This window comes from Bacillus taeanensis, assembly GCF_003318295.1.
GTDB classification, from domain to species: domain Bacteria; phylum Bacillota; class Bacilli; order Bacillales; family UBA6769; genus Maribacillus; species Maribacillus taeanensis.
In genome coordinates this window covers 171,892-229,562 of sequence record NZ_QOCW01000004.1, presented here as the reverse complement: position 1 = coordinate 229,562, position 57,671 = coordinate 171,892, and the positions used below count along the sequence as shown (strand labels likewise).

58 protein-coding genes, 3 pseudogenes and 1 riboswitch (1 of these 62 running past the window's edge) are annotated in these 57,671 nt (G+C 37.0%); of the genes and pseudogenes, 7 read left to right on the top strand and 54 right to left on the bottom strand.

What is annotated here, in order from left to right:
- Positions 1-18: 18 nt before the first annotated feature.
- The 3 genes from DS031_RS06400 to mce all read right to left on the bottom strand — a co-directional run bounded on the left by DS031_RS06400 (position 19) and on the right by mce (position 2,263).
- Complete coding sequence (locus DS031_RS06400; RefSeq protein WP_113805087.1) at positions 19-516, bottom strand: MarR family winged helix-turn-helix transcriptional regulator; 498 nt, start codon at positions 514-516, stop codon at positions 19-21.
- 127 nt (positions 517-643) lie between these two features.
- Positions 644-1,765, bottom strand: a complete 1,122-nt coding sequence (locus tag DS031_RS06395) for a M20/M25/M40 family metallo-hydrolase (protein WP_113805086.1) — start codon at positions 1,763-1,765, stop codon at positions 644-646.
- Between the two features lie 75 nt (positions 1,766-1,840).
- Positions 1,841-2,263, bottom strand: a complete 423-nt coding sequence (gene mce / locus DS031_RS06390; RefSeq protein ID WP_113805085.1) for a methylmalonyl-CoA epimerase — start codon at positions 2,261-2,263, stop codon at positions 1,841-1,843.
- A gap of 147 nt (positions 2,264-2,410) precedes the next feature.
- Between mce and prli42 the strand changes: the two genes are divergently transcribed.
- Complete coding sequence (prli42, locus tag DS031_RS23550) at positions 2,411-2,503, top strand: stressosome-associated protein Prli42 (RefSeq protein ID WP_181833042.1); 93 nt, start codon at positions 2,411-2,413, stop codon at positions 2,501-2,503.
- A gap of 41 nt (positions 2,504-2,544) precedes the next feature.
- Here prli42 and DS031_RS06385 read toward each other — a convergent pair whose 3' ends face one another.
- The 14 genes from DS031_RS06385 to DS031_RS06320 form a co-directional block, all read right to left on the bottom strand.
- On the bottom strand, positions 2,545-3,051 hold the full coding sequence (locus DS031_RS06385; RefSeq protein ID WP_113805110.1) for a L,D-transpeptidase: 507 nt from the start codon (positions 3,049-3,051) through the stop codon (positions 2,545-2,547).
- A 73-nt stretch (positions 3,052-3,124) separates the two neighbouring features.
- Positions 3,125-4,078 (bottom strand): aromatic acid exporter family protein, encoded by a 954-nt coding sequence (locus DS031_RS06380; RefSeq protein WP_113805084.1) that lies wholly within the window; start codon positions 4,076-4,078, stop codon positions 3,125-3,127.
- 135 nt (positions 4,079-4,213) lie between these two features.
- On the bottom strand, positions 4,214-4,936 hold the full coding sequence (locus DS031_RS06375) for an amino acid ABC transporter ATP-binding protein (RefSeq protein ID WP_113805083.1): 723 nt from the start codon (positions 4,934-4,936) through the stop codon (positions 4,214-4,216).
- The gene (locus DS031_RS06370) at positions 4,929-5,588 is read right to left on the bottom strand and encodes an amino acid ABC transporter permease (protein ID WP_113805082.1); all 660 of its coding nucleotides are present in this window, start codon (positions 5,586-5,588) and stop codon (positions 4,929-4,931) included. The genes DS031_RS06375 and DS031_RS06370 overlap by 8 nt, the downstream gene beginning before the upstream one ends.
- 24 nt (positions 5,589-5,612) lie before the next feature.
- Entirely contained in the window at positions 5,613-6,413 is an 801-nt protein-coding gene (locus DS031_RS06365) for a transporter substrate-binding domain-containing protein (protein WP_113805109.1), read from the bottom strand.
- A 260-nt stretch (positions 6,414-6,673) separates the two neighbouring features.
- Positions 6,674-7,099 carry a BrxA/BrxB family bacilliredoxin gene (locus DS031_RS06360; protein ID WP_113805108.1) on the bottom strand — a complete coding sequence of 142 codons (426 nt, stop codon included), beginning with the start codon at positions 7,097-7,099 and terminating at the stop codon, positions 6,674-6,676.
- A gap of 329 nt (positions 7,100-7,428) precedes the next feature.
- Positions 7,429-8,700, bottom strand: coding sequence for a dihydrolipoamide acetyltransferase family protein (locus DS031_RS06355; protein WP_425451933.1), 1,272 nt, complete (start codon positions 8,698-8,700; stop codon positions 7,429-7,431).
- A 60-nt stretch (positions 8,701-8,760) separates the two neighbouring features.
- Entirely contained in the window at positions 8,761-9,744 is a 984-nt protein-coding gene (locus tag DS031_RS06350) for an alpha-ketoacid dehydrogenase subunit beta (protein WP_113805080.1), read from the bottom strand.
- 12 nt (positions 9,745-9,756) lie between these two features.
- Positions 9,757-10,749 (bottom strand): thiamine pyrophosphate-dependent dehydrogenase E1 component subunit alpha, encoded by a 993-nt coding sequence (locus tag DS031_RS06345; RefSeq protein WP_113805079.1) that lies wholly within the window; start codon positions 10,747-10,749, stop codon positions 9,757-9,759.
- Positions 10,750-10,851: 102 nt separating this feature from the next.
- Complete coding sequence (gene lpdA, locus DS031_RS06340; protein ID WP_113805078.1) at positions 10,852-12,273, bottom strand: dihydrolipoyl dehydrogenase; 1,422 nt, start codon at positions 12,271-12,273, stop codon at positions 10,852-10,854.
- A gap of 20 nt (positions 12,274-12,293) precedes the next feature.
- Entirely contained in the window at positions 12,294-13,406 is a 1,113-nt protein-coding gene (gene buk, locus DS031_RS06335) for a butyrate kinase (protein ID WP_113805077.1), read from the bottom strand.
- A gap of 85 nt (positions 13,407-13,491) precedes the next feature.
- Positions 13,492-14,592 (bottom strand): branched-chain amino acid dehydrogenase, encoded by a 1,101-nt coding sequence (gene bcd, locus DS031_RS06330; protein WP_113805076.1) that lies wholly within the window; start codon positions 14,590-14,592, stop codon positions 13,492-13,494.
- 28 nt (positions 14,593-14,620) lie between these two features.
- Complete coding sequence (yqiS, locus tag DS031_RS06325) at positions 14,621-15,523, bottom strand: phosphate butyryltransferase (protein WP_113805075.1); 903 nt, start codon at positions 15,521-15,523, stop codon at positions 14,621-14,623.
- A 130-nt stretch (positions 15,524-15,653) separates the two neighbouring features.
- Positions 15,654-17,732, bottom strand: coding sequence for a sigma 54-interacting transcriptional regulator (locus tag DS031_RS06320; RefSeq protein WP_113805074.1), 2,079 nt, complete (start codon positions 17,730-17,732; stop codon positions 15,654-15,656).
- A 135-nt stretch (positions 17,733-17,867) separates the two neighbouring features.
- Here DS031_RS06320 and DS031_RS06315 point away from each other — a divergent pair, with 135 nt between their 5' ends.
- On the top strand, positions 17,868-18,104 hold the full coding sequence (locus DS031_RS06315; protein ID WP_113805073.1) for a DUF2627 domain-containing protein: 237 nt from the start codon (positions 17,868-17,870) through the stop codon (positions 18,102-18,104).
- A 113-nt stretch (positions 18,105-18,217) separates the two neighbouring features.
- Here the strand turns inward: DS031_RS06315 and spo0A are convergent, their stop codons facing one another.
- The 26 genes from spo0A to DS031_RS06180 all read right to left on the bottom strand — a co-directional run bounded on the left by spo0A (position 18,218) and on the right by DS031_RS06180 (position 40,930).
- Positions 18,218-19,012 (bottom strand): sporulation transcription factor Spo0A, encoded by a 795-nt coding sequence (gene spo0A, locus DS031_RS06310; protein ID WP_113805072.1) that lies wholly within the window; start codon positions 19,010-19,012, stop codon positions 18,218-18,220.
- A 239-nt stretch (positions 19,013-19,251) separates the two neighbouring features.
- Complete coding sequence (spoIVB, locus tag DS031_RS06305; protein ID WP_113805071.1) at positions 19,252-20,562, bottom strand: SpoIVB peptidase; 1,311 nt, start codon at positions 20,560-20,562, stop codon at positions 19,252-19,254.
- A gap of 122 nt (positions 20,563-20,684) precedes the next feature.
- The gene (gene recN, locus DS031_RS06300) at positions 20,685-22,415 is read right to left on the bottom strand and encodes a DNA repair protein RecN (RefSeq protein ID WP_113805070.1); all 1,731 of its coding nucleotides are present in this window, start codon (positions 22,413-22,415) and stop codon (positions 20,685-20,687) included.
- A gap of 68 nt (positions 22,416-22,483) precedes the next feature.
- Positions 22,484-22,933 (bottom strand): transcriptional regulator AhrC/ArgR, encoded by a 450-nt coding sequence (gene ahrC, locus DS031_RS06295; protein ID WP_113805069.1) that lies wholly within the window; start codon positions 22,931-22,933, stop codon positions 22,484-22,486.
- 165 nt (positions 22,934-23,098) lie between these two features.
- Complete coding sequence (locus DS031_RS06290) at positions 23,099-23,923, bottom strand: TlyA family RNA methyltransferase (RefSeq protein ID WP_113805068.1); 825 nt, start codon at positions 23,921-23,923, stop codon at positions 23,099-23,101.
- 3 nt (positions 23,924-23,926) lie between these two features.
- Complete coding sequence (gene dxs / locus DS031_RS06285) at positions 23,927-25,816, bottom strand: 1-deoxy-D-xylulose-5-phosphate synthase (protein ID WP_113805067.1); 1,890 nt, start codon at positions 25,814-25,816, stop codon at positions 23,927-23,929.
- Between the two features lie 15 nt (positions 25,817-25,831).
- Positions 25,832-26,425: a hypothetical protein gene (locus DS031_RS06280; protein WP_113805066.1), complete on the bottom strand. Its 594-nt coding sequence runs from the start codon at positions 26,423-26,425 to the stop codon at positions 25,832-25,834.
- Positions 26,426-27,110: 685 nt separating this feature from the next.
- Positions 27,111-28,004 (bottom strand): polyprenyl synthetase family protein, encoded by an 894-nt coding sequence (locus DS031_RS06270; protein WP_113805065.1) that lies wholly within the window; start codon positions 28,002-28,004, stop codon positions 27,111-27,113.
- A 2-nt stretch (positions 28,005-28,006) separates the two neighbouring features.
- Positions 28,007-28,252, bottom strand: a complete 246-nt coding sequence (gene xseB / locus DS031_RS06265) for an exodeoxyribonuclease VII small subunit (protein ID WP_113805064.1) — start codon at positions 28,250-28,252, stop codon at positions 28,007-28,009.
- On the bottom strand, positions 28,249-29,598 hold the full coding sequence (gene xseA, locus DS031_RS06260) for an exodeoxyribonuclease VII large subunit (RefSeq protein WP_113805063.1): 1,350 nt from the start codon (positions 29,596-29,598) through the stop codon (positions 28,249-28,251). Before xseA ends, xseB begins: the two co-directional genes overlap by 4 nt.
- 34 nt (positions 29,599-29,632) lie before the next feature.
- Positions 29,633-30,019, bottom strand: coding sequence for a transcription antitermination factor NusB (gene nusB / locus DS031_RS06255; RefSeq protein WP_113805062.1), 387 nt, complete (start codon positions 30,017-30,019; stop codon positions 29,633-29,635).
- A gap of 170 nt (positions 30,020-30,189) precedes the next feature.
- Positions 30,190-30,594 carry an Asp23/Gls24 family envelope stress response protein gene (locus tag DS031_RS06250; RefSeq protein ID WP_113805107.1) on the bottom strand — a complete coding sequence of 135 codons (405 nt, stop codon included), beginning with the start codon at positions 30,592-30,594 and terminating at the stop codon, positions 30,190-30,192.
- Positions 30,595-30,696: 102 nt separating this feature from the next.
- Positions 30,697-32,046, bottom strand: a complete 1,350-nt coding sequence (gene accC / locus DS031_RS06245; protein ID WP_113805061.1) for an acetyl-CoA carboxylase biotin carboxylase subunit — start codon at positions 32,044-32,046, stop codon at positions 30,697-30,699.
- A gap of 10 nt (positions 32,047-32,056) precedes the next feature.
- The gene (gene accB, locus DS031_RS06240) at positions 32,057-32,536 is read right to left on the bottom strand and encodes an acetyl-CoA carboxylase biotin carboxyl carrier protein (RefSeq protein ID WP_113805060.1); all 480 of its coding nucleotides are present in this window, start codon (positions 32,534-32,536) and stop codon (positions 32,057-32,059) included.
- 224 nt (positions 32,537-32,760) lie between these two features.
- Positions 32,761-33,342 (bottom strand): SpoIIIAH-like family protein, encoded by a 582-nt coding sequence (locus DS031_RS06235; protein ID WP_113805106.1) that lies wholly within the window; start codon positions 33,340-33,342, stop codon positions 32,761-32,763.
- A 5-nt stretch (positions 33,343-33,347) separates the two neighbouring features.
- The gene (spoIIIAG, locus tag DS031_RS06230) at positions 33,348-33,986 is read right to left on the bottom strand and encodes a stage III sporulation protein AG (protein WP_113805059.1); all 639 of its coding nucleotides are present in this window, start codon (positions 33,984-33,986) and stop codon (positions 33,348-33,350) included.
- Between the two features lie 2 nt (positions 33,987-33,988).
- Positions 33,989-34,636, bottom strand: coding sequence for a stage III sporulation protein AF (spoIIIAF, locus tag DS031_RS06225; RefSeq protein WP_113805058.1), 648 nt, complete (start codon positions 34,634-34,636; stop codon positions 33,989-33,991).
- A gap of 15 nt (positions 34,637-34,651) precedes the next feature.
- Positions 34,652-35,884, bottom strand: a complete 1,233-nt coding sequence (gene spoIIIAE / locus DS031_RS06220; protein ID WP_425451931.1) for a stage III sporulation protein AE — start codon at positions 35,882-35,884, stop codon at positions 34,652-34,654.
- Positions 35,885-35,898: 14 nt separating this feature from the next.
- The gene (spoIIIAD, locus tag DS031_RS06215; protein WP_245947238.1) at positions 35,899-36,288 is read right to left on the bottom strand and encodes a stage III sporulation protein AD; all 390 of its coding nucleotides are present in this window, start codon (positions 36,286-36,288) and stop codon (positions 35,899-35,901) included.
- A 15-nt stretch (positions 36,289-36,303) separates the two neighbouring features.
- On the bottom strand, positions 36,304-36,510 hold the full coding sequence (gene spoIIIAC / locus DS031_RS06210) for a stage III sporulation protein AC (RefSeq protein ID WP_113805056.1): 207 nt from the start codon (positions 36,508-36,510) through the stop codon (positions 36,304-36,306).
- A 20-nt stretch (positions 36,511-36,530) separates the two neighbouring features.
- Positions 36,531-37,043 carry a stage III sporulation protein SpoIIIAB gene (gene spoIIIAB / locus DS031_RS06205; protein WP_181833040.1) on the bottom strand — a complete coding sequence of 171 codons (513 nt, stop codon included), beginning with the start codon at positions 37,041-37,043 and terminating at the stop codon, positions 36,531-36,533.
- The gene (gene spoIIIAA / locus DS031_RS06200) at positions 37,040-37,984 is read right to left on the bottom strand and encodes a stage III sporulation protein AA (RefSeq protein WP_113805054.1); all 945 of its coding nucleotides are present in this window, start codon (positions 37,982-37,984) and stop codon (positions 37,040-37,042) included. Before spoIIIAA ends, spoIIIAB begins: the two co-directional genes overlap by 4 nt.
- Positions 37,985-38,067: 83 nt before the next feature.
- Positions 38,068-38,349, bottom strand: coding sequence for a YqhV family protein (locus tag DS031_RS06195; RefSeq protein WP_113805053.1), 282 nt, complete (start codon positions 38,347-38,349; stop codon positions 38,068-38,070).
- A gap of 140 nt (positions 38,350-38,489) precedes the next feature.
- Complete coding sequence (gene efp / locus DS031_RS06190) at positions 38,490-39,047, bottom strand: elongation factor P (RefSeq protein WP_113805052.1); 558 nt, start codon at positions 39,045-39,047, stop codon at positions 38,490-38,492.
- A gap of 23 nt (positions 39,048-39,070) precedes the next feature.
- Positions 39,071-40,132: a M24 family metallopeptidase gene (locus DS031_RS06185; RefSeq protein ID WP_113805051.1), complete on the bottom strand. Its 1,062-nt coding sequence runs from the start codon at positions 40,130-40,132 to the stop codon at positions 39,071-39,073.
- Between the two features lie 252 nt (positions 40,133-40,384).
- Positions 40,385-40,930, bottom strand: coding sequence for a YqhR family membrane protein (locus tag DS031_RS06180; RefSeq protein ID WP_113805050.1), 546 nt, complete (start codon positions 40,928-40,930; stop codon positions 40,385-40,387).
- A gap of 222 nt (positions 40,931-41,152) precedes the next feature.
- Between DS031_RS06180 and DS031_RS06175 the strand changes: the two genes are divergently transcribed.
- Positions 41,153-42,100, top strand: coding sequence for a DUF1385 domain-containing protein (locus DS031_RS06175; RefSeq protein WP_113805049.1), 948 nt, complete (start codon positions 41,153-41,155; stop codon positions 42,098-42,100).
- A 37-nt stretch (positions 42,101-42,137) separates the two neighbouring features.
- Positions 42,138-42,536, top strand: coding sequence for an SA1362 family protein (locus DS031_RS06170; protein WP_113805048.1), 399 nt, complete (start codon positions 42,138-42,140; stop codon positions 42,534-42,536).
- 11 nt (positions 42,537-42,547) lie between these two features.
- Here the strand turns inward: DS031_RS06170 and DS031_RS06165 are convergent, their stop codons facing one another.
- From DS031_RS06165 to DS031_RS06125, 8 genes and pseudogenes are all read right to left on the bottom strand, one after another.
- On the bottom strand, positions 42,548-43,438 hold the full coding sequence (locus tag DS031_RS06165) for a patatin-like phospholipase family protein (protein ID WP_113805047.1): 891 nt from the start codon (positions 43,436-43,438) through the stop codon (positions 42,548-42,550).
- A 155-nt stretch (positions 43,439-43,593) separates the two neighbouring features.
- Positions 43,594-44,031, bottom strand: coding sequence for a transcriptional regulator MntR (mntR, locus tag DS031_RS06160; RefSeq protein WP_113805046.1), 438 nt, complete (start codon positions 44,029-44,031; stop codon positions 43,594-43,596).
- 98 nt (positions 44,032-44,129) lie between these two features.
- Positions 44,130-45,155, bottom strand: a complete 1,026-nt coding sequence (gene splB, locus DS031_RS06155; protein WP_113805045.1) for a spore photoproduct lyase — start codon at positions 45,153-45,155, stop codon at positions 44,130-44,132.
- 96 nt (positions 45,156-45,251) lie between these two features.
- Positions 45,252-45,857 (bottom strand): annotated as a pseudogene (locus DS031_RS06150) (vitamin B12-dependent ribonucleotide reductase); the annotation flags it as partial.
- A gap of 88 nt (positions 45,858-45,945) precedes the next feature.
- Positions 45,946-46,470 (bottom strand): HNH endonuclease, encoded by a 525-nt coding sequence (locus DS031_RS24065; protein WP_245947235.1) that lies wholly within the window; start codon positions 46,468-46,470, stop codon positions 45,946-45,948.
- A gap of 564 nt (positions 46,471-47,034) precedes the next feature.
- Positions 47,035-47,550, bottom strand: a pseudogene (locus DS031_RS06135) (vitamin B12-dependent ribonucleotide reductase); the annotation flags it as partial.
- Positions 47,551-47,824: 274 nt separating this feature from the next.
- Positions 47,825-49,264, bottom strand: a pseudogene (locus tag DS031_RS06130) (vitamin B12-dependent ribonucleotide reductase); the annotation flags it as partial.
- A 399-nt stretch (positions 49,265-49,663) separates the two neighbouring features.
- Positions 49,664-50,500 (bottom strand): lipoate--protein ligase family protein, encoded by an 837-nt coding sequence (locus DS031_RS06125; protein ID WP_113805042.1) that lies wholly within the window; start codon positions 50,498-50,500, stop codon positions 49,664-49,666.
- A 172-nt stretch (positions 50,501-50,672) separates the two neighbouring features.
- On the opposite strand from DS031_RS06125, the gene DS031_RS06120 reads away from it, so the two are divergent.
- Positions 50,673-51,047: a rhodanese-like domain-containing protein gene (locus DS031_RS06120; RefSeq protein WP_113805041.1), complete on the top strand. Its 375-nt coding sequence runs from the start codon at positions 50,673-50,675 to the stop codon at positions 51,045-51,047.
- 30 nt (positions 51,048-51,077) lie between these two features.
- Here DS031_RS06120 and gcvPB read toward each other — a convergent pair whose 3' ends face one another.
- Genes gcvPB through gcvT form a run of 3 tightly spaced genes read right to left on the bottom strand, consistent with a single transcriptional unit; the run spans position 51,078 to position 55,034 of the window.
- Positions 51,078-52,559, bottom strand: a complete 1,482-nt coding sequence (gene gcvPB, locus DS031_RS06115) for an aminomethyl-transferring glycine dehydrogenase subunit GcvPB (protein WP_113805040.1) — start codon at positions 52,557-52,559, stop codon at positions 51,078-51,080.
- Positions 52,549-53,898, bottom strand: a complete 1,350-nt coding sequence (gcvPA, locus tag DS031_RS06110; protein WP_113805039.1) for an aminomethyl-transferring glycine dehydrogenase subunit GcvPA — start codon at positions 53,896-53,898, stop codon at positions 52,549-52,551. The genes gcvPB and gcvPA overlap by 11 nt, the downstream gene beginning before the upstream one ends.
- A 41-nt stretch (positions 53,899-53,939) precedes the next feature.
- Positions 53,940-55,034 (bottom strand): glycine cleavage system aminomethyltransferase GcvT, encoded by a 1,095-nt coding sequence (gcvT, locus tag DS031_RS06105; protein ID WP_113805038.1) that lies wholly within the window; start codon positions 55,032-55,034, stop codon positions 53,940-53,942.
- A gap of 203 nt (positions 55,035-55,237) precedes the next feature.
- Positions 55,238-55,325, bottom strand: a riboswitch (glycine riboswitch).
- 162 nt (positions 55,326-55,487) lie between these two features.
- On the opposite strand from gcvT, the gene DS031_RS06100 reads away from it, so the two are divergent.
- Positions 55,488-57,176, top strand: coding sequence for a DEAD/DEAH box helicase (locus DS031_RS06100; protein WP_113805037.1), 1,689 nt, complete (start codon positions 55,488-55,490; stop codon positions 57,174-57,176).
- A protein-coding gene (locus tag DS031_RS06095; RefSeq protein ID WP_113805036.1) for a YqhG family protein crosses the window boundary here: on the top strand, positions 57,154-57,671 show its 5' portion. The gene runs 268 nt beyond the window's last position; only the first 518 of its 786 coding nucleotides appear in the window; its start codon is at positions 57,154-57,156; its stop codon lies beyond the right edge, outside the window. Before DS031_RS06100 ends, DS031_RS06095 begins: the two co-directional genes overlap by 23 nt.

Below are 57,671 nucleotides of genomic sequence, written 5' to 3'. Positions count from 1 at the left end.
GAATATCTCCCCTTGCCATTATTGTGAAAATGTTTTCCCGCTATGTTCAATCCAGTTTACGAAATCACGCCCATGAAAATGTCGATTGCATTCTTTCAAAAGCTCCAAGGCATCATCCAACACTTTTTTATTACGTTCATCCTGTCCACGATATTCTTCAAAAAATTCATAAAACTGATAGTATCCTTCACTAGATTGCTTTTGTTTTTGTTTACCCTTCTCTGTTAAATATACATAGGAAACCCGTCGATCACTTGACTTCTTTTTTGTTTCAACAAGTTCTTTTTCTTTTAAACGTTTTAGCACCTGCATAACCGTTGAAACATCCCATAATCCAATTTCAGCTATTCTTGTTACAGTTACTTCTTTTTCTAAATAAACAATCCATAATGTATGCTGTTCTGCTTGTGTTAATCCAATTTTTTTAGCAGCTTTTTGCCAATCTTCTTCAAACACTTTATTAATGCCTCGCAAATAATTTAACAAATAATGAAGCTTTTCCTTGTCCTGTTCCATAGAAGTCCCCTCTTCCACTTTATATGTAATGATTGCTAAATAAACAAATATTTCCCTACTTATTTTAACACACTTTAATCGCGTAAAAACGACTTGCTAACTTAAGTTAGCAAGTCGTTTTTTTATATTACTTTGAACTGCCTACTTGTTGAATAATTGCTAGAACAAGTTCTGAAGTTTTAACCAATTCTTCAATCGGCATTTTTTCATTTGTTGTATGAATATCTTCATAACCAACAGCTAAATTCACTGTTGGAATGCCATGTCCTGCAATAATATTTGCATCACTTCCTCCACCGCTGTGTAAAAGTTTCGGTGAGCGTCCAATTGCTTCGGCCGCCTGTTTTGCTATTTCAACAACATAATCGCCATCCTTAAACTTAAATCCTGGATACATCACTTCTATCGTTACTTCAGCTTCCGCGTTCATCTCTTCTGCAGCAGCTTCAAATGCTTTTTTCATCTTATTAGCTTGCTCCTCCATTTTTTCAGGCACAAGAGATCGAGCTTCAGCAAGAATTTCCACATGATCACAAACAATATTTGTTTGGGTCCCACCTGCAAATCGACCAATATTTGCAGTCGTCTCACTATCAATTCTTCCAAGCGGCATTCTCGCAACCGCTTTTGCAGCAACCGTAATAGCAGAAATCCCTTTTTCAGGCGCTACTCCTGCATGTGCTGTTTTCCCTTTAATGATGGCGTTTATTTTTGCCTGAGTTGGTGCCCCAACAATAATATCGCCAACTTTTCCATCACTATCTAAAGCAAATCCGAATTTTGCTTTTATATAAGAAGGATCAAGTACTTTAGCTCCCTGCAGCCCTGACTCCTCTCCTACCGTAATAATAAATTGAATCGTTCCATGTTCAATTTCCTTCTCCTTTATTACTTTTAGTGCTTCGAGCATTGCTGCTAAACCTGCTTTATCATCTGCTCCTAAAATTGTCGTACCATCCGTAATAATATAACCATCTTTTATTGACGGCTTGACATTGTTTCCCGGCACAACAGTATCCATATGAGAGGTAAAATAAATAGGATCCACCTCTTTTTTGCCTTCCAATGTACAAATTAAATTACCTGCACCATGACCTGTTTTTTCAGCAGCATTATCTTCTACCACATCCACACCGAGCGAAGAAAATTTTTTCTTTAAAACATCGGCAATTTCCCGCTCATATTTTGTTTCAGAATCAACCTTTAAAAGTTCTAAAAATTCTTCTATTAATCGCTCTTTATTTATCACTAAAAAGCCTCCTTAGCAAACTTTTATGCACTTTCATACAAAGACTACTACTTTATTGAAGGGCTTGCAAATAATTTACTGTTTCTTCTCTTCACATAATTCATATAAAACACTGCTGCTTTCTTTAGGATGAATAAAAGCAATTTTTGAACCGTGAGCTCCCTGTTTTGGTTCGTTATGAATCATTTGTATGCCCTCCTGCTTCAGTTCATCAATTCGTTCACTAATATTCTCTATCCCTAGTGCAATATGATGAATGCCTTCACCACGCTTTTCAATAAACTTAACAATCACACTCTCCTCTGATAATCCTTCTAAAAGCTCAATACGTACTTCTCCTACTTTAAGAAATGCAACCTTTACTTTTTCTGAATTTACTTCTTCGACTGCTTCTAATTTTAAGTGAAGATAATCAACATAAAAAGGAAGTGCGTTTTGAATGGAACGAACAGCAATTCCAATATGATCAATTTTTTTGGGAGCTTGCTTTTTATTCATTTTCTCACCCCTATTCTTAAAAAATTTACCAACCTTCCCCATTTATTTCTTTTTTAATAAAGAAATCCCTTTAATAAAAGCTGACTTGTCTCATTTAAAAAATCAGAGTAAAATAATAAATAGAGATTTTTTAGGGAGGTTATATGAATGCCCCGCAAATACACAAAAATTATTGTATATGTGATGATCGCTTCAATGTTAATCTCAACATTACTAGCAGGCTTATCATTTTTTATATAATAACAACAAAGAAGCTGGAAAAATTAATTTTCCAGCTTCTTTTAAGGAATCGCTCCAGCTGATTCCGCTAATTGTTCAAAACTTTTTTGGCTGGACACAATGAAAACTTTTGTACCAAGCGGAATTCGTTCATATAAACTTTCGACTTCGTTATTTCTCATTCTCACACACCCATTTGACAGGTTGTAACCGATTAAATGAGGAGTGTTTGTCCCATGAATACCATATATTCTTCCATCTGTATTTTCAGCATCAAAGCCAAGCCAACGTGTTCCTAATGGGTTTTCCTTTACACCGCCAGGAATATTTTTTTTGCGATAATACGGGTTTTGCGCCTTTACAACTACTGTAAAAGTACCTTCCGGAGTTAATGACTGCTCTTTTCCTGTCGTTACCTCATATGTTTCTTTTATTTCACCTTCATTAATAAATGCTAATTGATTTATCTTTTTATTAACAATAATAAAAGGATCCCCAACGATCGGGTTCTCTCCTAGCGGCCAAACAGGTGAAGCAATCAGAAGTAAAAATGACATCAATATTGAAATTGAGTGAAACAACAACTGCTTCCCTCCTTGAAAGTTATCCTGCTTACATATAGGATGCCTCAATTTAAAAAGCTTACACATCGCTTCTTTTAAAATAACGTTTAATTAATAAGTATTGTTCCATTTCATTAACAAAATAAAATAGTGCCGAACGCGTTTCAAATTCTTTACGGTCTTTCGGAAGGGGCGATTGACGGAATTGTTCTTTTAATTCTTCTAATTTTTCTAAATAAATTTTTGCTGTATTTCCCGAATGAACGCCTTCGCTAAGTTCTCGTAAAAAGTGGGCGATTTCTTTACCTTGTATATACGTTTGATCAAGTGACGAGATAATTGGCATCACTCGTTCTAAAATTTCAAGCTGCTTCTCACGCATTTTAAAATAATGATAATACTCATCTTCATGCCGCAGCATGTGGTTTTCAATATTTTTTAGGGCCAGCCCTGCTGCTCTTTCAATAAGGGCAGCAACTTCTAATATTTCCTTTCCATCCCACTCACTTTCTCTCTTTTCTAAAAATCCAGCAAATTCTATAAAAATGTATTTAAAGTTTCTTTCTACATCAAGCTGCAGTTTTTTTAGCTCATTTTCCATACTTGGCATATAGAGATTAATCGTTAATGCGAGTCCAATTCCAATTGCAATAATTAAAAGTTCATTCATAATAAGCGAAAGAGATAAGTCCCCTACCGTATACAAATGAAGAATAATAACGGAGCTTGTTACAATTCCCTCAGTAATTTTCAATGCCACTGTCGTTGGAATAAATAACAATAAAAGAAGCCCTAAACTAATTGGATGATACCCAATTAGTTCAAAAAACACCCCTGCAAAAAACATACCAAGCAAACAAGCTAAAAAACGTTCCCATGCACTTTGAAACGAACGCTTTTTTGTAGGTTTCACACATAAAATAACAAGAATACCCGCGGATACGTAAAACTCTAAATTCAGAAGCTGTGCAATATAAATAGCAAGCGCTGTTCCTACAGCTGTTTTCACGGTACGATATCCAATTTTAAGCAACCTTTAAATCTCCTTTCAACAAAAACCAAGCGATCATTTTTATTACTTTAAAATATACCTATTATTAGCCATATTTTTCATAATGTCAATCTGACAAAAAAATAAGAAACAGCTTCTATAAGCTGTTTCTTATTTTTATAGCACTTTTTCCAAAAATGCTTTTGCTCGATCAGTTTTTGGATGAGAGAAAAATTCTGTTGGAGGTGTGTCCTCTACCAGCACGCCTTCATCTAAGAAAAAGACGCGATCTGCTACTTGTTTTGCAAATCCCATTTCATGAGTCACAATGGCCATTGTCATTCCAGATTCAGCCAATGATTTCATCACGTCTAACACTTCTTTTACCATTTCAGGATCTAACGCAGACGTAGGTTCATCAAACAGCATATATTCAGGTGACATCGCTAACGCACGAGCAATAGCAACTCTTTGTTTCTGTCCGCCTGACAGCCTTTTCGGATAGGCACCTTCTTTATCAGCAAGACCAACTTTTTTTAATAATTCCCGTGCCGTTTTGACAGCTTCATCTTTTGAAATTCCCTTTACTGTCATCGGTGCATAAATTAAATTTTCTAATACCGTTTTATGAGGAAATAAATGAAAATGTTGGAATACCATCCCTATCCGTTCGCGAACCTTCATTATCTCCGTTTTAGGGTTTGTAATTTCATCTTCATCAATCCAAACTTTTCCTGATGAAGGCGTTTCTAATAAATTAATACAGCGTAAAAACGTTGACTTACCTGAGCCAGAAGGACCAATAATCGCAATAACATCGCCTTTATTAATTTCTGTTGTAATACCTTTTAATACTTCTGTCTGTCCATACGATTTATGCATTCCTTCAATTTTAATCACTGCGGCTCATTCTCCTCTCAATGACTTTTCCAAGCAATGTTAATACCATGACAAGCACCCAATAAATAACACCAGCAATTAATAGCGGTTCAAAATATTTATATTTTTCGGCAGCAACAATTTGTGAACGACGCATAATATCATATACACCAATCACTGAAACAATAGCTGACTCTTTTGTTAAGGTAATAAATTCATTCATTAGTGCTGGCAGAATATTTTTCAGTGCTTGGGGCAAAATGATATCCTTCATCATTGGACGATATGGAATGCCAAGCGCTTCTGCTGCTTCTTGCTGCCCTTTATCAACTGCTCCAATACCTGCACGAATAATCTCAGAAATGTAAGCTGTTGAATTTAATCCAAACGCTAAAACCCCCGCTAAAAACGGAGTAATATCATATCCTACTAATTGTGGAGTTGCAAAATAAATAAGCGACAATTGCAAAATAAGCGGAGTGCCGCGAAAAATTGACGTATAAGCATCAGCGAGCCACACTAAAACCTTAATGCGTCCAATTTTACATAACGCAAGCAGCGTTCCGCCAAAAAAGCCGATAAGTGCTGAAACACTAACAAACTGTAACGTGACCAATATCCCACTTAAAATGTAAGGGATATTAGGCACGAATTGGTCAAAATCCAAATTCATGCCTATTCATCCTTCCTTTGCTGCTTATTCGGCTTCATCACCGAACCATTTATTAATTAGCTCGTCCATTTTTCCATTTTCTTTCATTTCTGTTACGACTTGATCAAATTGTTCTGTTAATTCGCTACCTTTAGGAAAAGCAATCGCTGAGCCTTCTTCATTCGTATCCGGCATGACAATCCCTTGAATGTCATCATTGTTTTCTAAAAATCCTTTAGCGACTGTATCCTCAATAATAACAGCATCTAAACGTCCGGCTTTTAAATCTTGAATTAGCTCCGGAATGCGATTTAGCTGTTTAATTTCAATATTTAATCCTTCATCTTTAAGCTCTTTTGCTTTTCCTTCTTGAATAGAGCCAAGCTGCACCCCAACTTTTTTACCTTTAAGTCCATCTACCGTTTCAATTTTATTATCCGTTTTAGAAACAATCATATGGTGTGCTGCATAATAAATTTGAGAAAAATCAACATTTTCTTTTCGCTCTTCTGTCGGGGTCATACCAGATAGTACAAAATCAACGCGCTCACTTGAAAGAGCTGGAATTAAGCCGCTGAAATCCATATCTTTAATTTCAATTTCATAACCAAGTTGTTCAGCAATATAATTGGCAATATCAATATCAAATCCGATGATCTCATTGCTTTTTGCAGAATCAATGTATTCAAACGGCGGGTAGTCAGCAGAAGTACCCATTACAAGTGTTTTCTTTTCTGCTCCATCCTCTGTCCCCGTATTAGCTTCTTCACCATTTTCTGCAGTACCACAAGCTGCCAACATTCCTACTAAAAGCGTAAACATTAAGACAAAACTAAACTTCTTCATCGCATTTTTCATGTTCTAACTCCTTTTTCATTAAATTTATATCATATGATGTGTTTTTTATTAGTGTTGCAAACTTGTAATATTTGATTCATATAATGAAATATGCAACAAAATGCATTTTAACACATAAAAATGTACGAGAAAAGATATTTTTATATTTTTTTATTCATTCATTTTATTTTTATAAAATATTATTAAATTGTTATTATTCTGAAAAAAAACAAAAAAAAGAGCCGATAAATCGACTCCTTAAAGATCGTTTAGCAGTATTCATTAAGTGCCTGCTGGAGCTTTTCAAAAACTTCTTGCGGCTCAAAACCTTCAATATCATGACGCTCAATCATTGTTTTGATTTCTCCATCTTTTAATAAAGCAAATGATGGTGAAGAAGGCGCATAACCAGTAAAGTATGAACGTGCTTGTTCTGTTGCTTCCTTATCTTGACCTGCAAATACTGTAACAGCAAAATCAGGCTTTTTCTCAGAATTATTTAGCGCATAAGCTGCTGCAGGACGCGCGATTCCACCAGCACAGCCGCAAACAGAATTCACAAGCACTAATGTTGTGCCTTCTTTCTTCAATGCTCCATCTACTTCTTCAGGAGTTTTTAATTCTTCAAATCCTGCTTGACGCGCTTCGTTTCTTGCTGTTTCTACTATTTCCTGCATAAATAAATTATAATTCATCATGATGCAGCTCATCCTTTCAGTATAAAAATTTCTTTATAGTTTATTTTACATGGAATAAAGTAAATTTCCAAATAAAAGCTCTTCCTTTATTAAACGTTAGCCTTCACTTATTATATGCATAAGTATTTTATGTACTGCAACTATTTTTGAAACAAAATAAAAAAATGAATATTTTAGGTTTTATCCTTATTTAATCGTGGTATATAATTTACAGCAACACCTCCATACCCCTTAACCCCCTAAAGGTGTTTTGGTGAGCAGAATTGTGCTCACCGTTTTTTTATTTTATAAATAGCTTTAAAACGATATGAACTATTTATTAACTATCAATAGATTGATGTCGTTTCCTCGGAAATATTCTCAAGCTTTTCCTTTACTTTCGCTAGAAACCTTCCACATACAAGACCATCAAGGACACGATGATCCAATGATAAACATAAGTTTACGATATCTCGAACAGCAATCATGCCATTGTTCATAACAACAGGTCGTTTTACAATGGATTCTACTTGTAAAATCGCTGCTTGCGGATAATTAATAATTCCCATTGATTGAACCGATCCGAAAGATCCTGTATTATTGACGGTAAAAGTGCCGCCTGTCATATCTTCTGTTTTCAACTTGCCCGTTCGTACTTTTACAGCAAGTTCGTTTACTTCTTTTGCAATTCCTTTAATACTTTTTTCATCAGCATTTTTGATAACCGGTACATACAGAGCATCATCCGTAGCGACAGCAATCGAAATATTGATATCTTTCTTTTGGATAATTTTATCGCCGGCCCACATTGAGTTTACTTGAGGAAATTCTTTTAACCCTTCAACAACTGCTTTAATAAAGAACGGGAAAAATGTTAAATTATAGCCTTCTTTGTTTTTAAATTCTTCCTTAATTTTATTGCGGTAGTTCACTAAGTTTGTCACATCTACTTCAAGCATTGTCCAAGCATGAGGTGCTTCATGCTTACTGCGCACCATATTTGATGCAATGGCTTTCCGCACTCCGCTAATCGGAATTTCAATATCTCCTTTGTCAACAGGTACACTTACCGTTTTTTTCGAAGCTGTCTTTATTTGTGAAACTTGCTCTGCACTTTGAAGCGGCGTCTCTTCTACTCCCTTTTCTTCCTTATCTCTATCTTTTGGAATGTCACCAGCGTCAATTAACTTCTGCAAATCTTTCCGGGTAATCCTTCCGCCTATTCCAGTCCCTTCTACTTTCTCAAGATTAATACCATGCTCTTGAGAAAGTCTTAATACAGCTGGAGAGTAACGTTTTTTATTTGTTTGTTTTTCCGTTTTATTTTCTTCTCGTTTTATTTTTACTCTTTTATTATCTGAACTATTTTTTTCGCTCTCTTTTATTGTATAACTGCTTTCCTCAACCTCGATATAACAAATTAATTCTCCAATGGCAATTGTTTCGCCTTCTTCAGCCACTAATTCTTTAATTTCGCCCGAAAATGATGAAGGCACTTCAGCGTTCACTTTATCTGTCATAACTTCTGCAATTGGATCATATTTGTTAACCGTATCTCCGACTTTAACAAGCCATGTGCTAATTGTTCCTTCCGTTACACTTTCCCCTAATTGGGGCATTACAATTTTTTCTACTGCCACAACTTCTACCTCCTACATTAATGGTTAACGGTTTTCTGATTAATACGCTGCTAATTCTCGCATGGCATTTTCTACTTTTTCAGGATTAATCATAAATTCTTTTTCCATTGTTGGAGCATATGGCATTGCTGGTACATCTGGTCCTGCTAAACGCTTGATCGGTGCATCAAGATCAAATAAACAATTCTCTGCAATAATAGCTGCTACTTCACTCATAATACTACCTTCTTTATTATCTTCTGTAATAAGAAGAACTTTACCTGTTTTAGATGCCGACTCTATAATCGCTTCTTTATCCAATGGATAAACCGTGCGGAGATCAACAAGCTGGACGCTAATTCCTTCTTTTTCCAACTTATCAATTGCTTGTAATGCAAAATGAACAGCAAGCCCATATGTGATAACCGTTATATCTTCTCCCTCATTTTTAACATCCGCTTTTCCAATTGGAAGGGTGTAATCTTCTGCTGGTACTTCCCCTTTAATTAAACGATATGCTCGTTTATGTTCAAAGAAAAGCACTGGATCGTCGTCTCGAATAGCAGCTTTTAAAAGTCCCTTTACATCATATGGAGTAGAAGGCATCACAATTTTAAGTCCCGGTACACTGGCAAACATCGCTTCAACAGATTGCGAATGATACAATGCACCATGCACCCCACCGCCATATGGTGCACGGATTGTAATTGGACAAGTCCAGTCATTATTTGAACGATAACGAATCCGTGCTGCTTCTGAAACAATTTGGTTAACTGCCGGCATAATAAAATCTGCAAATTGCATTTCAGCAACTGGACGCATGCCATACATAGCTGCTCCGATTCCTACTCCTGCAATTGCTGATTCAGCAAGCGGCGTATCTATCACTCGGTCAGCTCCAAATTTTTCATAAAGTCCATCAGTAGCACGGAACACACCACCACGTACGCCAACATCTTCTCCTAATACAAATACACGCTTGTCTCGCTCCATCTCTTCTCTTAAAGCTTCGGTTACAGCTTGAATATATGAAATAATTGGCATATGAATTTCCCCCTATTCTCCATAAACATGTGTGTACAACTCTTGAGAATCTGGATATGGTGCACTTTCTGCATATTCTGTTGCCTCATCTACAAGCTCTGCTACACGCTCTTGAATTTCTTTTTCTTTTTCTTCTGTTAATACATTCACTTCCCGTAAGTACTTAGCAAAGGTTAGAATAGAATCTTTCTTTTTTGCTTCCTCTACTTCCTCTCGTTCCCGGTAAGCACGGTCATCATCATCACTAGAATGCGGAGTTAAACGATATGAAATTGTTTCCACAAGTGTCGGCCCTTCCCCACGTCGGCCCCGGTCTGCTGCATTTTTTACCGCTTCATATACAGCGAGCGGATCATTGCCATCAACGGTCACCCCAGGAATGCCATATCCAACAGCACGATCAGATACCTTTTCACAAGCAAGCTGTTTAGAGATTGGTACAGAAATAGCATATTTATTATTTTCGCACATAAAAATAACAGGCAGTTTATGAACACTGGCAAAGTTTATTCCTTCATGAAAATCTCCTTGGTTTGAAGATCCTTCACCGAACGTTGTAAACGTTACAAGGTCTTTACCTTCCATTTTTCCCGCTAATGCAATTCCCACAGCATGAGGGACTTGAGTCGTCACAGGTGATGAACCTGTAACAATTCGGTTTTTTTTCTGCCCAAAATGGCCAGGCATTTGCCGTCCTCCTGAATTTGGATCTTCTGCTTTCGCAAAGCCTGACAGCATGAGGTCACGAGCTGTCATTCCAAAAGCAAGCACTACCCCCATATCGCGATAGTAAGGTAATACATAATCTTTCTCATGATCTAATGCCATTGAAGCACCTACTTGCGCGGCCTCCTGTCCCTGACAAGAAATAACAAAAGGAATTTTTCCCGCTCGATTTAAAAGCCACATTCGTTCATCAATTTTTCTTGCTAATAACATTGTTTCGTACATTTCTAATACATAATCATCAGACAACCCTAATGATTCATGACGATTGTTTGTCATAAAGAGATACCCCCTTCATTTTATGTATACCTTTTTACGCCCCTTATTTTTATGATATGCACACTCTCCCTCTCGCTAGAGCAGCAAGGAGATATTTTTTTGTTATGAATGAATAGCTTTTCCGTCAACCGCTAATGCCGCTTCGCCAATCGCTTCTGAAAGGGTAGGATGCGGATGAATGGTATGGGCAACTTCCCAAGGAGAAGCATCAAGTACGCGTGCTAATCCCGCTTCCGAGATCATATCAGTTACATGCGGCCCAATCATATGGACACCAAGTAAATCATCTGTCTCCTTATCAACAATAAGTTTTACAAATCCATCTGACTCTCCAAAAACGAGAGCTTTTCCAATGGCTTTAAACATAAACTTCCCAGTCTTTATATTAAAGCCTTTTTCCTTTGCTTCTCGCTCATTGAAACCTACACTCGCAATTTCTGGTTTTGAATATATACACTTAGAAACAAGTGAATAATCAATCGGTCGAGGTTTTTGATTTGCAAGATGTTCAACAGCAACAATCCCCTCATGGGAAGCAGCATGTGCAAGTTGTATTCCACCAATCACATCACCAATTGCATATATATGCGATTCAGCTGTTTGGTAATATTCGTTTGTTTGAATTACACCATTTTCAATTTTGATTGTAGTATTATTTAAACCGATATCGTGAATATTCGCTTTACGTCCAACAGATACGAGCATCTTGTCAGCTTTAAATTCTTGCTCTTCCCCTTTTTGTTCTGCTTTAACAGTAATCCCATTTGATTTTTCTAATGTTTCTGGAAGAACTTTTGCATTTGTAACAATTTTAACTCCCTTTTTCTTAAGTAAACGTTCTGCTTCTTTTGAAATCTCTTCATCTTCAGTAGCCAAAATACGGTCTGCATACTCAAGAACAGTTACTTCCAAACCAAAATCACAAAACATTGAGGCCCATTCAATCCCAATTACACCTCCACCTACTATAAGAATGGAATGAGGAAGTTCTTCAAGCTGCAGTGCTTCATCTGATGTTAAAACATACTCTCCATCAACTTCTAATCCAGAAAGAGTGCTAGGCTTTGAACCTGTTGCGATAATTAAATTTTGTGGGATAAGAATTTCATTTTCATCACCATTTTCAAACTCTACAGAAATTGCACCTGCTGTAGGAGAGAAAATGGAAGGACCTAATATACGGCCGATCCCTTTAAAAATATCAATTTTTCCTTTTTTCATTAGATGTTTAATGCCGCTATGAAGCTGGTCAATAATGTTTTGTTTTCGCTCTTGAACTTTTAAAAAATCCAATGCAATTTCTTTTGCGATTACCCCGTACTCTTCACCGCGCTTTGCAGTTGCAAACACTTCAGCACTTCTTAATAAAGCCTTGCTTGGAATGCAGCCTCGATGCAAACACGTTCCTCCTAATTTGTCTTTTTCTACAACCGCTACTTTTAATCCAAGCTGCGAGGCGCGAATAGCAGCTACATAACCACCTGTTCCCCCACCAAGGATGACAAGATCATACTCTGTTGCCATTTTTTCACCTTCTGTTCTTATTATTGGTTCATCACTGCAGCAACTGCTGCATCTGGATATTCTTTTGCTTCTTCTTCACCACGAAGCACACGAAGTCCTCCTTCAGCAAGGGCCTGCAGTTCATTTTCACCCGGCTGCACAATAACGTCTGCAATCCAGCTTATTCGATCTGAAATTTTCTTTACAAATTCTTTTCCGTAAGCTAGTCCGCCTGTAAGAATAATGGCATCTACTTGACCTGAGACAACCGCACTCGCTGCCCCAATTTCTTTTGCAATTTGATAAGCCATGGCATTATAGATAAGTTCAGCATATTTATCACCAGCTTGAACCATTTTTTCCACTTTAACGGCATCATTTGTATTTAAATAACCAACTAATCCCGCTTGTCCAACAAGTTTTTTCATCATTTCTTCTGCATAATATTGGCCCGAATAGCACAAAGAAATCAAGTCACCAACCGGAACTGTTCCCGCTCTTTCAGGAGAAAAAGGTCCTTCTCCATGAAGACCATTATTTACATCTACTACTCTACCGCGCTTGTGGACACCAACTGTAATTCCTCCCCCCATATGGGTAACAATTAAATGCAACTCTTCATATGGTTTTCCTAACTGCTTCGCAACACGACGGGCCACTGCCTTTTGATTTAATGCATGAAAAATACTTTTTCGTTCTACATTCGGCAAGCCAGAAATTCTAGCAATCGGCTCCATTTCATCCACTACAACAGGATCAACAATAAAAGCTTCGATATTTAATTGCCGAGCAATTTCGTTGGCTAAGATACCGCCTAGATTCGAAGCATGTTCCCCCGCATATCCATCTTTTAAATCAGAAAGCATTTTATCATTTACAAGGTATGTTCCACCTTTAATAGGGCGCAGTAATCCCCCTCGTCCAACAACAGCATTTAACTTAGAAATATTTATTCCTTCATTATCCAATGTTTCTAAAATCATCTGCTTTCGGAAACCATATTGTTCAAAAATCGTTTTATATTGCTTTAACTCTTCACGAGCATGACGGATTGTTTTTTCAAAAATAGCACGCTCATTATCAAATACACCAACTTTAGTTGAAGTAGAACCAGGATTAATTGTAAGCAAACGAAATTCTTTTTGCTTTGACATAGAAAACCCTCCAATTGAAAAGCTCAAGCACTTCCGGGTAAATTCCTTTCCTACAAGCGCTTGGCTTTGAAAATTCAGTTTTTACTTAGCGATTTCTTCGACTTAAAATATGGTGTTCATTGATTAAAAATTGTTTTCGTGATTGTCGTACACGTTCAATACGCTCTTCCGCAAGACGATCAGCAGCTTGATATGTTGGAATTTGATCACGCTTTGCAATTTCAAATACTTTTAAAACATTATCATAAATACCTTCCACTTTTTTTAACGCTCTCTCGCTGTTATAACCATGCAATTCATCAGCTACGTTAATGACTCCGCCAGCATTAATCACATAATCTGGTGTATAGACAATTCCTTTTTCATGAATAATATCACCATGACGTGTTTCTCTTAGTTGGTTATTAGCTGCTCCTGCAATGACTTTTGCTTTTAGTTCTGGCAATGTTTGATCATTTATAATTCCCCCAAGAGCGCAAGGGGCAAAAATGTCACAGTTCACCTCGTAAATATCATTAGGGTCGACTGCTTTAGCGTTAAATTTTTCAACGACCCGCTGAACAGCCTCCTTATTAATGTCCGTTACAACTAGAGAAGCGCCTTCTTCATGAAGGTATTCACAAAGTGTATAAGCGACATTTCCTACACCCTGAACAGCAACAGTTTTACCTGCTAATAAATCAGAACCAAACGCTTCTTTAGCCGCAGCCTTCATTCCTCGATATACTCCATAAGCGGTCACAGGTGAAGGATTACCAGAAGATCCAAAAGCTGGAGAAACTCCTGTCACAAAGCTGGTTTCTTGATGAACTAGATCCATATCAGCAACCGTTGTGCCCACATCTTCAGCTGTAATATATCGACCATTTAACCCTTGAATAAAGCGGCCAAACGCTCGAAACATTTCTTCATTTTTATCTTTCCGGGGATCTCCAATAATAACCGTTTTCCCCCCTCCAAGATTTAATCCTGCCGCCGCATTTTTATATGTCATCCCTCTTGCAAGACGGAGCGCATCTTCAAAAGCATCCGCTTCTGATGCATACGTCCACATTCTTGTTCCCCCTAATGCCGGTCCAAGGGTTGTGTCATGAATTGCAATAATTGCTTTTAGTCCTGAAGCTTTATCCTGACATACAACTACTTGTTCATAATCATATTGTTCCATATATTTAAAAAGTTCCATTCCAAACGCCTCCTGAGATGTTCTTAAATTAAGATACTGAGCATACAGCTAAAGCGATAGAATAATATTTGCTTTCTGCACTGTCTGCTCTTGATGTTAAGACGATAGGTACTTTAGAGCCTGCCAAAACCGCTCCTACCTTTGCTTTCGCAAAGTAAACAAGAGATTTGTACAAGACATTTCCAACTTCAATCGTTGGGACAATTAATAAATCCGCTTGACCTGCAACATCACTTTTAATTCCTTTATGCTGCGCTGCATCCATCGATACTGCATTATCTAAGGCGAGCGGACCATCAATGATACAATTTTTTATTTGACCGCGTTGATTCATAACCGTTAAAGCTGCCGCATCAAGAGTTGCCTGCATATTCGGATTAATGACTTCAACAGCGGCTATCGGGGCAACACGAGGCATTTCTACACCTAACGCTCTCGCAACAGCAACACCATTTCGAATAATCTCTACCTTTGTATCTAAATCAGGAGCAATATTCATCGCGGCATCTGTTACAAAAATAAACTTATTAAATCCCTCAATATCAAAAGCAGCCACGTGAGAGAGTATCTTTCCACTTCTTAGACCATATTCTTTATGTAAAACTGCTCTTAATATCATCGCTGTAGGAATTCTGCCTTTCATTAGTACATCTGCTTTATTGTTATGAACAGCTTTCACTGCAAGTTCTACTGATTCTTCAGGACTATTGGCTGCAATAATACTTATGTGATCATTACTCGAATAAGCAGAACCTTCTTTATCTAGAAGAGTTCTAATTTGCTGTTCATGACCAAATAACAAAAATGAGGCAAGCTGCTCATCCACAGCTTGTTTTACCGCTTCAATAACCGCATCATCCTCTGCTGCCGCTACAGCAATCCGCTTATTAGGAAGTTCTGCCGCTTTTTTTATGAGCATTTTAAATGACATGTCTTTCAATCCTTCCTTTTCATCCACATATTCCATTATTTAAATATGCAAGAACGATACCAAGATGTAATCACGAAAACAGCTCAATAATCCCAACTTTTTATATGCAAATTTTATCATACTATGCAAATTATTGCGTGTCATTTTTTTCAATTTCATATTTTTCAATTTTATAATATAAGTTGCGAAGCGATACACCTAACGCTTTTGCCGTAAGCGTTTTGTTATACATTTTTTCTTGAAGTACTTTTTTAATAATTTTTTTCTCATATTCTTCGATCATACTCGTTAACGTCATTTCTCCATCTACCTCTCCAGCCTGTTCTATGACCCGCTCCTTCTTCTTAGAAACAGGTGTTAGTGTTAATAAAGAAAGATGCTCTGGCTTAATATATAAATCTGAAAACTGCATATTAATGATAGCCCGCCCTAAAATATTCTCAAGTTCTCTTACATTTCCAGGCCAATCATAATTACTGAGTAATGCTAATGCATCCTCTGTCAAACCTTCTACATTACGACCATAGTCCTGATTAATCTTTATAATTAAATGATTGCATAATTCAGCAATGTCTTGTTTTCGGTTTCTTAACGGTGGAATATGAATAGGCATACGATTTAATCGATAGTATAAATCTTCCCTAAACGTCCCTTCACTTATTCTTTTTTCTAAATTCACGTTTGTTGCAGCAATAACACGAACATCAATTGGAATAGACGTGGTTCCACCGACTCTAATAATTTCTCCTTCTTGTAATACTCTTAAGAGCTTTGCCTGCGTACTGCTTGCCAACTCACCAATTTCATCTAAAAAAATGCTTCCACCATTGGCCTCTTCAAACAATCCTCTTTTTCCGCCGCGCTTTGCACCAGAGAATGCTCCTTCTTCATATCCAAACAGTTCACTTTCAAGCAAACTTTCTGTAATCGCAGCACAATTTACCCTGACAAATTTTCTGTACTTTCGCTCACTCTCATTATGAATTGCATGAGCAAAAAGCTCTTTTCCAGTACCTGACTCTCCGCGCAATAAAACGGTAGCTGGCGTTGTTGCACTTAATTTTGCTTGTTTGATTGCAAATATGATTTCCTCAGATTGGCCGATAATATCATCAAAGGTATATTTAGCTTCTAATGTACGAATAATTTGTCTTGCACGCTTTAATTCATCTGTTAATGTGCTAATCTCAGAAACATCATGAATAACGCCGACACTGCCTTTTAATTTCCCATCTACGATTACTGGAGCTACATTTACAATGACATCGCGCTTTTTAGGGCCCACCTTCATTCTTACACCTCTTACAGGTTTTCTTGTTCTTAAAACTTGTAAATGCATGCTTTCTCCTTCTGAAATATCTGTGGTTGCCGGCATTCCAATAATTTCAGCTTCTGATAGTCCAGTAATACGTGTATATGCCGGATTTATCATAAGCCCTTTTCCTTGCTCATCAACAACAGAAATCGCTTCATCAGAAGATTGAATAATAGCCTGGAGCATCGTTTGAATGCTTTTTAAATTGGTGACTTCTTTTGCCATTTCTTCAATTTCAGTAATGTCTTTAAAAACTGCAAAAGCGCCGATAATATTTCCTTCATCATCGATAATAGGTGTTCGTGTCGTAATGACTTTTAAACCGTTTTCAAATATAAGTTCCTGATTTAAATCAGTATGTCCTGTATGTAATGTAGTCGGTAATAAGCTTGCCGGGAGCACAGAGGCAATGCTTTGATTAAGTACATCCTGTCTTGTTAATCCTGTCATTCGTTCAGCACTTTTATTAAATAAAGTAACTTTTTCTTCTTTATTAATCGCAATCATTCCATCTTGAGTAGAATGCAAAATAATATTTTGCATATAGTAATTCGTTTTTAACTGATTGATTAGCTGCTCTTTATCTTGGATTAAACTAGAGATTATACTTGCCACTGAAGCTGGTATTAACACAGTATGTTGATGACGCTTATCCCGTATCTGTTCAAATACATCTTCCTCTCCAGTAGTCTCAATAATAATATCAATCGACTCATCAAGGATCTTTTTCCAATCCGATAAAGCTGTTATCCCATATTGCTTAGCAAGCTTTATTCCCACTGCCTCAATGTTTTTATCAACTACTGCTTTCACATTCATACTTTTTGTTTCCATTAATATTTTTAGGAGTGCAGAACCTCCTTTTCCAGCTCCAACAATTAAAACATTTTTCACTGTCTCCACCCCTTAATAACCATGCAATTTTTTTCATATTTCTATCATAACCGTTAAACATTAACATTGACAAATAGACACACTAACAATTTTTAGATAAAATGATAAGTAGTATTGATGAAAGGATGCATTTGTATGCAGCGTTATATTGCCTTACTAATTGTTTTACTTCCCGGTCTATTAGCCGTTTATGGAATTAAGCAAATGAGAGATATTTTTTTTAATTTATTAAATTTCCCTTATCCATATTTATGGGTTCAATTTATTGCAGGACTTCTCTCCTTTGTTTTAGGCCTCGCATTTGTTGGCGGATTTATTTTTTATAGAGACCGAAAACGAAATAAAATCCAACCGCGTTTCAACAAAAAATAAAAGCGATCTGTTTCCAAATGAACAGATCGCTTTTATTTTCCCAAAACAAAACACCTCAAATTGATTATAACTAACTTGGAGGTGTTCAGAATTTCTTTATTTAACTATTTTTACTAACGCATCCCGCTGTAAGAGGAAGACTGGTGCTCAATGCGAAGCTTATCCGCAACCATTGCGATGAATTCGGAATTTGTTGGTTTTGCTTTTGTCATGGAAACAGTATAACCAAACATTTTTGAAATTGATTCAATGTTGCCTCGACTCCATGCGACTTCAATGGCATGACGAATCGCACGTTCAACGCGGCTTGATGTTGTATTATATTTCTTAGCAATGTCTGGATATAACACTTTCGTAATAGAACCTAACAATTCAATATCGTTATAAACCATCGAAATGGCTTCTCTTAAATACATATATCCTTTAATATGGGCCGGTACGCCAATTTCATGTATGACACTTGTAATACTTGCATCTAGATTTTTAGGCTTGTCTTTTTCCATTCTTGAAGCAGCAGGCTTTTGGATAAACGCTGATTTTTTCCCGCTAACTTGTCGAATATGGTTTGTTAAATTTTCCATATCAAATGGTTTTAAAATAAAATAAGATGCTCCTAAGTCAACCGCTTTCTTTGTAACATCTTCTTGTCCAAATGCTGTTAACATAATAACACTTGGAGAAGAATTTCGTTCGCGAATTTTTTCTAAAACAGCTAAACCGTCAAGGTGCGGCATAATAATATCAAGGACAAGCACATCCGGATCTTTTTCTTCAATGATTTCAAGGCACTCATGGCCATTATACGCGACGCCGATAACTTCTATATCGCTTTGATCGGAAAGGTACTCTTCGATCAGATGAATTAATTCCCTATTATCATCTGCTAAACACACTTTAATTTTTTGCACCTTTTTTTCCCCCTTAGCACAATTGTTTATTAAGTTTAATTCAACAGGAACATCCAAAATCCTTTTATTTTTTTAAAAAAATGTTAAAAAACCACATTTTCTTGTATTTGCTCATGGATGCTTGACTTTTCGACGTTAATTGCTATTTGACAGTAGAAATCTCACGCCTTTGTCGAATTTTCTTTATTACTATCTATTTTAACAAATTTTTAATAAAAAGAAAGCAAGCAGCAAGCATTTTAGCTCGCCACCCGCTTTCCACTGCGATCTTCTTCATAAATATTTATTCCTGCTTCATTAAGCATCCATTCAATATGAACACCATATCCACTCGTAGGATCATTAACAAAGACGTGTGTTACAGCTCCAATCACTTTTTCATCTTGAATAATGGGGCTGCCGCTCATCCCTTGAACAATTCCGCCTGTTTTTTCTAAAAGTTTAGGATCAGTAACTTTAATAACTAATCCTTTTGTAGCTGGAAACTTTTGCGGAACTGAACTTACTACTTCCACATCAAATGTTTCGACTTTGTTTCCTTCTACCACTGTTAGTATTTTCGCTGGCCCTTCTTTTACTTCATGGGAAAGTGCAATTGGCAAATCTTTATCTAAAATATTATTCTCGACTGGTGTTGTTAACTTGCCAAAAATTCCAAATGGACTGTTTCTTGTAATATTTCCGATTGCTTTATTATTGTTAGAAAACCGTGCTAACTTTTCACCCGGATTTCCATTGCTGCCTTTTTCAATCGATGTGACAGATGATTCAAGAATCTCACCATGATTTACAACAATCGGCTTTTTTGTATCCATATCTGAAATAACATGTCCTAACGCTCCATATTTTTTTGATTCTGGATGGTAAAATGTAAGTGTGCCAATTCCTGCAGCTGAATCACGTATATATAAGCCAATCCGATAAGATTCATCCCCTTTATCTTGGAGCGGCTTTATTTTCTTTTCAAGCATTTCATTTTCGCGCAGTACAGTTAAATGAAGTTCTGTATTTTGTTTACCTGCTTTTTCAATAAATGAAGCAACATCACTTAGTTTTTTAATTGTTTGACCATTAATTTTTGTAATAATATCGCCAACCTGAATATCCGCCTTTTCAGCAGGAGATTCATCACCATTTTTCGTATTAACAAGATGGTGACCAACAACCAGTACTCCTAACGTATTTAATTTTACTCCAATCGATTGCCCACCAGGACGAACTCTAAATTCAGATAACACTTTTACATCTACTTTCTTGACAGGAAAATTCCCAACTTGCAGTGTTAGCTCTTCTTCTCCTTCTTGTTGACTGGTTAATAGCAATGTTTTTTCTTCCTCACCTTGTTCTTCTGCAATGGAAAGAATGGAATCTTCCACTTTTTTAAATGTTGTATTTGCAGGCAATACATCAATAAACGCGTGTCTGTCTTCAAAAAATGTCATCGTTTGAGGAATATTAATATATTGTTGAACAGGCTTATAAAAACCTATACCTACTAAAAATGCAAGGAGAACTATACCAATTACCTTAGTTAACAGTATTCTTTTCAATTATTTCACTCTCCCCGTCTCTAATCCACACCTCCATCATGGCTGTATCATTATTTTTGTCTTTGTGAGGTTTTATTATAACTGACAAAAAACAAAAAGCTATCCCTTATTTGGATAGCTTTTCAAGAAGTGGATTTTATATCGGCAGCAAGGTTCAATAATTCATTTGCATGCTGTTTTGTTAATTCCGTTATTTCTACACCTGAAATCATTCGGCCAATTTCTTTTATTTTTTCATTTTTTTCAAGTGCAGTCACTTTTGTTGAGGTACGCCCATCTTCCGTATGCTGTTTCGCAATATAAAGATGCGTATCTGCCATTGCAGCGACTTGAGGTAAATGAGTAATACAAAACACTTGGGAATCATTGGATAAGCGATAAATCTTTTCCGCCATTGCTTGTGCCACTCTTCCGCTCACACCTGTGTCCACTTCATCGAATATAATAGATGTAATTTTTTGATGAACTGAAAAAATTGATTTTAATGCAAGCATTATTCTTGAAAGCTCTCCTCCAGAAGCCACTTTAGATAAAGACTTTAAAGGCTCTCCAGGATTTGTAGAAATTAAAAATTCAACTTGATCGATACCATCTTTTTTAAAATGAACTGCTGTGCCATCTATTACTGGATCACGGTTTATTTTACCTTCTTCTAACTCAATGGAAATATTAAATGTTGTTTTTTCCATATATAGCTGTTTTAATTCTTCAAGAATGGAAGCTGTTAATTGCTGTGCAACCTTTTTACGAAGCGTCGTTAAATTTTTAGCTTCTACTGTTAAATCCAATGTTATACTTTTTAATTCCGCCTGCATTTTCTCCACATGGTGATCACGATTTTGAAGTTGATCAATTTCATCTTCAATCGCTGCTGCATACTCAAGAATTTGTTCAACCGATTCTCCATATTTTCGTTTTAACATATTAATTTCATTTAACCTTGCTTCAATAAAATCAAGGCGATTTGGATCAAATTCTAATTGATCATAATAATCTCTAAGTGCAAACATTGCTTCTTCTAAAACGTAAAAACTGTTTGATACCCCATCATATGCTTTCTTTAATGAGGAATCCATTTCTGACACTTCTTCAAGATGTCCCATTGCATGTCCAATCCAGTCAAGCCCTTTGTTATCACCATATAAAGCATGATAACTATCGCGAATGGCTGCAAATAATTTTTCATAATTGGCCAGTTTTGTTTTTTCATCAAGCAGCACTTCATCTTCATTTGGCTCTAAATTTGCCTTTTGAATTTCATCGAGCTGATATTGAATTAAATCAAGACGATGAGCCATTTGTTGATCATCTTCTGTTAATTTATTTACTTGTCCCATAAGTTTTTGAAACTGGACATAAACTTTTTGATATTCTTGAAAAGCTGGTTGGATTTCCTTTTCACCAAACCGATCCAAAAGTGATAAATGCTGTTCTGCCTGCATTAATTCTTGGTGTTCATGCTGCCCATGAATGTCAATGAGTGATCTGCCTACCTCTCTTAAAATACCTAATGTAACAAGCTTGCCGTTAATACGACAGACACTTTTTCCATTGCTTGAGATATCTCTTCGCAAAACGATCATTTCTTCGTCAGATTCAATGCCTAATGTACGTAGTTTATCATGACATGGGTGAGCCTCATCAATCAAAAAAAGTCCTTCTATTTCAGCCTTTTTTTCCCCATAGCGAACAAATTCAGAAGAACCTCTGCCTCCAACTAATAAACCAATCGCATCAATAATAATTGACTTACCAGCGCCTGTTTCTCCAGTAATGACCGTTAATCCTTTTTCAAACGATAACGAAATTGCTTCAATGATTGCAAAGTTTTTTATTGATATTTCTGCTAACATAAACAATCACACCTTATTTCAATAAAATCAACGTTTCTTCCTAATGAGGATTGAGATTTCTATCTTTTTTACAACATTTCTAAAAATCGTTGTGAGATATCCGGACTAACCTCTTTACTTCGGCAAATAATTAAAATCGTATCATCACCGCATATTGTTCCTAAAACTTCATTCCAATCAAGGTTATCAATTAGCGCTCCAATGGCATTTGCATTTCCCGGCATTGTCTTCATGACGATTAAATGATCGGCACTATCAATACTAATAAAGCTATCCGTTAACGCACGTTTTAATTTTTGCAGCGGATTAAAGCGTTGATCAGCCGGTAAACTGTATTTATATCGTCCATCAAGCATTGGAACTTTTACAAGATGAAGTTCTTTAATATCTCTTGAAACAGTTGCTTGTGTGACGTTATATCCTGCTTCTTTTAAAGAATCGACAAGCTCATCTTGCGTTTCAATTTCATTATTTGCAATAATTTCCCGAATTTTAATATGTCGCTGTCCTTTATTCATACTACACCTCAATTCATTACGATGTCGTTAATAATTCCTTTTCTTTATCGTAACGAATATTATTATGTAATTACAACTTTTTTATAAATTTTTTTGAATATTTTTTCAAAAAAATGCATATCCAAGAGACGTTATGTAAACTTACAAAACAGATCAAAAAGGAAATTACCCTTTTTTGATCTGTTTTAAGCTGTTATGAGCGATTTCAACAACTTCCTCTGTTGACTGATTAAACAAGTTTAGCGGCTGTTCCTCTGACTGTAAATGCATTAAAAATTCAATATTACCATCTCCACCTGTTATCGGAGAATGAGACAAGTTTTTTATCGTATATCCCGACTCTATTGTAAAAGCCATTATCTCATCAAGGACACGTTTATGAATTTTAGGGTCACGCACAATACCTTTCTTTCCCACATCTTCTCTTCCTGCTTCAAATTGAGGCTTTACAAGTGCTACCACTTGTCCATTTGGAATAAGAATTTGTTTTAGGACAGGTAAGATAATTTTTAATGAAATAAATGAAACATCAACAGAAGCAAAAGATGGCAATCCTTCATAAAAATCTGCAGGTTCGCAATATCGAAAGTTAGTCCGTTCCATTACAACAACACGATCATCCTGTCTTAATTTCCAAGCCAGCTGATTATAACCTACATCTACAGCATAAACTTTAGAGGCTCCATTTTGAAGCATGCAGTCTGTAAAACCTCCTGTAGACGATCCAATATCAATTGCGATCACATCGTTTAATTCTAACTTAAAGACTTCAATTGCTTTTTCTAATTTTAATCCGCCTCTTCCGACATAACGTAAAGCAGAGCCTTTGACTTCAATTATTGCCGCTGTATCAATTTTTGTTCCTGCTTTATCCACGCGTTCTTCATCTGCAAAAACAAGACCTGCCATAATCGCTCGCTTTGCTTTTTCACGTGTCTCAAACAATCCTTTTTCCACTAATAAAACATCTAATCTTTCTTTTTTTGCCATTTACTATGCCCTCTGCTGCTTTTTAGGTAAAATTGTTCGAACACGTTCTATAATTGACGGAACTGTTAAGCCAATTTCTTCAAGAAGATGCTTTACACTTCCATGTTCAATGAAACGATCTGGAATGCCCATCCGCTCCACAATAAGTTGTTGGTTGTTATCACTTAACAGTTCTAATACAGCGCTTCCGAAGCCGCCCTGCAGTGCTGCTTCTTCAATTGTAATAAGCGGCATATTCTGTTCGGCTAATGAAATTAACATTTCTTCATCTAATGGTTTTATGCTTCTCGCATTAATAACCTTAACAGAAATCCCTTCTTTTTTAAGTCTTTCTGCTGCTTCAAGCGCTTTTTGCAAAATTGGACCAAACGATAATATTGCCAAATCTGATCCCTCACGCTCGACTTCCCATTTACCAATCGGAATTTCTTTTAACTGTTCATCCATTTTAATTCCAAGTCCATTTCCTCTAGGGAAACGTACAGCGATTGGTCCGCCTTCATATTTTCCAGCTGTATAAACCATATGCTGCAGTTCGTTTTCATCTTTTGGCATTAAAATGGTTATATTAGGAACATGGCGCATAAAGGCGATATCAAAAACACCTTGATGTGTTTCTCCATCTGCTCCAACAAGCCCAGCACGGTCGACAGCAAAAAACACATTTAAATTTTGTCTGCACACATCATGAACGAGCTGGTCATATCCTCTTTGGAAAAACGTTGAATAAATAGATAAAACAGGTTTCATTTCTTGAGCTGCAAGTCCTCCAGCCATTGTAACAGCATGCTGTTCCGCGATGCCAACATCAAATAAACGATCCGGGAACTCCTCGCCGAATTTTTCCAGTTTTGAACCAACCGTCATCGCCGGAGTAATCACAACAAGGCGCTCATCTTCACGTGCCATCGTTCGTAATGTTTCGCTTACTACTTTACTATAACCTGGAGGAGCACTTGCTGGTTTAACGACTTCTCCCGATTCAATTTTATAAGGTCCTAATCCATGCCAAGTACCGACAGCATCTGATTCTGCCGGTTTATACCCTTTACCCTTTTTGGTAATTGTATGAATTAACACCGGACCTTTAGTCTTTTTTGCATAGCGAAAATTTTCAAATAAATCTTCAAAGCTATGTCCATCCACAGGCCCTAAATAAGTAAAACCTAATTCTTCAAAAAATACGCCTGAGACAAGCAAATATTTTAAGCTGTCTTTTACTCGTTCTGCCGTTGACGCTAATTTCCCACCAAACGCCGGAATTTTTTTAATTAAGTAATCCAACTCTTCTTTGGCCTTATGATATTTTCCAGCAGTACGAAGGCGACCTAATATATTGTGAAGTGCTCCTACATTTGGAGCAATTGACATTTCATTATCATTTAGAATAACGATTAAATCAGTATGTTCATGCCCAATATGATTCAATGCTTCTAAAGCCATTCCTCCGGTTAGGGCTCCATCACCAATCACTGCTACAACTTTTTCATCTGTTCCTTTTAAGTCACGCGCTTTTGCCATTCCCATTGCAGCAGATAATGAAGTTGAACTATGTCCTGTTTCCCATACATCATGTTCGCTTTCATTCCGCTTTGGAAATCCACATAATCCTTTGTACTGACGAAGCGAATTAAATTGATTTGCGCGACCTGTTAAGATTTTATGCACATATGCCTGATGCCCAACATCCCAAATAAATTTATCTTTAGGACTGTTAAACTCTTTATGAAGCGCAAGCGTCAGCTCTACTACTCCTAAGTTTGGACCTAAATGCCCACCCGTTTCTGACAATTTTTCAATTAAAAATGAACGAACATCACATGCAAACTGTTCTAATTGTTCATTTGAATATTGTTTTAAAAAACGAGGATCTTTGATCGATTCCAGATCCATTAAAATTCCTCACTTTCATTTCGATTTCCGTTTTTTACTAATTGCGGTTAAATTTATTTTTAATTTCCCCTCAATTGTATAAAGTAATCGTCCAACTTGCAAAACAATATTTGTGGCATAATGAATTGCAAATGTTTTACAAAACGCTTTACCTCCCACAGTCATTGAAGCAACAACGCTGGTGAAAACAACCGTTACAACATAATGAAATGCTGAGCTGTCACTATGACCAAGCTGCAAAGTTAATTGAATAACAACAGCAGCCGCTGCCGTCCCACTAATAATACCAGAAATATCACCAAATACATCCTGGCAAAAGCTTGCGACTCGATCGGCATTTCGTGAAATAAAAATAGCTTGTTTTGCTCCTGGCACTTTTTTAGATGCCATGGCGTGTAGAGGTACTTCATTGGCTGCAGTGGCAGCTACACCTATAATATCAAATAATATACCAGTTAGAACAATAAGAAATACAATGAGCATTCCAACAGCCCACGTTACGCCATTTAAAAGCGCAGTGGATACAACTGAAAAAACTGCCGCTAACACAAGCGTGATAACGGCAATTCCAAGACTCCAATTTATTGTTTTTGATAGTGAATCTTTCATATATTCTCCTCAAACGAGTAAGTAGTAGCGTTATGTATAAAGAGGAGTGGTCATTTAAAGAGTAAAAACTGCGGCTTAGGTCCAGTAGGTTTTCCCAAAGGACTACCGAAGCGTTGCCGCTTTGGCGGTTTCCCTTTAAAGCCCTCTTAGCGCTGTCGCCAAACGCTAGACTGGATTGCCACTTAGTCCGCACTATAATCCCCTTTAAATGTCTATTGAACAGTCTAGGAGTTTTCCTCAACAACCCTGTACCATTTCCTAGCCTCTTTTGCAGAGCAGATTTCATATGAACTCCGCAAATCATCCTCCGGCCAAGAGAACATTTGCGTTGACGTACATAATCCCCTCTACTCCACTCAAGGCAGGCTACGCTGCTGCAAGCAATAATGCTTACAAAACAGGTTCATACCCCATCTCATAATGCAGTCTTGTGAACATACACTACAAAAATGGGCCTCCGCGGAAGCAGGGTCAACGCCCACATGCCATTGTGGATCGCCCTGCGACCTTAACTCCCAGCATCGACCCAAGGCTGGGCTCCTCAAGCCGACACAAGGAACTTCATCGATGTGCCCTTTAGCGGATTTTTAGGCCCGCCTTCAGAAATGGGAGGTCGACTAGAATACTGCACCACTCCATTCATACTGTGCATTATAGCATATATTGACTTTTTTCTCAATTTCAATTAGTGATTACGAGTAACCATGTAGTTTGTAATCTCTTCTAATCTTGTTGTATCAATACCTGTTTTAAGAAGTGCTTCCTTTGCCGCTGCAATATGATAATTTAATTTCTTTTTCGCGCCATCTAACGTTAATAATTTAGGATAAGTGCTTTTTTGATTGTTTTCATCACTGCCAACAGGCTTACCAATAACAGCCTCATCCCCTTCAATATCAAGAATATCATCTTGAATTTGAAAAGCTAAACCTAAATGATCGGCAAACACTTCCAAGTGCTGAAGCTGTTCTTTAGTCGCTTGTGCTAAAACAGCACCAGCAATAACAGAATAACGAATCATGTTTCCAGTTTTATGTTGATGAATATACTCAAGTTCCTGAAGCTGGAGATTTTTTTCTTCCCCTTCCATATCAGCCACTTGTCCGCCAACCATTCCCTCAGCTCCCGCTGCATCAGAGAGACCCTTAATCAGTTCTACTTTCATCTCGCTTGTTACGAATGGATGATTTATATTGGCGATAATTCCAAAGCTATTTGTTAAGAGGGCATCCCCTGCAAGCACTGCCATAGCCTCCCCAAACATTTTATGGTTGGTAGGTTTTCCTCTTCTTAAATCATCATCATCCATACAAGGCAGATCATCATGAATTAACGAATATGTATGAACCATCTCAACCGCACAAGCAACAGGGAGCCCTGCCTCATCATCCTTCCTAAACGCTTGCATTGCAGCAAGAAGCAAAATAGGACGAAGCCTTTTACCACCCGCATAAACGGAATAGAGCATCGCCTCTTTTAGTGAAGTTGGAGCCTTCATTTTCTCAATATAAAGAGGAAGCTGCTTGTCGATGACCTCTTTTTTTTCTTTTAAAAATATTTCTAATGATTGGACTGACATTTTTATTCAGCCTCCTCAATTGAAAACATTTTTTCTTCCCCATTTTCATCAATCATACGATCTATTTTCCCCTCAATGGTCTTTAACTTTTCATGACATTGTTTTGACAACAACATGCCATCTTGAAAAAGATTAATTGCTTCTTCAAGCGGAACATTCCCAGACTCAAGACGATCTACTATTTCTTCAAGCTTTTCCATTGCTTCTTCAAACGTAACTTGCTTTTCTTTATTTTGTTCTTCAGTCAACTTTTTTCACCTTCCTCAATTCCCCATACTTGACAATCTAATTGACCATCTTTTAAACGAACTTGAATTGTATCTCCCGGCTGTACATCTTGAATCGTTTTAACTAATTTATCTTCTTTTAAAGCTAAACTATATCCACGATCCATGATTCTTAAAGGACTAAGAGCATTTAATTTAGCGAGAGCTTGCTGAAATGTCATTTGTTTTTCTTTTAATATACCCGCCATTTCACGCTGAAGACGTTTCTCGATTTGCCGTCGTGCCGTATTTAATTCTTGAATGCGTGCAGCAGGATGATTACGCTGCAGCCGTCTATGAAGCTGCTCCCATTTCTCTTCTTTAGTAATAATAGCTCGTTTATTTTCGCGAATAAGGCGATCCAAAAGCCCATCAAGCTCCTGCTCTTTTTGACGAATTAACTGCATAGGATAACGAAATGCATATGATTTTTGAATCGCTGTCAACCGATCGCGCTGACTCACTGCTTTTTCCTTTATCGCTCTAGACAGCCTTGTTTTTCTTTGAAGCAGCCTATCGCTTATTTCATCAATATGCGGAACAGCTAATTCTGCAGCTCCTGTTGGTGTCGGCGCTCGAACATCTGCTGCAAAGTCTGCAATTGTAAAATCAGTTTCATGGCCAACAGCAGAAATAATAGGAATATTGGAGTTGAATATACTTCTTGCGACACGCTCTTCATTAAAAGGCCAAAGATCTTCAATTGATCCTCCGCCTCTTCCTACAATTAATACATCACACTGATTAAATTTATTTGCTCTATTAACCGCCTGAACAATTGAATCTGCTGCTGCTTCTCCCTGCACCAGAGCAGGATAAAGGGTAATTCTAGCAATTGGGAAACGGCGCTTTATTGTTGTAAAGATATCCCTGATTGCTGCGCCAGTAGGAGAGGTAATCACACCAATTTCCTGAGCATACCTTGGCAGCGGCTTTTTATATTCATTTAAAAACAAACCTTCTTCTTCAAGACGTTTCTTTAGCTCTTCAAACGCTAAATATAAGTTCCCAATTCCATCTGGCTGCATTTCTTTTATATAAAGCTGATATTGGCCATATGGTTCGTACACAGACACTTCTCCACGCACAAGAACTTTCATCCCATTTTCCGGCGTAAACCCTAAAGAACGGTTATGCCCTGCAAACATTACTGACTGAATCCTTGAATTTTCATCTTTTAACGTTAAATACATATGTCCGCGGCTGTGCTGTTTAAAATTAGAAATTTCGCCGCGCAGCCATACATCAACAAGCTGTTCATCTAACTCAAACTTCCGCTTAATATAACGAGTTAATCCTGTAATCGTTAAATAGCGATCTTGCGTCATTATACAACCCCATTTACCCCTTTTTTATTTCGTTTCACATCTTTTTTATAATTTTTGATAAAACACCATTTATAAAGCGGCTTGATTCTTCTCCACTAAACACTTTTGCTAGTTCAATCGCTTCATTCATACTTACATTAACCGGAATATCTTTTTCAAACATCATTTCATGAACAGCTAACCGTAAAATCGCTCGATCTACATTCGCAACTCGATTTAATGTCCACTTTTCTAAATGGTCTTTCAATATATTATCAATTTCTTCTAAGTGATCGGTTGTGCCATAAACAAGCTGAACAAGAAAAGAATCTCTTTCTTCTCCTTCTAATACATTTTCAATGGCTTCATCACGGTCCGTACTGCTCATATCAATTTGGAAAAGCGATTGAACCGCTTTTTCTCGTGCTATTCTTCGTTTCAAGGTTCCTAGCTCCTTTTTCTATCTTAATACTTGGATGAAATACTACTCTAGATGATAGCATATTCATTCAATATAAAACAGTAAGTTTATAAAACATCTGCTTCATTTCAATCATTGACGATCATTAAATAATTTAGACAAGCAAAAGATCAAAGGGAAACCCTTTGATCCTACAATTCTTCTATTTTTTCTGTTTCTTCTTTTTGCTCAAATTGAATACCGACAACATGAATGTTTATCGCATTCACTTCTAGAGCCGTCATATTTTGAAGTGCCTCACGAATATTGTCCTGTATTTGACGCCCTACATCAGGAATTGAATAGTTATACGTTACGACTACAAATACATCAAGAACAATTCCATTTTCGCTAAGATCTACCTTTACACCTTTACCATGTGCTTTCTTTCCAAAGCGTTCTACTACACCGGAAGCAAAATTGCCCCTCATTGCCGCCACACCTTCTACTTCGTTTGCAGCAATACCGGCGATTACTTCGATCACTTCAGGAGAGATCTCAATTTTCCCCAAATCCGTATCATGCTCTTCCATGCCTAACATTCTATTTTCGTTCATAACATCACCTCCATAAAATAATAAACCCATCATGAAGACATCTTAAAAATAATTATCGAAACAGCTTCTTAAGATTTATTTTACACATTTACAACCTTTTTTCTATTCAGTAAGATCATAAATTTCAAGAAACTTTGTATTAAAATCACCTTCCACAAACTTTTCATGATTTAATAGTTTTAGATGGAAAGGAATTGTAGTTTTAACACCCTCAATAACAAACTCACTTAGAGCACGCTTCATCCGAGCAATTGCTTCTTCACGTGTGGGGCCGTATGTAATTAATTTTGCAACCATTGAATCATAAAACGGCGGAATTTCATATCCTGGATATACGGCAGAATCAACACGGACTCCTAAACCTCCAGGCGGCAAGTACATATGTACTTTACCTGGGGATGGCATAAATTTCTTATTTGGATCTTCTGCATTAATTCGGCATTCGATCGCCCACCCATTAAATACTACTTCTTCCTGTGAAACCGATAATGTTTCGTCAGCCGCGACACGAATTTGTTCTTTAATTAAATCTACACCTGTCACCATCTCTGTAACCGGATGTTCTACTTGAATACGTGTGTTCATTTCCATGAAGTAAAAATTCCCGTTTGCATCAAAGATAAACTCAACAGTTCCAGCCCCAGAGTAGTTAACTGCTTGCGCTGCTTTTACAGCCGCTTCTCCCATTTCAGCACGCTTTTCTGAATCTAAAGCTGGTGAAGGTGTTTCCTCAACCAACTTTTGCAGGCGCCGCTGAATCGAACAATCACGTTCACCTAGATGAATAACATTCCCATGATTATCTGCTAGGACTTGAATTTCAACATGGCGAAAATCTTCAATAAACTTTTCAATATAAACACCTGGGTTACCAAAAGCTGTTGCAGCTTCCTGCTGTGTAATATTAATACCCGAAATTAAATCTTTCTCGTTTCGAGCAACTCGAATTCCTTTACCACCGCCTCCAGCAGTTGCCTTAATAATAACAGGATAACCAATTTCACTTGCAAGCTCAAGCGCTTCTTCCTTGCTCTCAATAATGCCATCTGATCCCGGCACAATCGGAACACCTGCCTCTTTCATCGTTGCTCTTGCTACATCTTTTATACCCATTTTATTGATGGCTTCTGCGCTTGGTCCGATAAACTTAATATTGCATTCTGCACAAATTTCTGCAAAATCAGCGTTTTCAGCTAAAAACCCATATCCTGGATGAATAGCATCTGTTCCAGTTAATGTAGCAACACTCATAATATTAGTTAAGTTTAAATAGCTATCTTTAGAAGCAGTTGGTCCTACACAATACGCTTCATCAGCTAACCTAACGTGAAGCGCGTTTTTATCCGCTTCTGAATATACTGCAACGGTTTCAATACCGAGCTCCCGACACGCACGAATAATCCGAACGGCAATTTCGCCACGGTTTGCAATTAATACTTTTTTTATGTTCATACTACCGCCCCTATTCTGGCTTCACTAAAAATAATGGTTGGCCGTATTCTACAAGTTGTCCATTATCAACAAGAACTTCCACAATTTCACCTTTTACTTCTGCTTCAATTTCATTGAAAAGCTTCATTGCTTCGACAATACAAACAACTGTATTTTCTTTTACTTTATCACCTGGCTGGACGTATAGTGGATCCTCAGGAGATGGTGAAGCATAAAATGTTCCAACCATTGGTGAAACAATCTTTTTATAATTCTCTTCACTTTTAGGCGCTGCCTGTTCTGATACTTGCTGCGGAGCCTTCTCTTCTGTTACAATTTCTGGCTTTTGTGCTGAAACTTGAACAGGTGCTTCCACTACTTGCTGCGGCTGCACAGCTGCATTATTTTTCTTTAGTGAAATAACATTACCTTCATGTTCATACGTAAACTCATCGATCGAAGATTTATCAATTAATTTAATTAGTTCACGTATTTCTTGGATTTTTAACATTGATGCTGCACTCCTTTATTTGTTACCACTTTTAATTATTACGTGTTTAATAAATGCTATGTATGCACTCATTATAGCATATCCCTTACATTTACATCCTTAAACATTCATTGTTCGCAATAACAGAAATAGTTTATCACAGGTCAACCGTTCTGAGTAGGCTGTTTCCAGCAAATTCTTTCATGAAAAAAGCTAAAGGGAGCTTACCCCTTTAGCTTTTTTTGTTAATTTGCTATTTGAAACTTTACACTAATATTCTTTTCCCCTAGGTAATCACGCGCTGTTTGCATAATAGTGTTTGCTTCTTTATTTGATGATTTTTCTGCTTTTACGATAATTTGTACTTGGTCATCTATTGTATTAATTAACACGTCACTATAACCGCCTTCTGTTCGTAAAACGGTTTCTAATAGAGACTCTTTTTGTTCTAACTCATTTAATGCAACCATCTTCGTGTGGGCTTCATTTTTCACTTCAGCAGAAACATCCGAAGCAATTACCTCATCAAGGTTTTCTTTCAGCTCAGCACGCTGCTCCTCAAGCTGCATACGAAGCGCTGTAAATAACTCATCACTCGCTACACTTGATACGACTGTTTGACTTTCACCTGCTGATGTTTCTGCATTTTCCACATTTTCCATTTGATTCACAGCATTTGTCTCGTCTTTCTCTTTTTGAGCATCTTGATCTTCAACATATGCCAAATCATCCATAGCCGATTGTTCAGGAGAGGTAATATAATAGACCGATAACACAATAATTAAACTTAACATTGTCAGCAACCATACTGTTTGTTTTTTTAACACCAACCTTATTCCTCCTTTATCTTCTTCGGTAATACAGAAAGACGGTGACTCGGAACATCTAATACTCTCGTTACCGCTTCAACAATTTGCTGCTTTACTTTCATATTTTCAGCGCCTGTTGCTGTGATTACTACTCCTCTTACTTTTGGCTTTTCTGTTGCCACAACGACTGGAACTTCTTTCTCCCCATCATTTATAATGACCACTTGTTCATCTTTACCTTTATTATTTATTGTTCGTTTGCCGCCTTCTTTATCCGTTTCTGTTGTTTCCTGATTTTGTTCATTATAATTTTTTTCATATATTTTCTGTTCTGTTGCATCCAAATTAATCATGACAGATACATTTGATACTCCTACTATTTCTTCTAATATTTCTCGTAATTGATTTTCATAATAATTCTCGTACTCAATCATTGTAGAAGGTTCGGAAGCTTTTTTTGCAAATGCTTGCTGTGTTTGAGGAGCTTCTGCTTTCATTGCAGGAATGTCCTCTACCTGCGGTGATGAAAAACCATTGCCAAACATCATAAAAACAACCCCAATACCAAGTGCTAAAACAAGATATGAATAGGAAAATTTCTTTTTCTTCTCTTTATTTGTAAACAACTCTGTCAATAACGCTTTGATTTCATCTTTTTTCACGACTACTCCCTTTGCCCCCCTTCTACAGTAAGTACAATACGTTCAGGCGCTATTTCCCAGTTTTCAGCTAAAAACAATTGAATATCTTCCATGTATCCATCAGAATATTTACTGCTAGAAGACTGCATGTTTGAATTGATTGTAACTTCAATTGGTTTCACTGCCTCAATTGCTTCATCAGATTCCTCAGATTGGAGATTTTCAGATGACAACCTTACCTGAACTTCCTGAATATTTTCATGAGCATTCTCCCCTTCTTCAAAAGTTTCCATTAAGGTGACAGCTATGTTTTCAATTTGCAAATCATATTTTTCATTCATCTCCTCTTCAACTCTTTGACTCATTTGGACAGCCATTTGTTCTAAAATATATGCACGTTGGGAGGCTTGTATTTCATTTTTCTTATTTTTTATTTCATTTTGAAATGTTTTTTCTGTTAGCGAAGGACTTAACTCAAGCGTGGCGACTGCTGTATCAAAATCTTCTGTAAAAATCTTTAATAACGGCGTCATAATGACCAATATAAGCAATAAACCGACTACCATTTTGACATAGGAATGAAGGGCTGATTTTGGTACTAATAGTTCAAGAACAGCAGCCATTAAAATGAGTAAGATGATATTAGAAACCCAACTCGTAAGGATGCTCATTACTCATCACTTCCTCTACCTCATCATCATCGATAGATTACCAGCTGCAATCATAATTGTTACAGCAAGAAAAAACATAAGCGAAATGGTCGCAAGTGCAGCAAATATAAAGATGACGCTTTTACCAATAATACTTAAGCACGCAATAATAGGTCCTCCCCCCAACGGCTGAAGCACAGCCCCGGCAATATTATAGATCATCGCAAGAGCTAATACCTTTAAAGCTGGAAATGCAGCAAGAATAATTAAAAGCGTAACACCAGCAATCCCCACCATATTTTTAAGCAGTACAGACGCACTCATGACAGTGTCAGTAGCATCAGTAAACATTCGACCAATTACAGGCACAAAATTTCCTGTAATAAATTTTGCCGTACGAATGGTAATGCCATCCGCTACTGCAGTTGACGCCCCCTGTACTGAGATTACACCGAGAAAGATTGTAAAAAAGAGCCCTAATGATCCAATGCTAATATTCCGCAATAAATTTGCAAGCTGCGTTACTTTATAGTGATCTGTTAATGTACTGACAATACTTAGTAGCGCTGAAAGAAACAGAAGAGGAAGCACAAAATTTTGAATAAAAATGCCGCTTGTATGCACTAAAAAAACAATTATCGGATGAAAAAAAGCCACACTGGTCACACTTCCAATTGAAGCCATCAATGCCAGAAGCATAGGCATAAGCGCAATCATAAAACCAGTCATATTTTCAATCGCTTGTTCTGTATAGGAAATTGCAACATGAAAACTATTTAATGCTAAAATAATTAACACCATATAGATAATCGCATAGGCAACCTTACTAACCGCATTAAACTCAAATGCATTTTGAATTGTCTGCAGCAGCACGGCAAACACAACAAGGAAAATTAATGAGCCAAGAAGTTTACCATGGACAAGTAATTCATGCAAAAAAAACTTTACGCCTCCAACGGTCCATTCTTTAAATGAAAAATTCTTTTCCCCCTTCACAAATTCAATAAACGTCCCCTTTTGACTTTCAGGTAAGAATCCTCCATACTCTGTAATCACGGTTGTCCAATATTCCTTTAAATCCTCAATACCAAGCTTGTCTAACTGTTCTTCAATTAATGTTTCCTGCTCTATTTCAACATTCTTTGGCACAGCTTGGGCCGCTGCCTCTCCCCCTTGGCTTGTACAAAATAGAAAGATTATAAACAAGAAGATTACTATCTTATCATTACAAATGAAGGACAAAAGCTTTTTATCATGTCGGACTCGCACTACTTTCCCTCCCCTCATGTAGGTAAAAGGCGAAGAACTGTTTCAATAATAAGTTTTAATATCGGGATAGCCATTGTAAGAATAATTAATTTTCCTGCAAGCTCAATTTTTGAGGCAATGGCTCCTTGCCCAGCATCCTTTGCGATTTGAGCACCAAATTCAGCAATATAGGCAATCCCAATAATTTTTAAAATGGTTTCCACATAGACCAGTTTGATATTAGCATTCGCTGCAAGTTCTTCAAGCAAGTTAAAAATTACCTGAATTTGATCAATTAAAAAAAGAAAAATAATGGCACCGACTGCCACCGTTACAAATAAAGCAAAGACAGGCTTTTGCTCTTTTAATACTAAAATTAAAAAGGTTGCAATAAGCCCAATCCCTACAATTTGGATAATCCCAATGGCCTTCACCCCCTTTTATCCTTGAAAGAGAAAGACACCTTTAATTTTCTGAAATAAGTCATCAATTAATGTAATGACCATATAAAGAACAACAATAAATCCAATTAATGTAACCCATTGTGCATACTCTTCTTTTCCCATCTGCTTTAAAACGGTATGAATCATGGCTACAACAATACCAATCCCTGCGATTTGAAAGATAAGACTTACATCATGATTCATATTGTGCCTCCCCTTATTAGTCAAATAAATAAAATAACGATTAATAATCCTGCTAAAAAACCTAAACTTTTTACCATTTTTTCATAGCGAACTTGTTCATCTTTCGCTTCTGCTTCTTCACGCTCCAAATGGGCAATTGTGAGTCGAATTTGCTTTTGTTGATGGTCGCGATCATGTCTGCCAAGCGTTGCCCCAAACTGCTTCATCACTTCAAACTCCCCTTGCCTTAAAGATGATAAACGCCATACTTCTTCTAATGATTGGTTCCATGCTTCTGGGACGCTTTTTTCCCCTTCATTTAGCCTCTTAGCAAATGTTTCAAAAAACCATGTTAACGGTTTCGGAAGCTGTCCTGCAAGATGCATGCATGCTTCGTTTAAAGGGGTAAGCCCATATACAATTTCTGCTTCTAATGATTGCAGCGCTGTCTTTAGCTGGCGCAGCTGCCTCGGTCTTTCACTTAACCGTTTAGCCGCTTCAAATCCTGCCCATGTTGTTGCCATTACAATTAATAGAGCGCCAAGCACTTTCATAATACTGTCATCCTTTTTAGTTCTGTAACATCTTTGCCGCTGCTGCTGCGAATGCGCTTAATGATCCCAGGGGTTTTCTCTCGTGTTAACTCTATAATTCGTTCAAACAAGGTATGTTCGAGTAAAGGACGAATTGTTGGGCGTTTATATAAATCTTCTAACGAATTGCCATGAACAGTCATAATCATTTTAATGCCTGCATTCATTGCTTCAAGAATGGCTTCACTATCTTCTTGTCTTCCAATTTCATCGACAATCAAGACATCTGGACTCATGGAACGAATCATCATCATCATACCCTCTGCTTTCGGACACGCATCAAGCACATCAACTCGATGGCCAAGATCGTGCTGTGGAACACCTTTCACGGCAGCCGCAATTTCACTTCTTTCGTCTACAATGCCAACTTTTAATGAGGAAATGTTGTTTTTGACATCTCCACTGCTTATAATGCGTGCAAGATCACGAAGAAAAGTTGTTTTTCCTGTTTGCGGCGGTCCAACAATAAGCGTATTCATCCATTCCTTTCCATAAAGAAACGGCACATATGGAACTGCTGCACCAATTTTTTGTCTTGCGATTCGAATATTATAAGAGCCTATTTCCTTAATGGCCTTAACATGTCCCTTTTCTGTAATAACTTTTCCAGCTAGTCCAACTCGATGACCGCCTCGAATGGTAATATAACCTCTTTTCACTTCTTCTTCTAAAGCATATAAAGAATAATGACTCAGTTTATTCAGCAAATGAACAGCATCCTCCATTGAAACGATGTGCATCTTGTCATTTTTTTTAGGATAAATTGGACAACCAGAAATAATAACTTCAAGCGGGCGGTTAATGCGAATTCTTATCTCTTCAATACTATTTCTTTGCAAAGGAGGATACGATTCTAGAAGCGCTTGTATTGGTTTAGGTAAAACATGCAGGACATCCTCCATATTTTCTTCCTCCATTCCCCTGTTCTAATTAATTTAAATGTATGCATAGCTTGTTTTGTTATGACTTGTATATTTTGAACACTTCATTTCAAAATTCCAATAATAATAAAAAACACCCCAATTCCAATAAGAATGAGTTTTCCATATGAAAGAGTTGCCGAAATACTAACCAATCCAATCGTTGTGGTGACAATAAAAATAATTGGACCGACAACAGCTAACATGGAATTAATAATAAGCGCCTTTTTTCCATCATTGAAATAAAGCATTAAAACAGCTGCTGTACATTCAATGGCCGCTGAGATAAAACGTAAAATCGCCATACTTAATACACTTGTATCAAATTGATTACGAAAAGGGTTCATCATGTTCCACCTCCAATACTCGATTGGACCCAAAAATGAAGTTTGTACAACTTATGTTGAGAAGGATTATTTCAGAAGAAGTTTTATCGGAGAAATGCACAATAAAAAAAGCACTGCTATAAAAGCAGCGCTAAAGAGGATTAGGCACGTGAAACATATTCACCTTTTGAAGTATCAACAACTAAAACATCCCCTTCATTTACAAAGAACGGTACGTTTACCACAAGACCTGTTTCCAATGTTGCTGGCTTTGTCCCACCGCTTGCTGTATCACCTTTAATACCAGGATCTGTTTGAGTAACTGCTAATTCAACTGTATTCGGAAGTTCTACCCCAATTGTTTCTCCTTGATACATACGAAGTTGTACTTCCATGTTTTCTTTTAAAAACTTTAATTCATTTTCAAGCTGTGCTTCTGGAAGCTCTGTTTGTTCATATGACTCTAAATCCATGAATGTATGCATATCACCGCTTGCATAAAGATACTGCATACGACGTGTTTCAATATGTGCTTTTCCTACTTTTTCACCAGCACGGAATGTTTTTTCTTGAATTGCACCAGTACGAAGGTTACGAAGTTTAGAACGTACAAATGCTGCACCTTTACCTGGTTTTACATGTTGAAATTCCACTACTTGCCAAATACTGTTATCTACTTCAATTGTTAAACCTGTTTTAAATTCGTTTACTGAAATCATTTCATGTTCCTCCTAAATGGATATTACAAAAGTATTAAGTCTTTTGTTGAATGCGTAAATGATTCATTTCCGCTGTCTGTAATGAGAAGATCATCCTCAATACGCACACCGCCTAATCCTGATATATAAATCCCCGGTTCAACCGTTACAACCATTCCAGGCTTTAATATTGTATCTGATTTCGCTGATAATCCTGGACCTTCATGAACTTCTAAACCGATACCATGACCAGTCGAATGACCAAAATATTCCCCATAACCTTTTTCACTAATATAATCTCTTGTAATCGCATCAGCTTCTCGGCCGGATATTCCTTTTTTAATTTGGCTCATTCCGCGAAGTTGTGCTTCTAATACAATTTCGTATATTTCTTTTAGTTTTTCTGGTGGTTCCCCAATCGAAATCGTACGGGTTATATCAGAACAATATCCCTTATAATAAGCACCAAAATCGAGTGTAATAAACTCTCCCTTTTCAATTACTTTTTCAGTAGCTACCCCATGCGGTAATGCAGAGCGCAGCCCAGAAGCAACAATAATATCAAAAGAAGAAGAGACAGCACCGTTTTTTCTCATGAAAAATTCTAGTTCGTTTGAAACCTCTAATTCTGTAAGACCTGGACGAATATATGTTAGAATATGTTTAAAGGCGGCATCAGCAATGTTAGCTGCTTCCTTTAATATCTTAATCTCTGACTCATCCTTAATCAAGCGTAACTTTTCAATTAAGCCTGTCACTGGGACAAAGTGACTCGTTACTTTTTGTTGATAGCCATGAAAAACACTGTATGTAAGATAATCCTGTTCAAATCCAAGCTTTTTAATATTCATTTTTTCAGCTTGCTTTGCAACTTCATCAATAATTGCTCCTTTATGCTGAACAATTTCATAACCTTCTGCCTGTTCATTAGCTTGGTCAACATAGCGAAAATCTGTAATTAATTTTGCCTCTTTACTAGAAATTAACACAACACCAGCTGTCCCTGTAAAGTTTGTCATATAGCGGCGGTTGCTTTTACTCGTAATTAACATTCCATCAATTTCATAAGAACTAAATTGTTCTCTTAAGCGTTCAATTCTACTCATTTTTCTCGCCTCCTAACTTTTCTTTACACATCCATGTATTGCTAATTATTACCTATAAAAATTCAAACAAACAGTCTTACTATCGTTCAGGCATACGATCAACACAGTTCTATACAGCTTCTGTTTATGTATAGTGGAAATCGGCTCATTAATAATAGGGAAATCCACACTAGCAATTGTCTCTCCAATCGCATAACTATAATAAATAAGACACAAAAATATAGAATGTTCATTGAACATTCTATCATAGGCTTAATTATTTGAATAGTTTGCGCCTTTACTATTATCAGGCTGATCACCTTGTTGATCTTGATTTTGGTTTTGATTTTCATGATAATCAAAAGAAATCGAATATCCGACAAAAAGACCGTATAAAATATAAATACAGAGTGTTGTAGTAATAGTATTCCAACCCATCTCTTTTATCGGTTCCAAATTAGGAAAGATTGGTCTTAACACATAAAACACGAGAAACCAAAGAAGCACACCAAATATAATTGGAGCCCAGATTCCTTTTAATTTCGCAAGAACGGCTTTGTAAAGAAGAGCTGCAATAACTGAAAGAAAAGCAATAACAACAATGCCGATTAATTGTCCCAATGTTTTAGTTTTCCATTCTCCTAATGCCCATGGGGATAAAACAAGCGCTGGACCAACTTTTGAAAAATTAAGTATATAAGCAATATAACCAATTAAACTCCAAAGCAACCCTCCAAAAAAGCCGATTACAGCTGCTTTTGCCCAAAAAGACATTGGCTGCTCTTGTTGATTTTGTTCCAATTTTTGCTCTTGTGCCATCTCCATCACCTCAATTTGTAGTATGCACGTCTTTTTTAAATTTATTTAATCTAGAACAGAGATTTTATTTCTACTAATCGAGATGTGTAAAATGAATAAAAAATGGGAAATATAATTATAAATCTGTCATCAACCTAAAGGTTTCTGCCCATTCCTTGTAGAATAATACTAATAATCATAATTTGACACACCTGAGCAAAGAGATAGGTTGGTGAAAAGACAGTGTCTAATGAAAAACGCCCCGCATACGGCGGTCAAGCCGTCATTGAAGGTGTTATGTTTGGCGGAAAGCATACTTATGTAACAGCAGTTCGTCGAAAAGATCGCTCAATTGAATATTTTGAAGTTAAAAAGAAGTCAAATCCAGTATTACAAAAACTTAAAAAAATTCCTTTTTTACGCGGAATTGTTGCCATAATAGAAGCAAGCGCAAACGGAACGAAGCATTTAAACTTCTCTTCTGAACGTTATGATGTAGATCCAGCTGATGATGAAAAAGTATTAAAAGAACAAGAAACTTCTAAACTTACTCTGCTGCTGGGCGCCGCAACGGTAGGTGTTTTATCTTTTTTATTTGGCAAATTTATTTTTACGATACTTCCAGCCATTGCAGCAGACTTTATGCGTCCAATATTTCCGGGCCATATTGCACAAAATTTAGTGGAAGGTTTCATTAAACTCCTTTTACTTCTTTGCTATATTTACTTTATTTCACTGACTCCCCTAATTAAACGAGTCTTCCAATATCATGGAGCAGAACATAAAGTAATTAATGCCTATGAACAAGGTTTGCTGCTTACAATAAAAAATGTTCAAAATAGTTCTCGTTTACATTACAGGTGTGGAAGCAGTTTTATCTTATTTACTGTAATCATCGGTGTGTTTGTTTATCTGCTTGTCCCTTCTGATCCATTATGGCAAAGACTTCTGTATCGTGTATTTTTAATTCCTGTTGTGCTTGGTATTTCATATGAAGTTCTTCAGGTTACAAACAAACTTCGGGAAGTTCCTGTTTTAAAAATACTAGGTTATCCGGGCTTATGGCTGCAGTTATTAACAACAAAAGAACCAGATGATAGTCAAGTAGATGTTGCCATTCAGTCTTTTAATGAAATGTTAAAGCGTGACCATGATTATGAACAAGAAGCCACCGAGCCAAGTATTGTTTAATTTCTTGTTTACTTGAACCTTTAAGGAGGTGAGTTTATTGCCAAACCGTTTCTCGCAACCGATTGTTTTCTTGGTGATTGGATTGGCAATTGTTGGATTAGGAGCAACCTTAATAACAGACCCTCTTCAAATTGTAAAAATGCTATTCTTTGCTGCTATTGGTGTTGCCGTTATTTTATTTCTATATAAGTGGCTCATAGCCCCAAGAATGGGAAGAACTGATTCTGCTTACCAGCGTGCTGCTAAGCAATCAAAAAAACGTTATAAAGAAAAAAAGCAAACAATCCGGCAGACGCGCTCTAAGCCATCCCATTTAAAAGTAGTAAAATCAAAAGATCAGCTTTTAAGAAGTAAAGCATTAAAAAGAAAAAAAGAGCACAATTTTAAAGTCATTGAAGGAAAAAAAGGCAAAAAGAAAAACCGCGCACTTTTCTAAGGCGTGGTTTTTTAATGCATCCACCTTTCTTTGAAAAATTTTTCAGCTCTTAACTTCCCAATATTAATCAACATATCTATACTGTTTTTATTAATTTCAAAACTTGTCGTCATCACTTTTTCAATTGGAATAAATATAATGCTTTTTGCATCATGCTTGGAAATATAACGAGCATCATGGGCTTCTCTCATCGTCGCAAAAAGAGCATAATATAAATCAAATGCATTTTTAATTTTTCGCGCTTGAATTTTATGCTGCTTTGAACTTAGCTGAAGACCAATAATCGGCCTTTTGCTAGGACTATTTTTCCTCTGAAAAACCCATAAAGGAAAATTGCTTAAAATGCCTCCATCAACAATTAAACTTTTTTGTGCTTTTTTATTGTATAACGGCACGGGCTCAAAAAAGTATGGTAACCCACTGCTCATCCTTACCGCTGTAGCGACAGAAAACGTCCCAGGATTTACTCCATAATTCTGTAAATCATCTGGTAACACAATTAATCTCCCTGTTGTAATATCAGAGGCAATGATTTTTAAAGAGCCCGCCGGTAAATCTTGAAACGTATAAATCCCTTTTTTCTTCAAAAGTGTTTCGAGCCATTCTTCAAGACGATCTCCTTTATACATACCAAGCTTCCAATATAACCGAAGCCATTTAATAAAAGGAAAAGGAATAATCGATTTTGGTTCATCTAAAAATTCTGTTAAGTTTGTTTGAAATAAAATTTTCTTTAATTCACTGCTCGTATATCCAGCCATTAATAATGAACCTACAATAGCACCCCCACTCGTTCCGGCAGCTCGCTTAAATGTAATGCCCTGCTTTTCAACAACCTCAAGCGCCCCAATTAAGGCAATTGCCTTTACGCCACCTCCGGAAAAAACACCGTCTACAAGCATTGCTTTTTCCTCCTAAACGGTTACTATCGTTTTTCATTCGTATTTCTATCATAAGAAACCACCTTACAAATTAGACCTTTATTTTTAAAAATTGCTCATTATAATTATGTATTGGTGAACAGCAGGAAAATATAAAAAATGAACAATCATATCGACTATGACTGTTCATTTTCACTTTCATTTTTTTGTTGAATTTGTCTTAATTCGTTAATGCGATTTTTATCTTCTTCAAAGAACTGGCACAAATCGCCAATTCGATCAATGGCATTCCAACTTAAGTGGTGCTCAATTCCTTCAACATCTACATAAATGTTTTCTTTATCCACACCAATAACATTTAGAAATTGTTCAAGAAGTTCATGACGATAAACAAGACGTTTTCCTAATTTATTTCCTTTTGGAGTTAAAGTAAATCCACGATATTTTTCATATACAAGATATTTATCTTTATCAAGCTTCTGTACCATTTTCGTTACAGAGGAGGGATGAACTTCCAGCGCTTCTGCAATATCTGATACTCTTGCATAGCCTTTATCTTCAATTAATAAGTATATGCGTTCAATATAATCCTCCATACTTGGAGTTGTTGCCATTCAAATCCCTCCAAATCTTTTTATCCCACAAAAGTCAATCATTAAAATGATACAATAGATAGAAGGCTGTGGCAAGAGAAATACTGTATATAGCGCTTTTACGTAAAATATTCAATTTTTGCTTCTGGAAAGAACTGCTCGATATAACACTCCATTGTTTCTTTTAATTCTGTCGCTTCGTCTTTTGGATACACATATTTTCCAATACCATATCTTCCCCATTTGTATTTCCTATTTTCTTCATTCATTTCAAGCTTAGACTTAGGATAACGCTGTTCAATGACCCGTTTAGCCGGCTTTGTAAAGCGATGTTGAATGAGCTCAAATGTAATGCTGTCATGATATTTACTCGGCAGTTCCTTACTAATCATGTTAAACATTTCAAGATAGCCCTCTTTCCAATTTTCATGGCGATAAAGCGGGGCCAGTACAAACCCTAATGGATATCCTGCTTCCGCTACCTTTACCGCTGCTTTTATTCTGTCATCAAGCGGTGAAGTGCCGGGTTCAAAATGCTTTGTTACATAATGAGAATTCATGCTAAAACGAAAGCGTGTTTTTCCTTGATGATCGGCATTAAGAAGATGATCAACATGCTCATATTTTGTCGTAAAGCGTAAGCGTCCATATTCCGATTGACCGATAAATTCAATCGCCTTTTTTAAGGAATGTGTTAAATAGTCAATGCCAACAATATCAGACGTACATGAAGCCTCAAACCGCGTAATTTCAGGCTTTCGTTCTTCCATATATTTCTCAGCTTGTGCAAAGATTTCATCAAGATTAACATATGTGCGAATATATGGCTTGCTGCCTAATGTTGTTTGTAAATAACAGTAATGACAGTGGCCCATACATCCTGTCGCAAGCGGAATGGCATATTCTGCTGATGGTTTGGATGTATCAAATTTTAATGTCTTTCGAATGCCGATTACGAGCGTTGATTTTGCATTTCGATATTTTTGTAAATCATTCTCACCAGGGATGTTGCGTACTTGGTTATGAGAAGTCGTTTCACGGATTTCAAGCCCCATTTTTTCAAATTTTGCTTTTAATTCTCGACCTAATGGATATTCTAATGCTCTTGGCTCAACGTAAACAAGCTGCGGCACAAATGCTTTCATGTTTTCACCTCCATCACATTTAGAATGCGCAAAATGAAGGGATAAAAAAAGAGACAGAACGTGTCAGTTCTATCCCTTTTTAGCTATTTTATGAAATTAAAGACCGCATTTCAGCTGTGCATTGCAGTTTGTACACGTATTGCAGCCGCCGATTTCTTCGACTGTTCCTTTGCGGCAAACAGGACAAACATTGCCAACTTCAGAGCCGATTGTAACATTTGTATCTTTAAGCGGAGCAATTGTATCAACAAGTTCAACATGTGTTTCATGTTTTGGTTTTACAGCTGCTTCTGTTTCTTCAAAGCTGTTTTCTTCAGCTGTTAATGTTAATACCTGCGCATCACGGCTTCCGTCCACATAAACCGTACCACCTTTTGCGCCGCCTTTATATAAACGCTCGTATACGCCCTGTACCTGCTCAACAGCATAGCCTTTTGGCGCGTTTACTGTTTTACTAATCGAGCTGTCTACCCAGCGCTGAATAACGCATTGTGTATCCGCATGTGCTTCAGGCGATAAATCCATTGCAGATACAAACCACTCAGGAAGGTTGTCTGCAGAGGCGTCAGGATTTTGCTGTAAATATTCTTCTACAATTGGCGCATTTACTTCAATAAATTTACCCAATCGCCCGCTGCGGTAATATTTAAACGCGAAATAAGGCTCAAGTCCTGTAGAAACTCCGACCATTGTTCCTGTACTCATTTTTGTTACTCTTTACATTTGTAAAGGGTGGGGTTATTAGTACCCACTCCATATATCGCTATATGGATCAGACTATATCATCAACCTATTTATTCATTTTTGAATGCCTTTTGCGGTGGCAAGGATATTCACATAATGCAACTAAATTAGAAAGCTGATTTGCTTTCTCCCAGTTACCATTAAAGTTCCTAAATGGAATAATATGATGAACCGATAATTCTTGGCCAAATTCTTCTTCTGTTATTCCACAATCTTGACATGTGAAATAATCTCTTTCTCTTGCTTTTCTTCTCTGACTTCTCCAATTTGGTCCATAATAATCAATATCTCCACCAGCCCAAGTTCCACTATTTTCTCCTGAAAACATTTTAGATTGTTCATAAAAAATTCCCATACAATCTACAGAACAAAAGTTAAATTTTTTTATTTCTGAAGGCTTTTTTTCAAATTCGCTTTGACAATTGTTACAAGATACTACTTTACGCTTCTTATATTGAACCTTACTACGAATTCCATTAGCCTTTCCTAAACACTCTTTTGAACAATATTTAGCTGTATGCTCTCTAAACTTTACAACTTGAAAATTTGTTTTACAAACCTCACAGCACAATGTAACTTACTTTTTCAAGTGGCTGATTAATTTGTTCACCATTCTTCCTTAAATAGAGCTTTCTGCAGTCCCTATTACAAAAGTTATTACTTTGAATAGCAGAAGGTTTCCTAAAAAATTTTTTATTGCAATAAGAGCACACAACTTCTTTCTGTTTACTTAACTTTTCCCATGCTTCAGGAGGGTGTTCTCGTTGATATTTTGTTTTACAGTCACGAGAACAGTATTTTTTCCTTTTATAATGGCTTGGCTTCACTTTAATAACTTTACCGCAATTAAGACATTCTTTTTCCAAACCAATCCACTTCCTTCTTAATTTTGGTATATATCACCAGTATACCTCGAAATAAAGAAGGTAGCAAACGTTTGTTCTTAATTCTTTTATAGGTTGCTCGGCATGTAGTCGTTGAGGGGTCAGCCACGACTTCCCTGCGGATTGTCCGCACCTTTCGATTTTTACCTTATAACGTGCTGGCAAGGCACAAGTACGAAAGGATCCTCGGAGTTTCCCGCATATAGCCAAGTTTACGCTGCAGTCTTACGAATGCAGGGGGCAATTTGTTTACCCGTAGGAGCAACAGTCAGTAAATGTGAATTACGAATACCGTATTTTAAAATACCTTCACGAATATCTGCTGGCATTTCTTTCATATATCCTGTATTTACAAATGCTTCTCTTAGTTTTTCTGTTTCTTCGTCTGTTTTTCCAACTAAGAATGGGAAGCTTCCTTTTTCTTTTGCAAGTTCAATTGATGTACGATAGGCAGTTTCAGCAATTGTCTCAAAGATTTGATCTACAAGCTGATTTCCTTGTTCAGAGCCATACACTGTTTCACAGTAAATGAGTAAGTCATGAAGCCCCATTACGCCTAAGCCAACACGGCGCTCGCCAAGGGCTTGTTTTTTGTTGTCTTCTAAGAAATACGGTGTTGCATCAATCACGTTATCCTGCATGCGTACACCGATTTCAACCGTACGCTTCAGCTTGTTAAAATTGACCGTTTTAGTTTGCTTATCAGCCATTTCCGCTAAATTTACAGCAGCTAAGTTACAAACTGAATAAGGTGCGAGAGGTTGTTCCAAATTTGTTATCGTAGGGCTTTTTATCCACTACTTCTTACAGTTCATCTTCCTGCAAGTTCAGCATATCTTTTCATTACTTTTTCGTAATGCTGCGGCCTCGTGGATGGATTATATTCTCATCAAATGAGGTTCACCACCTATGCGTTGCCCCTGACTAAACTTTTACATTCAGCCTTCGGTTCGGATTCCCAGATAAATCAATTGACTTACCATTTCTCAGGGTTCCCGCTTCATTCCGCAGTTTTTAACGTGAGGCAAACTAAGCTGCTCTACCACACGGATTTGTTGCAACAACTTTATGACCATATGCAGTCGCATTTGTTTTATCGTTCGCATTGTCGATAAAGAAAATGCCCGGCTCCGCTGAATACGTTGCGCAGATATTAATTAAATTCCAAAGCTCACGCGCTTTAATTTTACGATACGTGCGAACGCCAAAGCCTTTTGCTTTCCATTCACGAACATCGCCGTATTCATGCCAATTTTCGTTGTAAGCTGTCATTTCTTCTTTTGTATAGTTTTCAACGTCAGGGAAGCGCAGTTCATATTCTCCGTCATTTTCAACAGCGTCCATAAATTCTTTTGTTAAACAAACAGAAATGTTCGCACCTGTTAAAAATTCTGATTTGTGCACAGAATAGTTACCGCCTGCTGCAAGCTTCTCTTCTGCATCTTTAAAGATTTTTTCACTAAAGCCGCCGTAGCCAGGAATGTTTTTATAATTTAAAATCCCTTGATACATCGCTGTTTCCGATTCAGTAAGCGGCGTAAACTTCAGCTTTTCACTTGCAAGCTGTTTAATTTGTTCATCGTTTGTATTTTCAATTAAGAAGCGTAAAATTCTTGGGTTTTGCATTTTTGAGATAATGAATTCAATAATATCAGGGTGCCAATCTGCGAGCATTATCATTTGTGCTCCACGTCTTGAGCCACCTTGTTCCACAAGATGAGTAAGTTTTGCAATGTCATCTAACCATGAAACAGAGCCTGATGATTTTCCGTTTACACCGCGTGCTAATGTGTTGCGCGGGCGAAGCGTTGATCCGTTTGTACCAACACCACCACCGCGGCTCATAATTTCCATCACCTGTTTACGGTGATCAGAAATGCCTTCGCGTGAATCTTTAACAAACGGCATGACATAGCAGTTAAAGTACGTTACATCTGTATCTGCACCAGCTCCGTAAAGAACGCGTCCTGCAGGTACGAAATTTAGGGATGATAGTTCTTCATAAAACTGCTCGAATGATTCTTGACGCTTTTCTTCTGTTTCTTCAACAGCTGCTAAGCCTGACGCGTTTCTCTTTGCGATTTGCTCGTAATAAATTTCAAGCGGTTTATCAATTGAATCAAGAGAGCGTGTTACAATTCCTGTTTCAGCTTCTTCAGGCTTTTCTAAGTTGTGCTTGTACTCTTCTTCCACTAAAATTTTCACTTTATTTTCTTCTGCGATAATCTCGGTAATAAATCCAAGTCCGCGTGCCGGGAAGTTTGGATCTTCTTTTACTGTTAGAACGACAAAATCGCCTGTTTTTAATGTTTTCTTTTCCGTGTCTTTAAAAGCATAGCGATCGAGCATAACAAGGCGTGATACCCCTTTATGAGCGATCTTCATGTCTTCTGTAATGGAATGGACTTGAGGGAATTTTTCAATGTCTTTATTCAACTGCTCAATATTAATTTTACTTTTCCCCACCAATGTTGCCGCCATTTCATCTCCTCCTATATAAAGAATGGCATTTTCTGCTATTCTTGTTGTATGTAGCGCTAGGACTTATAATATCACAGCGCACACTAAAACATCAATACGAAAATATCAATATATAGTGTCCGCTTTTTATAATCATACACTATATATTGTGTTTTAATCTAGCGAAATTTAAATTTGTCAAATTTAAATTTCCTTAAAAAATGTAGCAAATAAAAGAGAATGAACGATCAATATGTCGAAATCGCTCATTTTCACTATTTTTATCTGTTGCAAAAATCGTGTTTTTTTGAACCCCTTACTAGATCAAGAAATTTTCTTTACAGTTTAAACCACTCATAAAGTCTTTAAATTCTGACAAATCAACAGAATAAAACAAACTGCACAATTTGTGCAGTTTGTTTAACGACGAAATGTCCATTGATCATTTTCATAACGCTCTTTTGCTATTTTTTGGACAACTTCTTCTTGTTCTGCTGTAAGCTGATAAGGCTTTAGTTCAATGTTTAGCCCTCGTTCAAATCCTTCTTTAAATGCCTTTCGTGTTTCCTCAAGGGTTATTCTCGTTTCAGAAAGCGCATTAATCGCAACGGCTTTATTTTTAAAATTGCGTTGCATTCGCTCTTTAACACGTTCACTCGAAAACTTAAATAAACTAAACAGCTTATCTTCATCAATATCGAGCAGAATAGAGCCGTGCTGCAAAATAACACCTTTTTGTCTTGTTTGAGCACTTCCGGCTACTTTGCGCCCTTCTACAACAAGCTCATACCAAGACGGAGCATCAAAACAAACAGATGAACGCGGCGTTTTTAATGCCTGTTTCTCTTCCTCTGTTCTTGGTACTGCAAAATAAGCGTCAAGACCAAGCAGACGAAAACCTTCTAAAATCCCTTCTGAAATGACACGATAAGCTTCTGTCACTGTGCGCGGCATTTCAGGATGATCTTCGGAGACAATAACGCTGTATGTTAACTCTTGGTCATGCAGAACAGCTCTTCCTCCTGTTGGACGCCTTACTAAGCCAAATTCATTTTTTCTTACTTCTTCTAAATCAATTTCTTTTTCAACTTTTTGAAAGTATCCAACAGATAATGTCGCCGGATTCCATCCATAAAAACGAATCGTTGGCAGAATTTCTCCTTTGCTGTGCCAATCAAGAAGCGCCTCATCTAATGCCATGTTGTATGCTGGTGAGCATAATCCTGAGTCAATAAAATACCATGTTTCCTTCATCATAAAGTCCTCTCCAATAAATTCTCCTTTTCTAGTTTATCAAAATAATGGACATCCTAAAAGAAATCTATTTTATATAAAAACGCTTTAAAAATAACCCTTTGATTCTTGCTCATTAACGTCTATAATACATATGGAGAAGATTGAAGGTTTATAAAGGAGTGTCAATTGTTTTATGGAAATACTTTTAGCAATCCTTATCGTGTTCATTTTGTACACAGTAGGCAGCAAGCTGTATCAAAAGCGCTATTTAAAAACGCTGACAGAAGAAGAATTTAAAGAAGGCTATCGTAAAGCACAGTTAATTGATGTGCGCGAGCCTCAGGAATTTGAAAATGGCCATATTCTCGGAGCACGAAATATTCCTGTCTCTCAATTCCGGATGCGTGCCAATGAAATTAGAAAAGATAAGCCTGTCTATTTATACTGTGAAGGAACTGTCCGAAGCTCACGCGCTGCTCAGCAATTAAAACGCAAGGGCCATAATGACCTTTATCAATTAAAAGGCGGCTTTAAAAAGTGGACTGGCAAAGTAAAAGCTAAAAAATAATTTTATGTGTAAAAAGAAAAAGTGACTTCATTATGAAGTCACTTTTTCTTTCGCTTGTTTTTCATAACGTAAAACTGGCTTTCTTGCCGCTAATGTTTCATCAAGACGTTTTACAATTGTTGTATGAGGCGCTTCCTGAACAATTTCTGGATTTTCCTCTGCTTCTTTTGCAATTTGAATCATTGCATTCGCAAATTCATCGAGCGTTTCTTTTGCTTCGGTTTCAGTCGGCTCAATCATCATGCACTCTTCCACAATAAGCGGAAAGTAAATCGTCGGTGGATGATAACCAAAGTCTAACAAACGTTTCGCCATATCTAATGTGCGGACACCTAACTTTTTCTGACGTTTACCTGAAAGTACAAATTCATGCTTACAATGTTTGTTAAACGGAAGGTCAAAATAAGGCTCTAAACGGCGCATTAAATAGTTTGCATTTAATACCGCATATTCTGATACTTGCTTTAATCCTTCAGGACCCATTGTACGAATATACGTATAAGCACGAACGTTAATTCCGTAATTTCCATAGTAAGGCTTCACGCGGCCAATCGATTGCGGACGATTATAATCAAATGTAAACATATCATTTACTTTAGTTAAAACAGGCTTCGGTAAAAATGGAATTAACTCTTTCTTAACCCCAACAGGGCCAGATCCCGGACCGCCTCCACCATGCGGACCAGTAAATGTTTTATGAAGATTTAAATGCACAACATCAAAGCCCATATCGCCAGGACGCGCATACCCCATAATGGCATTCATGTTTGCCCCATCATAATAAAGCTTTCCGCCGGCTTCATGAATGATCTTAGCCATCTCTAAAATATGTTCTTCAAAAAGACCAAGCGTATTTGGATTTGTAAGCATTAAAGCTGCTGTATCATCACCAACAACCCGCTTTAAATCTTCTAAATCAACAAGACCATTTTCATCAGAGTTTACTGTGACAACATCAAGACCAGCAACAACCGCAGAAGCTGGATTTGTACCGTGCGCAGAATCTGGACAAATCACTTTTGTACGGTTAAAATCACCGTTTGCTTCATGATATGCGCGAATCATCATTAATCCCGTCCACTCACCATGAGCACCAGCTGCCGGCTGAAGAGTTACTTCATCCATACCTGTAATTTCAGCTAAAGACGTTTGCAGTTCATAAAGAAGCTGCATTGATCCCTGCACTGTTTCCTCAGCCTGATATGGATGCACATAAGCAAGACCAGGAATACGCGCGACATTTTCATTAATTTTTGGATTATACTTCATTGTACAAGAACCAAGCGGATAAAATCCTGAGTCTACCCCATGATTACGTTTTGATAGTGCCGTATAATGACGCATAATTTGCAACTCTGAAACTTCCGGCAGTTCCGGTTCTTCACTGCGAACATATTCACTTGAAACAAGTGCGTTTAATTCAATTTCAGGAACATCACATTCCGGCAAACTGTATCCAACACGGCCTTCTTTACTTAATTCAAAAATAAGTGCTTGATCTTTATTTACCATTGTAATCCCCCACTTCTTCTACAAACTGATCGATTTCCGCTTTCGTACGACTTTCCGTCACCGCAACAAGCATATGATTTTCTAATGCTGGGTCATCTTTTCCAAGGTCATAGCCACCAATAAAACCTTTCTTTAGTAACGCGCGATTTACTTCAGCAACCGGCTTATTTAGTTTGAGAACAAACTCATTAAAAAATGGGCCGGGAAACGCCGCTTCTAAACCGTGTGCTTCAGCTACCTTTTTTGCATAATAAGCTTTGTTAAGGTTTTGCTGTGCCATCTCTTTAACACCTTTTTTACCAAGAGCTGTCATGGCAACAGATGCTGCTAGGGCATTTAATGCTTGGTTTGAACAAATATTAGAGGTCGCTTTATCACGACGAATGTGCTGTTCACGCGCTTGCAGCGTTAATACAAAACCGCGTTTACCATCTTCATCAACTGTTTGGCCGACAAGACGCCCTGGTACTTTACGCATTAATTTTTTTGTTACCGCAAAATAGCCGCAGTGCGGACCGCCAAACTGTGCAGGAATACCAAATGGCTGTGCATCACCTACAACAATATCAGCACCAAGTTTTCCAGGAGGTGTTAATAAGCCAAGCGCAAGCGGATTAGAAGATACAACAAACATGGACTTTTCAGCATGCACAATCGTTTCGATTTCTTTTAACGACTCAATTTGCCCGTAAAAGTTTGGATACTGCACAACAACACACGCTGTGTCACGATCAAACTGTTTCTTTAATGCTTCCACATCTGTGACACCATTCGTTGTTTCAATTTCCACCACTTCAAGATTTTGTCCCTTTGCATTTGTATAAATAACCGCACGCGCTTCTGGGTGAACCGCTCTTGAAACGAGGATTTTTTTCTTTTTTGTCTGACCTGCACTGAGCATTGCCGCTTCAGCTAATGCGGTTGGTCCGTCATACATCGAAGAATTGGCAACTTCCATTCCCGTTAATTCACAAATCATTGTTTGGAATTCAAAAATAGCTTGCAGTTCTCCTTGAGAAATTTCGGGCTGATACGGTGTATAAGCTGTATAAAATTCTGAACGAGAAATCACATGATCAACAATGGAAGGGATATAATGATCATACACACCAGCACCTAAAAATGATGAATATTCTTTTGTATTCACATTTTTATTTGCTAATTCATGCATATATTTCATCAACTCAGGCTCTGGTAATTCGTTAGGAATATTTAAGTTCCCTTTAAAACGAACCGCTTTTGGAATGTCAGCAAATAACTCTTCAGTTGATTTTACACCAATTGTTTGAAGCATTTCTTTTTTATCTTGTGCAGTCATCGGTAAATAACGATACGTCATGCTCGTTTCTCTCCCTTGCTTTTAGTTAATAAAAGTTTAGATTAGCGCTTATAAAAAGGCGTTTTTACTATTTTTGCTTTTAAGCGCTTTTTACGAACTTGTACTTCTACCTCTTTGTCTAGTTCTGCATATTCTTTATCTAAAAGAGCCAAACCAATATTTTTCTTTAATGTTGGAGATTGTGTACCTGTTGTTACTTCGCCAACCTTTTTATCTCCTGCAAACACTTCATAATGTGTCCTCGGAATACCTTTCTCAATCATTTCAAGACCAACAAGCTTTCGAGGTGCACCTTCTTCTTTTTGCTTCTTTAACACTTCTTTGCCGATAAAGTTTGCTTCTTTATCAACTTTTACCGCAAACCCAATTCCTGCTTCAATTGGTGTAATACTTGGAGTAAGCTCCTGCCCATAGAGCGGCAGCTTTGCTTCAAAACGAAGTGTGTCTCTTGCTCCTAAACCACAAGGGAGCACTCCTTCTTCTTTTCCTGCTGTAAGAATTGCTTTCCATAGAGCAGGTGCATCTTCCCAAGTACAATATAACTCAAAGCCATCTTCTCCTGTGTAACCTGTACGGGAAACAAGAGCTTTTACACCAGCAATATCAACAGAATCTTTAAACTTAAAAAATTTAATTTCGCTTAAATCTGTATTCGTTAATGTTTGTAGAACAGCTTCGGCCTTTGGACCTTGCAATGCCAAAAGAGCAAGATCATCTGAAATATTTTCGATTTCCACATCGCCTGCTGCATGGGAAGTGATCCACTCAAGGTCACTCTTTGTATTTCCAGCATTTATTACTAATAAATAATCCTCTTCATCCTTTTTATAAATAAGCAGGTCATCTACTGTACCGCCATTTTCATAACACATTGCTGTATACTGGGCACCACCTGCTTTTAGCTTTGACACATCATTTGTAACAAGTTTTTGTAAAAAAGACTCTGCGTCTTTCCCTTTTACGGTTACTTCTCCCATATGCGAAACGTCAAACAAGCCTGCTGTTGTTCTTACCGCTTCATGTTCGTCTTTAATGCTTGTAAATTGAACTGGTAAATCCCAACCACCAAAATCAATCGTTTTAACTCCCATTTCTTTATATAAAGAATATAAAGGTGTTTTCTTTAACTTGGTCATAAGCTTCGATCCTTTCTTTTTACCATTCAAAAGCATAATTTTTAAAGTTGTTCTCTTCTTACTAAAATGCACTAAAAAAGGACAGAGAAATACGCATTTTAAATGCGTATTTCTCTGTCCTTTTACCTGAAAGTTTACTCCCCCAAAACATGAGGGAACTTTCCCCTTTGGTGGTCTGTCTGTGCAGACACTCTCCAGAGCTGCGTCTGACAAGAGTCTTTTTGCCTGAGAGATTCACATACCGTTTGCTCCTTCGGCGCTACATTACGTAGTCTCTCCCCTTGTCTTCATTCGCCTTTATAAAATTTTTCAGATAAAAAAGCGTTAACAAATCGTATATATTTACTCATAATCCGTATGATTTAGGGTTAAACTACGACTACTTACGCTATTATCCTATCATTATTTACTATTACTTTGCAACGATGATTTTTATAGAGAGGGTTTTTATTTATGAATATACCAATTCACTTTGATAACAACTGGGAAGAGTCATTTCTGCAGCGTATTGCAGAGGACGGCCCATGGGGAAATTGGGAATTATATCAGCTTGCACTTGAAGCTGAACAAGCGAAAGTTATTCCAACCTTCCACGGTCTTCAAGCACCAAATCATTTACCAAACCTAAACATACTACCGCATCAATTAGAAGTTGCAAAACGTGTAGTAGAAGAAATGAACGGAAAAGCTATTTTAGCGGATGAAGTAGGGCTTGGAAAAACAATTGAAGCGGGATTAATTATTAAAGAATATATGATTCGTGGTCTTGTAAAAAAAGTGCTTATTCTCGTTCCTGCCTCACTTGTTTTGCAATGGGCGTCAGAATTAAATCAAAAATTTTTCATTCCAGCAGTTGCTCAAAAGAAATCATATGTGTGGGAACAATGTGAAGTCGTTATTTCATCAATGGACACTGCAAAGCGAAACCCGCACCGGGATATTATATTAAATCAAGATTACGACATTATCGTAATCGATGAAGCTCATAAATTAAAAAATAAAAATACAAAAAACTACGAATTTGTACAGCGGTTAAAAAAGAAGTTTTGCCTGCTCTTAACCGCTACTCCTGTACAAAATCGGGTTGATGAAATTTTCAACCTTGTTTCATTATTAAAACCGGGACACTTAGGAAACATAGAACAATTTACAGAAGAGTTTTCAGCAAAAAAACGCTCCCTTAAAAATGAAGATAAATTAAAAAAACTTGTTAATAAAGTAATGATTCGCAACCGACGCGAAGACACTGGTTTAGATTGGCCAAAACGCCATGTCGAAAATATTGAAATTGCCTTTAGCGAAAAAGAACAAGCTGTTTATGATAAAATTCAAAGTTTTAAAAAAGATCCACGTTTTACAACAAGCCATTTCTCAAATTTAACGTTACTTCGGGAAATGTGCAGCAGCCGTGAAGCCGTATTTATGACATTGAAAAATATATATGAAAAAGAAGAAACAAGCGAAACAATGCGCAGTATTGCGACAGACTTAATAAAAGAAATTGAACAAATTCCCGAACATTCAAAGGCAAAAAAGGCGCTTGAATTAATTCAACAACTTGATAGTAAAGTAATTATTTTCACCGAATATCGGGCTACGCAGCTTTATTTGCAGTGGTATTTACAGCAGCACGGTATTTCATCTGTTCCTTTTCGCGGCGGATTTAAACGAAGCAAAAAAGATTGGATGACACAATTATTCAAAAACCATGCCCAAGTCCTCATTGCAACAGAAGCAGGAGGAGAAGGAATTAATTTACAGTTTTGTAACCGTATTATTAACTATGACCTGCCGTGGAATCCAATGCGAATTGAACAGCGTATTGGTAGAATTCACCGTCTTGGTCAAGAAAATGACGTTTATATTTATAATTTTGCTACGAAAGATACCGTAGAAGAACATATTTTAAATTTATTATATGAGAAGATCAACCTTTTTGAGAACGTTATCGGAGAACTTGATGATATTTTAGCAAGGCTTGAATTAAAGAATATTGAACAACATGTCTCTAACATTCTTACCGAATCTGAAAGCGACGGAGAAATTAAAATTAAGCTGGATAATCTCTCTTCACTTATTAACTTTGAACGCGATATGAAAGATAGGGGTGCCGAACAACATGCAGCAGCAAAATATTCATAATTATTTAGAACGTTATTTCAAAGCAAATCAATGTACGATTGAAGAAAATAAACCTGATTCACTTGTTGTGCAATTAACGGTAGAGCTTGATAAACATTTAATGAATCGTCCCTTTTACTGGCACTATCTTGAAAAGATCGGTGGTGTGCCTCAGCCGATGAAACTTATGCTGCACACTAGTAAAACCGAAAAAAGCAAAGGTGAATTTATTCATTTTGGTTCACCAAGACTGCATCAAATTTTTGATTCATCTAAAAAGCTTGCATCCTTTATTCGTTTATATGAAGATACTCCTATGTCAAATGGGAAATATACTCCTTTAACACCTTGGCTTGGAATAAACGTAAAAATTTCGTATCAATGTGATCGCAAGAAAGATATCCTGTACTCGTTAGGACTTCAATTAATGACCGGGCAAATGATTATAAACTTTGAAGAACAATTAGAAAAGTTAAATGTTATTCCAAAACTTCCTGACTATTGTTTTCCGTTAAC

Excerpts from the sequence above, each read along its gene's own strand:
- yqiS (WP_113805075.1), bottom strand. The coding sequence starts at position 15,523 with ATGTCATTTAAAATGCTCATAAAAAAAGCGGCAGAACTTCCTAATAAG.
- DS031_RS06345 (WP_113805079.1), bottom strand. The coding sequence starts at position 10,749 with ATGACAAACAATCGTCATGAATCATTAGGGTTGTCTGATGATTATGTA.
- spoIIIAC (WP_113805056.1), bottom strand. The coding sequence starts at position 36,510 with ATGAATCATGATGTAAGTCTTATCTTTCAAATCGCAGGGATTGGTATT.
- DS031_RS06365 (WP_113805109.1), bottom strand. The coding sequence starts at position 6,413 with ATGAAGAAGTTTAGTTTTGTCTTAATGTTTACGCTTTTAGTAGGAATG.
- spoIIIAF (WP_113805058.1), bottom strand. The coding sequence starts at position 34,636 with ATGAGCATCCTTACGAGTTGGGTTTCTAATATCATCTTACTCATTTTA.
- DS031_RS06280 (WP_113805066.1), bottom strand. The coding sequence starts at position 26,425 with ATGAAAGATTCACTATCAAAAACAATAAATTGGAGTCTTGGAATTGCC.
- DS031_RS06370 (WP_113805082.1), bottom strand. The coding sequence starts at position 5,588 with ATGAATTTGGATTTTGACCAATTCGTGCCTAATATCCCTTACATTTTA.
- DS031_RS06195 (WP_113805053.1), bottom strand. The coding sequence starts at position 38,349 with ATGAACCCTTTTCGTAATCAATTTGATACAAGTGTATTAAGTATGGCG.
- gcvPB (WP_113805040.1), bottom strand. The coding sequence starts at position 52,559 with ATGGTAAATAAAGATCAAGCACTTATTTTTGAATTAAGTAAAGAAGGC.
- DS031_RS06400 (WP_113805087.1), bottom strand. The coding sequence starts at position 516 with ATGGAACAGGACAAGGAAAAGCTTCATTATTTGTTAAATTATTTGCGA.
- recN (WP_113805070.1), bottom strand. The coding sequence starts at position 22,415 with ATGTTAGCAGAAATATCAATAAAAAACTTTGCAATCATTGAAGCAATT.
- bcd (WP_113805076.1), bottom strand. The coding sequence starts at position 14,592 with ATGGAACTTTTTAAATATATGGAACAATATGATTATGAACAAGTAGTT.
- dxs (WP_113805067.1), bottom strand. The coding sequence starts at position 25,816 with ATGGATCTGGAATCGATCAAAGATCCTCGTTTTTTAAAACAATATTCA.
- DS031_RS06165 (WP_113805047.1), bottom strand. The coding sequence starts at position 43,438 with ATGCTTGTAGACGGTGTTTTTTCCGGAGGTGGCGTAAAGGCAATTGCC.
- DS031_RS06290 (WP_113805068.1), bottom strand. The coding sequence starts at position 23,923 with ATGGCAAAAAAAGAAAGATTAGATGTTTTATTAGTGGAAAAAGGATTG.
- DS031_RS06125 (WP_113805042.1), bottom strand. The coding sequence starts at position 50,500 with ATGATGAAGGAAACATGGTATTTTATTGACTCAGGATTATGCTCACCA.
- efp (WP_113805052.1), bottom strand. The coding sequence starts at position 39,047 with ATGATTTCAGTAAACGAATTTAAAACAGGTTTAACAATTGAAGTAGAT.
- DS031_RS06185 (WP_113805051.1), bottom strand. The coding sequence starts at position 40,132 with ATGAGTAGAATTGAACGCTTAAGAGAACAATTTAGTTCTTATGAAATT.
- gcvPA (WP_113805039.1), bottom strand. The coding sequence starts at position 53,898 with ATGACGTATCGTTATTTACCGATGACTGCACAAGATAAAAAAGAAATG.
- splB (WP_113805045.1), bottom strand. The coding sequence starts at position 45,155 with ATGAAAGCATTTGTGCCGCAGCTTGTTTACGTTGAGCCAAGAGCATTA.
- DS031_RS06180 (WP_113805050.1), bottom strand. The coding sequence starts at position 40,930 with ATGGCACAAGAGCAAAAATTGGAACAAAATCAACAAGAGCAGCCAATG.
- DS031_RS06120 (WP_113805041.1), top strand. The coding sequence starts at position 50,673 with ATGGAAATACTTTTAGCAATCCTTATCGTGTTCATTTTGTACACAGTA.
- spoIIIAA (WP_113805054.1), bottom strand. The coding sequence starts at position 37,984 with ATGGAGGATGTCCTGCATGTTTTACCTAAACCAATACAAGCGCTTCTA.
- prli42 (WP_181833042.1), top strand. The coding sequence starts at position 2,411 with ATGCCCCGCAAATACACAAAAATTATTGTATATGTGATGATCGCTTCA.
- xseA (WP_113805063.1), bottom strand. The coding sequence starts at position 29,598 with ATGACGCAAGATCGCTATTTAACGATTACAGGATTAACTCGTTATATT.
- DS031_RS06315 (WP_113805073.1), top strand. The coding sequence starts at position 17,868 with ATGCAGCGTTATATTGCCTTACTAATTGTTTTACTTCCCGGTCTATTA.
- DS031_RS06355 (WP_425451933.1), bottom strand. The coding sequence starts at position 8,700 with ATGCCCCAATTAGGGGAAAGTGTAACGGAAGGAACAATTAGCACATGG.
- DS031_RS06250 (WP_113805107.1), bottom strand. The coding sequence starts at position 30,594 with ATGAACGAAAATAGAATGTTAGGCATGGAAGAGCATGATACGGATTTG.
- ahrC (WP_113805069.1), bottom strand. The coding sequence starts at position 22,933 with ATGAATAAAGGACAGCGACATATTAAAATTCGGGAAATTATTGCAAAT.
- DS031_RS06100 (WP_113805037.1), top strand. The coding sequence starts at position 55,488 with ATGAATATACCAATTCACTTTGATAACAACTGGGAAGAGTCATTTCTG.
- lpdA (WP_113805078.1), bottom strand. The coding sequence starts at position 12,273 with ATGGCAACAGAGTATGATCTTGTCATCCTTGGTGGGGGAACAGGTGGT.
- buk (WP_113805077.1), bottom strand. The coding sequence starts at position 13,406 with ATGTCAAAGCAAAAAGAATTTCGTTTGCTTACAATTAATCCTGGTTCT.
- mntR (WP_113805046.1), bottom strand. The coding sequence starts at position 44,031 with ATGGCAACAACTCCAAGTATGGAGGATTATATTGAACGCATATACTTA.
- DS031_RS06350 (WP_113805080.1), bottom strand. The coding sequence starts at position 9,744 with ATGCCAATTATTTCATATATTCAAGCTGTAACCGAAGCTTTAAGAGAA.
- mce (WP_113805085.1), bottom strand. The coding sequence starts at position 2,263 with ATGAATAAAAAGCAAGCTCCCAAAAAAATTGATCATATTGGAATTGCT.
- DS031_RS06270 (WP_113805065.1), bottom strand. The coding sequence starts at position 28,004 with ATGTCAGTCCAATCATTAGAAATATTTTTAAAAGAAAAAAAAGAGGTC.
- accB (WP_113805060.1), bottom strand. The coding sequence starts at position 32,536 with ATGTTAAAAATCCAAGAAATACGTGAACTAATTAAATTAATTGATAAA.
- spoIIIAB (WP_181833040.1), bottom strand. The coding sequence starts at position 37,043 with ATGAAAGTGCTTGGCGCTCTATTAATTGTAATGGCAACAACATGGGCA.
- DS031_RS06360 (WP_113805108.1), bottom strand. The coding sequence starts at position 7,099 with ATGAATTATAATTTATTTATGCAGGAAATAGTAGAAACAGCAAGAAAC.
- gcvT (WP_113805038.1), bottom strand. The coding sequence starts at position 55,034 with ATGACCAAGTTAAAGAAAACACCTTTATATTCTTTATATAAAGAAATG.
- accC (WP_113805061.1), bottom strand. The coding sequence starts at position 32,046 with ATGAACATAAAAAAAGTATTAATTGCAAACCGTGGCGAAATTGCCGTT.